Origin of the sequence: Rhodococcus sp. Eu-32 (assembly GCF_003336925.1) — a bacterium.
GTDB lineage: Bacteria > Actinomycetota > Actinomycetes > Mycobacteriales > Mycobacteriaceae > Rhodococcoides > Rhodococcoides kyotonensis_B.
In genome coordinates, this window is record NZ_QGNK01000006.1 from 169,532 (window position 1) to 226,571 (window position 57,040).

At 65.6% G+C, this 57,040-nt stretch carries 58 protein-coding genes and 2 pseudogenes (2 of these 60 cut by a window edge); 36 read left to right on the plus strand and 24 right to left on the minus strand.

Annotation, left to right across the window (positions count from 1 at the left end; translation table 11 throughout):
- On the minus strand, positions 1-194 hold the 5' portion of the coding sequence (locus DK926_RS09705; protein WP_114330236.1) for an HAD-IC family P-type ATPase. It extends 2,212 nt beyond the left edge of the window; the window shows 194 of its 2,406 coding nt (coding positions 1-194); its start codon is at positions 192-194; the stop codon falls past the left edge of the window.
- A 58-nt stretch (positions 195-252) separates the two neighbouring features.
- Positions 253-1,353, minus strand: a complete 1,101-nt coding sequence (locus DK926_RS09710; RefSeq protein WP_114330237.1) for an MBL fold metallo-hydrolase — start codon at positions 1,351-1,353, stop codon at positions 253-255.
- Between the two features lie 198 nt (positions 1,354-1,551).
- Here DK926_RS09710 and htpG point away from each other — a divergent pair, with 198 nt between their 5' ends.
- Positions 1,552-3,477: a molecular chaperone HtpG gene (gene htpG / locus DK926_RS09715; RefSeq protein ID WP_114330238.1), complete on the plus strand. Its 1,926-nt coding sequence runs from the start codon at positions 1,552-1,554 to the stop codon at positions 3,475-3,477.
- A gap of 58 nt (positions 3,478-3,535) precedes the next feature.
- Here htpG and DK926_RS09720 read toward each other — a convergent pair whose 3' ends face one another.
- Entirely contained in the window at positions 3,536-4,120 is a 585-nt protein-coding gene (locus tag DK926_RS09720; RefSeq protein WP_114330239.1) for a TetR/AcrR family transcriptional regulator, read from the minus strand.
- A gap of 95 nt (positions 4,121-4,215) precedes the next feature.
- On the opposite strand from DK926_RS09720, the gene DK926_RS09725 reads away from it, so the two are divergent.
- Both DK926_RS09725 and DK926_RS09730 read left to right on the plus strand, forming a co-directional pair.
- Complete coding sequence (locus DK926_RS09725; protein WP_114330240.1) at positions 4,216-5,181, plus strand: hypothetical protein; 966 nt, start codon at positions 4,216-4,218, stop codon at positions 5,179-5,181.
- Between the two features lie 29 nt (positions 5,182-5,210).
- The gene (locus tag DK926_RS09730; RefSeq protein ID WP_114330241.1) at positions 5,211-6,011 is read left to right on the plus strand and encodes a crotonase/enoyl-CoA hydratase family protein; all 801 of its coding nucleotides are present in this window, start codon (positions 5,211-5,213) and stop codon (positions 6,009-6,011) included.
- 51 nt (positions 6,012-6,062) lie between these two features.
- Here DK926_RS09730 and shbA read toward each other — a convergent pair whose 3' ends face one another.
- Positions 6,063-6,626, minus strand: coding sequence for an RNA polymerase sigma factor ShbA (gene shbA, locus DK926_RS09735; protein ID WP_114330242.1), 564 nt, complete (start codon positions 6,624-6,626; stop codon positions 6,063-6,065).
- Between the two features lie 226 nt (positions 6,627-6,852).
- Between shbA and DK926_RS09740 the strand changes: the two genes are divergently transcribed.
- Positions 6,853-7,782, plus strand: coding sequence for an alpha/beta hydrolase (locus DK926_RS09740; protein WP_114330315.1), 930 nt, complete (start codon positions 6,853-6,855; stop codon positions 7,780-7,782).
- Here DK926_RS09740 and DK926_RS09745 read toward each other — a convergent pair.
- The 3 genes from DK926_RS09745 to DK926_RS09755 form a co-directional block, all read right to left on the minus strand.
- Positions 7,765-8,391 (minus strand): FHA domain-containing protein, encoded by a 627-nt coding sequence (locus DK926_RS09745; RefSeq protein WP_068424629.1) that lies wholly within the window; start codon positions 8,389-8,391, stop codon positions 7,765-7,767. The genes DK926_RS09740 and DK926_RS09745 overlap by 18 nt on opposite strands.
- 56 nt (positions 8,392-8,447) lie before the next feature.
- Positions 8,448-9,116: a hypothetical protein gene (locus DK926_RS09750; protein ID WP_114330243.1), complete on the minus strand. Its 669-nt coding sequence runs from the start codon at positions 9,114-9,116 to the stop codon at positions 8,448-8,450.
- A 209-nt stretch (positions 9,117-9,325) separates the two neighbouring features.
- Positions 9,326-10,057: an enoyl-CoA hydratase gene (locus DK926_RS09755; protein ID WP_114330244.1), complete on the minus strand. Its 732-nt coding sequence runs from the start codon at positions 10,055-10,057 to the stop codon at positions 9,326-9,328.
- A 17-nt stretch (positions 10,058-10,074) separates the two neighbouring features.
- Here DK926_RS09755 and DK926_RS09760 point away from each other — a divergent pair, with 17 nt between their 5' ends.
- From DK926_RS09760 to DK926_RS09790, 7 genes and pseudogenes are all read left to right on the plus strand, one after another.
- Positions 10,075-11,187: an NAD(P)-binding domain-containing protein gene (locus DK926_RS09760; RefSeq protein ID WP_114330245.1), complete on the plus strand. Its 1,113-nt coding sequence runs from the start codon at positions 10,075-10,077 to the stop codon at positions 11,185-11,187.
- Positions 11,188-11,563: 376 nt separating this feature from the next.
- Positions 11,564-12,385, plus strand: a complete 822-nt coding sequence (locus tag DK926_RS09765) for a mycofactocin-coupled SDR family oxidoreductase (protein ID WP_114330246.1) — start codon at positions 11,564-11,566, stop codon at positions 12,383-12,385.
- 12 nt (positions 12,386-12,397) lie between these two features.
- Entirely contained in the window at positions 12,398-13,228 is an 831-nt protein-coding gene (locus DK926_RS09770; RefSeq protein ID WP_114330247.1) for a mycofactocin-coupled SDR family oxidoreductase, read from the plus strand.
- Entirely contained in the window at positions 13,225-14,061 is an 837-nt protein-coding gene (locus tag DK926_RS09775; protein ID WP_114330248.1) for a mycofactocin-coupled SDR family oxidoreductase, read from the plus strand. Before DK926_RS09770 ends, DK926_RS09775 begins: the two co-directional genes overlap by 4 nt.
- A complete protein-coding gene (locus DK926_RS09780) occupies positions 14,058-14,993 on the plus strand; it encodes a MoxR family ATPase (protein ID WP_114330249.1) in 936 nt (311 codons plus the stop codon). The genes DK926_RS09775 and DK926_RS09780 overlap by 4 nt, the downstream gene beginning before the upstream one ends.
- Positions 14,994-15,062: 69 nt before the next feature.
- Complete coding sequence (locus DK926_RS09785) at positions 15,063-15,977, plus strand: VWA domain-containing protein (RefSeq protein ID WP_114330316.1); 915 nt, start codon at positions 15,063-15,065, stop codon at positions 15,975-15,977.
- Between the two features lie 198 nt (positions 15,978-16,175).
- Positions 16,176-18,071: pseudogene (locus DK926_RS09790) on the plus strand (MMPL family transporter); the annotation flags it as partial.
- Between the two features lie 13 nt (positions 18,072-18,084).
- Here DK926_RS09790 and DK926_RS27010 read toward each other — a convergent pair.
- Together DK926_RS27010 and DK926_RS09800 are read right to left on the minus strand one after the other, a co-directional pair.
- A complete protein-coding gene (locus DK926_RS27010) occupies positions 18,085-18,924 on the minus strand; it encodes a uroporphyrinogen-III synthase (protein WP_243636735.1) in 840 nt (279 codons plus the stop codon).
- Between the two features lie 73 nt (positions 18,925-18,997).
- Entirely contained in the window at positions 18,998-19,846 is an 849-nt protein-coding gene (locus tag DK926_RS09800; protein WP_068424652.1) for an aldo/keto reductase, read from the minus strand.
- A 56-nt stretch (positions 19,847-19,902) separates the two neighbouring features.
- On the opposite strand from DK926_RS09800, the gene DK926_RS09805 reads away from it, so the two are divergent.
- From DK926_RS09805 to DK926_RS09830, 6 genes are all read left to right on the plus strand, one after another.
- Positions 19,903-21,537, plus strand: coding sequence for an ABC-F family ATP-binding cassette domain-containing protein (locus tag DK926_RS09805; RefSeq protein ID WP_114330318.1), 1,635 nt, complete (start codon positions 19,903-19,905; stop codon positions 21,535-21,537).
- Between the two features lie 117 nt (positions 21,538-21,654).
- Positions 21,655-21,918, plus strand: a complete 264-nt coding sequence (locus DK926_RS09810) for a helix-turn-helix transcriptional regulator (RefSeq protein WP_068424653.1) — start codon at positions 21,655-21,657, stop codon at positions 21,916-21,918.
- Complete coding sequence (locus tag DK926_RS09815) at positions 21,915-22,448, plus strand: hypothetical protein (protein WP_114330251.1); 534 nt, start codon at positions 21,915-21,917, stop codon at positions 22,446-22,448. Before DK926_RS09810 ends, DK926_RS09815 begins: the two co-directional genes overlap by 4 nt.
- A gap of 10 nt (positions 22,449-22,458) precedes the next feature.
- Positions 22,459-23,349, plus strand: a complete 891-nt coding sequence (locus tag DK926_RS09820) for an ATP-binding cassette domain-containing protein (RefSeq protein WP_114330252.1) — start codon at positions 22,459-22,461, stop codon at positions 23,347-23,349.
- Positions 23,346-24,542, plus strand: coding sequence for an ABC transporter permease (locus DK926_RS09825; protein WP_114330253.1), 1,197 nt, complete (start codon positions 23,346-23,348; stop codon positions 24,540-24,542). Before DK926_RS09820 ends, DK926_RS09825 begins: the two co-directional genes overlap by 4 nt.
- Before the next feature lie 11 nt (positions 24,543-24,553).
- Complete coding sequence (locus tag DK926_RS09830; protein ID WP_114330254.1) at positions 24,554-26,050, plus strand: carboxyl transferase domain-containing protein; 1,497 nt, start codon at positions 24,554-24,556, stop codon at positions 26,048-26,050.
- On the opposite strand, the gene DK926_RS26455 is transcribed toward DK926_RS09830, so the two are convergent.
- The 3 genes and pseudogenes from DK926_RS26455 to DK926_RS27255 all read right to left on the minus strand — a co-directional run.
- Positions 25,964-26,392, minus strand: coding sequence for a hypothetical protein (locus tag DK926_RS26455; protein WP_125833395.1), 429 nt, complete (start codon positions 26,390-26,392; stop codon positions 25,964-25,966). The two genes, DK926_RS09830 and DK926_RS26455, sit on opposite strands and share 87 nt — an antisense overlap.
- A gap of 133 nt (positions 26,393-26,525) precedes the next feature.
- Positions 26,526-27,110 (minus strand): DUF559 domain-containing protein, encoded by a 585-nt coding sequence (locus DK926_RS09840; protein WP_243636736.1) that lies wholly within the window; start codon positions 27,108-27,110, stop codon positions 26,526-26,528.
- 213 nt (positions 27,111-27,323) lie between these two features.
- Positions 27,324-27,469, minus strand: a pseudogene (locus tag DK926_RS27255) (hypothetical protein); the annotation flags it as partial.
- Between the two features lie 84 nt (positions 27,470-27,553).
- On the opposite strand from DK926_RS27255, the gene DK926_RS09845 reads away from it, so the two are divergent.
- Together DK926_RS09845 and DK926_RS09850 are read left to right on the plus strand one after the other, a co-directional pair.
- Positions 27,554-29,407, plus strand: a complete 1,854-nt coding sequence (locus DK926_RS09845; protein WP_114330319.1) for a propionyl-CoA synthetase — start codon at positions 27,554-27,556, stop codon at positions 29,405-29,407.
- A 66-nt stretch (positions 29,408-29,473) separates the two neighbouring features.
- The gene (locus DK926_RS09850; protein ID WP_114330256.1) at positions 29,474-30,376 is read left to right on the plus strand and encodes a DMT family transporter; all 903 of its coding nucleotides are present in this window, start codon (positions 29,474-29,476) and stop codon (positions 30,374-30,376) included.
- 20 nt (positions 30,377-30,396) lie between these two features.
- Here the strand turns inward: DK926_RS09850 and DK926_RS09855 are convergent, their stop codons facing one another.
- Entirely contained in the window at positions 30,397-31,740 is a 1,344-nt protein-coding gene (locus tag DK926_RS09855; protein WP_114330257.1) for a deoxyribodipyrimidine photo-lyase, read from the minus strand.
- Positions 31,741-31,855: 115 nt separating this feature from the next.
- On the opposite strand from DK926_RS09855, the gene DK926_RS09860 reads away from it, so the two are divergent.
- Genes DK926_RS09860 through DK926_RS09870 form a run of 3 tightly spaced genes read left to right on the plus strand, consistent with a single transcriptional unit; the run spans position 31,856 to position 34,132 of the window.
- Positions 31,856-32,062 carry a hypothetical protein gene (locus DK926_RS09860; protein WP_068426045.1) on the plus strand — a complete coding sequence of 69 codons (207 nt, stop codon included), beginning with the start codon at positions 31,856-31,858 and terminating at the stop codon, positions 32,060-32,062.
- 13 nt (positions 32,063-32,075) lie between these two features.
- Positions 32,076-32,822 (plus strand): response regulator transcription factor, encoded by a 747-nt coding sequence (locus tag DK926_RS09865; RefSeq protein WP_114330258.1) that lies wholly within the window; start codon positions 32,076-32,078, stop codon positions 32,820-32,822.
- Positions 32,819-34,132 (plus strand): HAMP domain-containing sensor histidine kinase, encoded by a 1,314-nt coding sequence (locus tag DK926_RS09870; RefSeq protein WP_114330259.1) that lies wholly within the window; start codon positions 32,819-32,821, stop codon positions 34,130-34,132. Before DK926_RS09865 ends, DK926_RS09870 begins: the two co-directional genes overlap by 4 nt.
- A 43-nt stretch (positions 34,133-34,175) precedes the next feature.
- On the opposite strand, the gene DK926_RS09875 is transcribed toward DK926_RS09870, so the two are convergent.
- Both DK926_RS09875 and DK926_RS09880 read right to left on the minus strand, forming a co-directional pair.
- A complete protein-coding gene (locus DK926_RS09875; RefSeq protein WP_068426048.1) occupies positions 34,176-34,535 on the minus strand; it encodes an FKBP-type peptidyl-prolyl cis-trans isomerase in 360 nt (119 codons plus the stop codon).
- Between the two features lie 24 nt (positions 34,536-34,559).
- Entirely contained in the window at positions 34,560-35,234 is a 675-nt protein-coding gene (locus DK926_RS09880; RefSeq protein ID WP_114330260.1) for a DUF2848 domain-containing protein, read from the minus strand.
- Positions 35,235-35,367: 133 nt separating this feature from the next.
- Here DK926_RS09880 and DK926_RS09885 point away from each other — a divergent pair, with 133 nt between their 5' ends.
- Positions 35,368-36,702, plus strand: coding sequence for an MFS transporter (locus DK926_RS09885; protein WP_114330261.1), 1,335 nt, complete (start codon positions 35,368-35,370; stop codon positions 36,700-36,702).
- On the opposite strand, the gene DK926_RS09890 is transcribed toward DK926_RS09885, so the two are convergent.
- Positions 36,674-37,315: a GntR family transcriptional regulator gene (locus DK926_RS09890; RefSeq protein WP_068424696.1), complete on the minus strand. Its 642-nt coding sequence runs from the start codon at positions 37,313-37,315 to the stop codon at positions 36,674-36,676. The genes DK926_RS09885 and DK926_RS09890 overlap by 29 nt on opposite strands.
- Before the next feature lie 46 nt (positions 37,316-37,361).
- Between DK926_RS09890 and DK926_RS09895 the strand changes: the two genes are divergently transcribed.
- On the plus strand, positions 37,362-38,156 hold the full coding sequence (locus DK926_RS09895; RefSeq protein WP_114330262.1) for a carbon-nitrogen hydrolase family protein: 795 nt from the start codon (positions 37,362-37,364) through the stop codon (positions 38,154-38,156).
- Positions 38,157-38,219: 63 nt separating this feature from the next.
- On the opposite strand, the gene DK926_RS09900 is transcribed toward DK926_RS09895, so the two are convergent.
- The 5 genes from DK926_RS09900 to pdxH all read right to left on the minus strand — a co-directional run bounded on the left by DK926_RS09900 (position 38,220) and on the right by pdxH (position 43,365).
- Positions 38,220-39,518 (minus strand): citrate synthase, encoded by a 1,299-nt coding sequence (locus DK926_RS09900; RefSeq protein WP_084423690.1) that lies wholly within the window; start codon positions 39,516-39,518, stop codon positions 38,220-38,222.
- 71 nt (positions 39,519-39,589) lie between these two features.
- Complete coding sequence (locus DK926_RS09905) at positions 39,590-40,528, minus strand: carbohydrate kinase (RefSeq protein WP_114330263.1); 939 nt, start codon at positions 40,526-40,528, stop codon at positions 39,590-39,592.
- Positions 40,525-41,457, minus strand: coding sequence for an aldose 1-epimerase family protein (locus tag DK926_RS09910; RefSeq protein ID WP_114330264.1), 933 nt, complete (start codon positions 41,455-41,457; stop codon positions 40,525-40,527). The genes DK926_RS09905 and DK926_RS09910 overlap by 4 nt, the downstream gene beginning before the upstream one ends.
- Complete coding sequence (locus DK926_RS09915; protein ID WP_114330265.1) at positions 41,441-42,751, minus strand: MFS transporter; 1,311 nt, start codon at positions 42,749-42,751, stop codon at positions 41,441-41,443. The genes DK926_RS09910 and DK926_RS09915 overlap by 17 nt, the downstream gene beginning before the upstream one ends.
- Positions 42,748-43,365 (minus strand): pyridoxamine 5'-phosphate oxidase, encoded by a 618-nt coding sequence (gene pdxH, locus DK926_RS09920; protein WP_114330320.1) that lies wholly within the window; start codon positions 43,363-43,365, stop codon positions 42,748-42,750. Before pdxH ends, DK926_RS09915 begins: the two co-directional genes overlap by 4 nt.
- Positions 43,366-43,489: 124 nt before the next feature.
- Between pdxH and DK926_RS09925 the strand changes: the two genes are divergently transcribed.
- The 6 genes from DK926_RS09925 (at position 43,490) to DK926_RS09950 (ending at position 50,422) form a co-directional block, all read left to right on the plus strand.
- Entirely contained in the window at positions 43,490-44,608 is a 1,119-nt protein-coding gene (locus tag DK926_RS09925; protein ID WP_068424710.1) for a citrate synthase 2, read from the plus strand.
- A gap of 509 nt (positions 44,609-45,117) precedes the next feature.
- Positions 45,118-46,071 (plus strand): hypothetical protein, encoded by a 954-nt coding sequence (locus DK926_RS09930; RefSeq protein ID WP_114330266.1) that lies wholly within the window; start codon positions 45,118-45,120, stop codon positions 46,069-46,071.
- Positions 46,072-46,855: 784 nt separating this feature from the next.
- Complete coding sequence (gene serC / locus DK926_RS09935; protein ID WP_068424716.1) at positions 46,856-47,977, plus strand: phosphoserine transaminase; 1,122 nt, start codon at positions 46,856-46,858, stop codon at positions 47,975-47,977.
- 76 nt (positions 47,978-48,053) lie between these two features.
- Complete coding sequence (locus tag DK926_RS09940; RefSeq protein WP_243636737.1) at positions 48,054-48,722, plus strand: rhomboid-like protein; 669 nt, start codon at positions 48,054-48,056, stop codon at positions 48,720-48,722.
- Between the two features lie 100 nt (positions 48,723-48,822).
- Entirely contained in the window at positions 48,823-49,656 is an 834-nt protein-coding gene (sepH, locus tag DK926_RS09945; protein ID WP_114330267.1) for a septation protein SepH, read from the plus strand.
- A 37-nt stretch (positions 49,657-49,693) separates the two neighbouring features.
- On the plus strand, positions 49,694-50,422 hold the full coding sequence (locus DK926_RS09950) for a hypothetical protein (RefSeq protein ID WP_114330268.1): 729 nt from the start codon (positions 49,694-49,696) through the stop codon (positions 50,420-50,422).
- On the opposite strand, the gene DK926_RS09955 is transcribed toward DK926_RS09950, so the two are convergent.
- Positions 50,379-50,651, minus strand: a complete 273-nt coding sequence (locus DK926_RS09955; protein WP_243636738.1) for a DUF2537 domain-containing protein — start codon at positions 50,649-50,651, stop codon at positions 50,379-50,381. The genes DK926_RS09950 and DK926_RS09955 overlap by 44 nt on opposite strands.
- A gap of 5 nt (positions 50,652-50,656) precedes the next feature.
- Positions 50,657-51,460 carry an RNA methyltransferase gene (locus tag DK926_RS09960; RefSeq protein WP_114330270.1) on the minus strand — a complete coding sequence of 268 codons (804 nt, stop codon included), beginning with the start codon at positions 51,458-51,460 and terminating at the stop codon, positions 50,657-50,659.
- A 37-nt stretch (positions 51,461-51,497) separates the two neighbouring features.
- On the opposite strand from DK926_RS09960, the gene DK926_RS09965 reads away from it, so the two are divergent.
- The 6 genes from DK926_RS09965 to DK926_RS09990 all read left to right on the plus strand — a co-directional run bounded on the left by DK926_RS09965 (position 51,498) and on the right by DK926_RS09990 (position 56,459).
- Positions 51,498-52,697, plus strand: a complete 1,200-nt coding sequence (locus DK926_RS09965) for a GNAT family N-acetyltransferase (protein ID WP_114330271.1) — start codon at positions 51,498-51,500, stop codon at positions 52,695-52,697.
- 113 nt (positions 52,698-52,810) lie between these two features.
- Entirely contained in the window at positions 52,811-53,035 is a 225-nt protein-coding gene (locus tag DK926_RS09970; RefSeq protein WP_114330321.1) for a hypothetical protein, read from the plus strand.
- Positions 53,032-53,952, plus strand: coding sequence for an ABC transporter ATP-binding protein (locus tag DK926_RS09975; protein ID WP_114330272.1), 921 nt, complete (start codon positions 53,032-53,034; stop codon positions 53,950-53,952). The genes DK926_RS09970 and DK926_RS09975 overlap by 4 nt, the downstream gene beginning before the upstream one ends.
- A complete protein-coding gene (locus DK926_RS09980) occupies positions 53,949-54,716 on the plus strand; it encodes an ABC transporter permease (protein WP_068424740.1) in 768 nt (255 codons plus the stop codon). The genes DK926_RS09975 and DK926_RS09980 overlap by 4 nt, the downstream gene beginning before the upstream one ends.
- A gap of 19 nt (positions 54,717-54,735) precedes the next feature.
- The gene (locus DK926_RS09985) at positions 54,736-55,857 is read left to right on the plus strand and encodes a histidine kinase (RefSeq protein ID WP_114330273.1); all 1,122 of its coding nucleotides are present in this window, start codon (positions 54,736-54,738) and stop codon (positions 55,855-55,857) included.
- A complete protein-coding gene (locus DK926_RS09990; protein ID WP_068424745.1) occupies positions 55,854-56,459 on the plus strand; it encodes a response regulator transcription factor in 606 nt (201 codons plus the stop codon). Before DK926_RS09985 ends, DK926_RS09990 begins: the two co-directional genes overlap by 4 nt.
- Here the strand turns inward: DK926_RS09990 and DK926_RS09995 are convergent.
- Positions 56,444-57,040: the 3' portion of an MFS transporter gene (locus tag DK926_RS09995; RefSeq protein ID WP_207890792.1), read on the minus strand. 699 nt of this gene lie beyond the right edge of the window; only the last 597 of its 1,296 coding nucleotides appear in the window; the start codon falls outside the window, past its right edge; the stop codon is at positions 56,444-56,446. The two genes, DK926_RS09990 and DK926_RS09995, sit on opposite strands and share 16 nt — an antisense overlap.

Consider the following 57,040-nt stretch of genomic DNA (forward strand, 5'->3'; position numbering starts at 1 on the left):
GACCCGGTCGACAACACGATCAGCAGCAACACACCCAGAATCGCATTGATTCGGGTGAAGACGTTGCCCCGAACGATGTCCTTGACGGACCGACTCGCACGAGCCGGGACGTCGTTCGATTTCCCCTCGGACCGAAGCTGCGCCACCTGCGCTTCGGTCAATCCGCCCTCGCGCTCGTCCGTCTCGATCGACATGGGGGTTAGCCTAATCGGGTCGTTCCTGCAGGCTCCACTCCTGCCTATGCGTTCGCCGTCATCCGAGCCGTGCCCACCAACGGTCGTCGGCGACGCCGTGAGCGACGTCGACCCGCTGACCCGGCATCGGCACTGCCGTCGTGATTCCTGCCTCGTTCGCCGCGGCCTTCAGCCGGACGATCGGCTCCGACCACGGATGGAAGGCGAGGTTGAAGGTAGCCCAGTGGACCGGGACCAGAACACCACCGTTCAGGTCCTCATGCGCGCGGACCGCTTCCTCGGGGTTCATGTGAATGTCGGCCCAGCGCGGGTCGTAGGCACCGACCGGCAGCAGCGTCAGATCGAAGGGGCCGTACTGGGCACCGATCTCGGCGAACTTGACCGTGTATCCGGTGTCACCACCGAAGAAGACGCGATGCTCCGGCCCGGCGAACGCCCAGGACGCCCACTGCGTCAGGTCACGCCTGAGTCCGCGACCGGAAAAGTGCCTGGCCTCGGTACACGTGATGGTCAGACCGTCGATCTCGGTCTGCTCGTCCCAGTCGAGTTCGACGATCCTGTCCTCCGGAATCCGCCAGTGCCGCAGGTGCGCACCGATGCCGATCGGCACGACGAACGGCGCGTCCTGCAGGCTCGCAAGCCGTTGAATGGTCGCCTTGTCCAGATGGTCGTAGTGATCGTGCGAGATGACGATGGCGTCGACCTTCGGAAGCGCGCGCAGCGGCAGAGGCGTCGGATGCAGCCGGGCCGGCCCGAGCGTGCGCGACGGCGACACACGGTTGCTCCACACCGGATCGGCGAGGATCCGTCGACCGTCGAGCTCGATCAGCACCGACGAATGCCCGTACCAGGTGACGGCCGTTTCCCCGGCGTCGACCGGCGCGATCGTCGGCGCCAACGGGACCGGTCGCTGCGGCTTGCCGTGAGATCGACGCTTGAGGAACGACACCAGGAGGGACTCGCCGCTGCCGCCGGTAAAACTCGAGCTCGGCTCGCTGTTGTGGAACCGGCGGTCGCGGTAGCGCGCGGAGTTCGCGGCGTACGGCGCGATCTTCGCTGCGGTGGCACCGATCTGCGCGGGCAGACCCCACGCGGCACGCGTCACCCAGGCAGCAGCTGCTACACCCACGGCAAGAGGCACGATCGATTTGCTCGTCACCGAAGCCACGATAGGTGAACTGCTGCGATCGAGGGCGTGGTCACCGCGTCGATCCCGTCGCCTGCGGTCCCTGACGTGGACCGATGTTCCCGTCGTGTTCTCCCTGGGCGTAACGGCCATCTCCCGCAGCTCGGCGCCCCGGTACGGAAGTAGAATTCTCGATGTCGTTTTTGCTCTGAAAGGAGATCGCACCCAGTCATGACCACCGAACAGCGTGAGTTTCAGGCCGAGACGCGCCAGCTCTTGGACCTGATGGTTCACTCCATCTACTCGAACAAGGACAGCTTCCTTCGCGAGATCATCTCGAACGGGTCCGACGCACTCGACAAGCTGCGGCTCGAGTCGTACCGAAACAAGGACCTCGACGTCGACGTCTCCGATCTTCACCTCGAACTGGAGATCGACAAGGAGGCGCGGGTCCTGACGATCCGCGACAACGGCATCGGCATGACCCGCGACGAGGTCATCGACCTCATCGGCACGCTCGCCAAGTCCGGCACCGCCGAGGTTCGCAAGAAGCTGAAGGAAGCCAAGGACGCGGCCGCGTCCGAAGAGCTGATCGGTCAGTTCGGCATCGGCTTCTACTCGACGTTCATGGTCGCCGACAAGGTCACGCTGCTGACGCGCAAGGCCGGGGAGAGCACCGCGACGCGCTGGGAGTCCGACGGCGCAGGCACGTACGAGATCTCCGACGTCGACGACGCCCCGCAGGGCACGTCCGTGACGCTGCATCTCAAGCCGGCCGACGAGGAGGACCACCTCCACGACTACGCGTCGGAATCGAAGATCAAGCAGCTCGTCAAGAAGTACTCCGACTTCATCGCCTGGCCGATTCGCATCGACGTCGAGAAGACCGTCAAGGCAACCGAAGAGGGCGCCGAGGACACCACCACGATCGAGACGCAGACGATCAACTCGCAGAAGGCACTGTGGACTCGCCCCAAGGACGAAGTGTCCGAGGACGAGTACAAGGAGTTCTACAAGCACGTCAGCCACGCATGGGACGAGCCGCTCGAGGTCATCCCGTTCAAGGCCGAGGGAACGTTCGAATACCAAGCGCTGCTGTTCATTCCGTCGCAGGCGCCGTTCGATCTGTTCATGCGCGAGGGCAAGACGGGCGTGCACCTGTACGTCAAGCGCGTCTTCATCATGGACGACTGCGAAGAGCTGATGCCCGAGTACCTGCGGTTCGTCAAGGGTGTCGTCGACGCACAGGATCTCTCGCTGAACGTTTCACGTGAAATCCTGCAGCAGGACAGGCAGATTCGCGCGATCCGACGACGTCTGACGCGCAAGGTCCTGTCGACGATCAAGGAACTCCAGAGCGAGAACGCCGAGAAGTACCAGACGTTCTGGTCGCAGTTCGGTCGGGCGCTGAAGGAAGGCTTGATCTCCGACTCCGACAACCGCGAGACGCTGCTGCAGGTGTCGTCGTTCGAGTCGACTCATTCCGAGTCGGGCCTCACGACGCTGGCCGAGTACGTGGACCGGATGAAGGACGGCCAGGAGCAGATCTACTACATGACGGGCGAATCCCGTCAGCAGATCGAGAGCTCGCCGCACATGGAGGCGTTCAAGGCTCGTGGCCTCGAAGTTCTGCTGCTGACCGATTCGGTCGACGAGGTCTGGGTCGGCAACGTTCCCGACTTCGACGGCAAGCCATTCCAGTCCATCTCCAAGGGCGAGGTCGACCTCGACACCGAGGAGGAGAAGAAGGAAGCCGAAGCCAAGCGCGAGGAGCAGGACAAGGAGTTCGAAGAGCTCCTGAAGTGGATGAGCGAAACCTTGTCCGAGGACGTCAAGGAAGTTCGCCTGTCGTCACGTCTCACGACGTCGCCCGCGTGCGTAGTCGGCGACGAGTTCAGCTTCTCCCCGCAGCTCGAGAAGATGTACAAGGCGTCGGGACAGTTCATTCCGACGTCCAAGCGCATCCTCGAACTCAACCCGACACACGACTTGGTGACGGGCTTGAAGAAGGCACGCGAGGATCGCAGTGACGACCCTTCGTTGGCCGAGACCGCCGAATTGCTCTACGCCACGGCACTTCTCGCCGAGGGCACCGAGTTGAAGGATCCCGCGAAGTTCTCGCGTCTGCTGGCCGACCGGTTGACGCGGACGGTGTAGGCGACTTCGTCGCACGTGAGTGGGAATGTAGAGCAGGCTCTACATTCCCACTCACGTGCTAGGCGAACCCGAGCTCGTCCAACGCGGCCAGATAGTGCTCGCCGTCGAAGTCGGGTAGCAGCGCCGACTGCAGGATGTACCCCTGACACAGCCCGACGACGAGGGGCGCGACCGCCCGCGCACGATCGTCGGAGTCCTCGAAACCCTTCTGCGCGAACCAGACTCGCAGGTAGCGCTCGTACAGCCCCCGCAGTTCCACCACGACCGGAATCACCGTCGACGTCTCGCGCAGCTCTGCTGCCGCCGCCGCCCAGATCTGCACCAGGATGCTCGGGTTCCCGATGTCGCGTGTCATCCCCGCCAGGAACATGCGGATGACAGCCTGCGGCGGAGGCAACGGATCCTGCTTCTCCAGCCCGTCGAGGTCCTCGGACCGGCTCCTCAGGACATCACGCGTCACCTGCAGGATCAGCTCCTGCTTGTTCTTGAAGTAGCTGTAGATCGCGCCGGCCGACAACCCTGATTCGGCGATGATGTCCGCCATCGACGTGCCCTCGAACCCCGATCGCGCGAAGCACGTCATCGCCGCATCGATGATCTGACGTCGACGCTCGACGCGGTGGTCCTCGCTCACTTTGGGCACCGGGCCATATTAAAAACGAATGCTCGTTCTTGACAACTGGCCCCTGACGTCCCAGCATAAAAGAACGATTATTCGTTTTCTTTAGGAGTCGAACCATGAAGCTCACCACCTGGCCCCGCGCCGTCGCCGTCGCACTCGCCGGCTCGGCAGCCCTGGCCGTCGTCGTCCTCGCCTTCCTGTGGCCGTCCGTCACGTCGAAGCTCCACGAGATTCCTGTCGCTGTCGTCGGCGACTCACCCGCTGTGACCAGCCGATTGTCGGAGCAGTTCGACGTCACGACGGCGGCGAGCCGTGACGACGCTGTGCAGCGGATCGAATCGCGCGACGTGTACGGCGCAGTCGTTCTCGGCCCGACCCCGGAGGTTCTGACGGCCTCCGCCAACGGCGCGGTCGTCGGTCAGATGCTCACCGGAGTTGCGTCGGCGATGAATGCTCAGGTCACCGACGTCGTGCCGCTGGCGTCGACCGACGCGCGAGGCGCCGGCCTGTCGGCGATGGCGTTCCCGCTGGTGATCGGGGGCATCATCGGCGGTGTCGTCATCTCGATGACCACCAGGGGCGTTTGGCGACGGCTTCTCGCGACCGCGGTCTACGGCGTCGGCGCAGGCGTTGTCGTCGTGGCCATCACCCAGGGGTGGTTCGGCATCCTCCACGGACCCGTGCTTCTCGACGTGGCCGCGGCAGCCCTCGCGGTTCTGGCCGTCAGTGCCCCGATTGTCGGCCTGACGTCGATCATCGGGCCGGCGGGCATCGGCGTCGTCGCGGTACTGATGATGTTCGTCGGAAATCAGATCGCCGGCGCGACGCAACCCGCGCAGTTCCTGCCTGCGCCGTGGGGTGCCGTCGGACAGTTCTTGCCGCCGGGCGCCGGGTCGACACTGATGCGGACGCTGTCCTACTTTCCCGAGGCATCGACCGCTCAGGCGTGGTGGGTGCTGATCGCATGGGTCGCGCTGGGTGGCGTGTTCATGGCCGTCGGACACCGCACGACGACGGCCGCGACACGCGCGTCGATCGTGCGAGCAAGCTCGGTCGCCGAGCCGGAGCGTGTTGCACTGTAGGCACCGACCATCGAATGGAGGCCTTGGACGTGACGGACCCGGTACTGATCGAACGCAGCGACGACGTCGTCGTATGGACCTTGAACAATCCCGAAGCGCGGAACCCGATCTCGGAGATCGAGACGATCGACGCGCTCGAGGACGCCGTTCGGGACGTGAACGGCGACCCCAGTGTGCGAGTGGCGATTCTGACCGGCGCCGGGTCCGCGTTCTCGTCCGGAGGCAACGTCAAGCACATGCGAAACAAGGAAGGAATGTTCGGCGGCAGCCCGGCCGAACTGCGGCAGGGCTACCGTCACGGCATCCAGCGCATTCCGAAAGCGTTGTACCACTGCGAGATTCCGACCATCGCCGCCGTCAACGGTCCGGCCGTCGGGGCGGGGTGCGACCTGGCGCTGATGTGCGATCTGCGTATCGCGTCGACGACGGCGAAGTTCGCGGAGAGCTTCGTCAAGGTCGGCATCATTCCCGGCGACGGCGGTGCATGGCTGCTGCCGCGGGCCGTCGGCATGGCTCGGGCGAGCGAGATGGCGTTCACCGGTGAGGCGATCGACGCGTCGACGGCCCTCGAGTGGGGCATGGTGTCGCAGGTGGTCGACGCGGACGACTTGCTCCCCGCGGCGCACGCGCTGGCGGCACGTGTGGCCGTCAACCCACCGCAGGTGTTGCGGATGACGAAGAAACTCCTGCGCGAAGGTCAGCACCAGAGCCTCGAGTCGCTGCTGGAACTGTCCGCGGCGTATCAGGCGATCGCGCACACGACGTCGGACCACTCCGAAGCCGTGAACGCGATGCTGGACCGGCGGGAGCCGAGGTTCGAAGGCCGCTGACGCGCCTCGTGCGTGCGAATGTACAGCGGGCTGTACATTCGCACGCACGGGCTACGCGCTCATCGCCATTTCCGCGCGGAGTTGATTCATCGCCCGATGCTGGGCGACCCGCACCGCGCCCGCGCTCATTCCGAGCGCCCGACCGGTTTCGGGGGCCGTCAGTCCCCACACGACGCGCATCAGAACGATCTTGCGCAGTTTCGGGGCAAGTGTGTTCATCAACGCTGTGGCGTCGCTGTGCAATTCGGAATTCAGTGCGTGCTGTTCCGGACCGTCGTCGGTACTCGGTTCGTCGGTCACGAGTTCGAGTGAATACGCCCGTCGCAGAGCGGTTTTGCGGCCCGCGTCGGCCAGTTTGTGCGATGCGATGCCGTAGACGAAGGCCATGAACGGTTTGCCGTAATCACGATACGTCGGCACCGCCGTCACGAGCGCCAGACAGACTTCCTGCACCACGTCGTCCGCGGACACGTCGAGATTGCCGGAACGCGTTGTGCAGTAACGCTCGAGGTGTGGCCGCACCAGAGCGATCACGTCTCCCAATGCGTCCTTGTCACCGGCCACTGCCTGCGGCACGCGCGCCTCGAGTGTGTCCACGATGTCTACCACGGTCATCGCTCACGTCCTCCCTGCCGAACTCCCCTGTCGATGATTCGATACTGCGGCGATTCCGGTTTGGTCACTACCCACCCCAGGGTGAACAAGTGCACCCCGGGGGGTGATCTTTCGTCAGTCGTCGGGAGGGTTCGACGACGCGTGCAAGTCGACGACAGTAGTGGGACGTAACGCATTCAGCGGTACAGGCGAAACCCCGTACACACCACCGGACATCGGAGGACCCATGAGGCAGCGGACGCAGGGACGGAGCACAGTGGTCGCGGACGACGGCACAGCCCTTGCCGTCCGCGAATCGGGCGATCCGAATGCACCGATGACGGTGGTCTTCGTGCACGGTCACTGTCTCGCCAAGGAATCGTGGGCCGACGTTCAGGACGAGCTCGCCGCGACGTGGGGCGACGACATCCACATGGTCTCCTACGACCACCGCGGCCACGGCGCGTCCGGCAGCGCCGACGCATCCACGTACACGATCGAACAACTCGGCCGTGATCTCGCCGCCGTCGTCAGAACCACGGTTCCGACGGGCCGTTACGTGGTCGTCGGACATTCGATGGGCGGCATGACGGCCATGGCGTACGCGCGTCAGCAGCTCGGCGAACTCGGTGATCGGCTGGTCGGCGTCGGCCTCGTCGCCACCGCTGCATCGGGCCTGGCGGAGGACGGTCTCGGGGCTTATCTGGCACATCCGCTGGTGTCGATGTTCCAGTCCGCGGTGCGTCACGCACCGTCGGTCATGGGGCGTTCCAAGCGTCTCAGCAGGGGAATCTGCGCCCCGATCGTCCGGGCGGCAGGCTGCGGGTCCCGGCGCGTCAGCCCACGGGTCGTCGCGGTGGCTACCGCGATGCTGAACGACACGTCCGTGGTCACGATGGCCGCGTTCCTGAAGTCGCTGCACGATTTCGACGAGTCGAAGTCCATCGCCGCTCTGGCAGTCGTCCCGACATTCGTGCTCTGCGGGTCCGACGACGTCATGACCCCGATGCGGCATTCGGAGGCGATCTCGCGCCACCTCCCGGCAGCGCGCCTGGTCACCGTCGAGAAGGCCGGTCACATGGTCGTCCTCGAACGTGCACGCGAGGTTGCCGACGCGGTGGCGACGCTCGTCGAGCGCGCGATCGCCGATACCAGGACGCTAGAGATCGCGCTGTGAGATGACGCCGCTCTGCAGTGCGCGTTCGGCGAGTCGCACGCGCTTCTGATTCTGCGGAAGGTCCTCGACGCCGAACTTCGCGAACAACACTCGCAGGTGCGTTTTGACGGCGTCGACGCTGAGAAAGATCTCGGTCGCGATCTGCTGGTTCGACGACGGGTTGGCGAACGTCGCGTTGTGCTTGTACGGCCGGCACAGTGCGACGAGGACCGACCGTTGAGTGTCGGTGAGCGAGCGGGTGTTCGGCATCTCGGCGGCAATACGCGTCGCCTCGTCGCCGAGTCCGGAGAAGTCGTGGAACGTGAGCAACGAGCTGCCGATGCGGATGGTGTCGCCCTGACGCAGACTGCGTCGGCCCGTCAATCGATCTCCGTTGACGAATGTGCCGTTACGAGAAAGACCGTCGTCGACGACGGTCCAGTGCGTACCCATCCATTCGATGGCCGCGTGCAGACGCGATACCTCGTGATCCTCGGGAAACGCGATGTCGGCGTGTGGTGATCTACCGACGGTGAGGCGGCTGCGATCCGGCGACAGTGTCACCTCGTGCCGCTCGCCGCCCTTGCCCTCGTATTGGAGCCGCGGATCCTCGTGTTCGCCCCCACTCACCGCTACATCCTGCTCTCCCGGACTCGGTCAGAGCAAGACGTAGCGGCGATCGCTGGCTACTTCTTGGCAGGCGGCGCGTTCAGCAGGATGATGAACTGCTGCGCATTGGCGGCGACGGCACCGAGGCCACCGACAGCGGTTCCGGCGAGCGACGCCGTGGAGCCGAGCAGCAGTGCACCACCGATGCATCCGGCGATCGGACCTGCGCCGAACAACAGCGCCGCCGGTGCGGAGACGACGCCGGCGGCGACGGCACCGAGAAGGCATCCGCCGACGAGACCCGTTGCGGCACCGAGGAATCCACCGACGGAAGCCGTCAGACTCAGGTTGTCCTTGACGCCTGCGACGGCGGCAGGCAGGTCGACCTGCTGCAGACCGGGAAGCTGCGTCGACACGGGGGTGGCAGCGGCGGGGGTGACGTCGGCCGTCAGAACGGCGTGATTGCCGTCGATGTCCGCGGCGACGGGGTGAGCGAAGCCGTCGACGGCGAGGGACAGCGGCACGGAGTCGACCACGGCGCCGCTGGCGTCGCGGACGACCAGGTGATCGTCTTCGTTGCTGAGACTTCCGGCAGAAGTGTCGACGATGACCTGATTGCCGCTCTGCGTGACGTTCCACCCGACCGGCGCCGGAGCCGGAGCCGGGTCCGCGTAGGACGTTCCCATTGCGGTCGTCATGGCCGCGACGACCAATGCCGACGTGGCTGCGAATTTACCGATTCTCATGTTCCCCGTCTCCCGGTGAAAGTACGTACGCACCCGGTCGGGTGCGGCGCAAACGTACGGGGAGAACGGGGACCTGCACATGACCCGAACGCATCCACGGCAAGGCCGTCGCGTAAACAACGGTGCAGAGTCACATCAAAGGGACAGAACGGATTTGGAAACTTTCAACTAATGGTAACGGGGAGCCTACTATTTCCCACGCCGGACGTTCATCGGCCCTGGAACTTCGGAGCGCGTTTCTCCTTGCGTGCGCGTCGCGCTTCCTTCATGTCCTCGCTCGTCCACGCTGCCCCGAACGCTTCGAGCTGCTCCTGGGTGGCCTCCTCGTGCGTTCCGTCGTCGTTGAACACGAGCTTGAGGTGGCGAAGGGCGAGCGGGGCGAGCTCGGTGATCGACGCAGCCCACTCCTGCGCGTCGGCAAGGTCGCCACGCTTGTTCGCCAAACCGCTGTAGAAAGCGCGCTCGGCGTCGAGCCGCTCCCCTCCCATGAGGATCGTGCGCGCGGCACTCGACCCAGCCAGTGAGGCGAGTCGCTTGATCGTCCAGTTGTTGACGGCGATACCGAGGCGTGTCGACGGGATCTCGAAGTACGCACCGTCCGCGACGACGCGGAGGTCGCTGGCTATCGCCAACTGAGTGCCTGCGCCGACGGCCGGCCCGTTGACGGCCGCGACGATCGGGATCGGCGCGCCGTCGACCGACCGGAGCAGCAGTTCCAGTGCTCGCGGGAAGTCCGCGGCGAAATCGTCACCACTGAGGTCGGCGCCCGCACAGAAGCTGGAACCCTGCCCGGTGATGACGACGACCCGCGCGTCCGTCGCGACCGCGTCTTCGATGCCGGCCCGCAAGGCCGTGCACAGCTCGGTGTTCAGTGCATTGCGCCGCTCGGGACGCTGAAGTTCGAGGGTGACGACAGCGCCGTCCCGTGTCTGTCCGATCATGAGTGCAGACGTTACTCATGGGTACGAACGACTGCGCTCGACGGGCTGATCTACTGGGAACCGTGATCGAGACAGACGTGGTCGTCATCGGCGCCGGGCAGGCCGGCCTTTCCGCGGGATATCACCTGCGTCGGGCGGGCCTGGCGCCCGGCGACGGGTTCGTCGTGCTCGATCGATCCCCCGAACCCGGCGGCGCCTGGCAGTACCGCTGGCCGTCGTTGACGCTGAGCACGGTCAATCGCGTCCACGACCTCCCCGGCATGGAATTCGCGCACACACTGACCGGCGAGGCCCCCGACGGCGTCGTCGCCGCCGAAGCGGTGCCTCGGTACTACCGGATCTACGAAGAGAAGTTCGACCTGCAGGTACGACGGCCCGTCACCGTCACGGTCGTCTGCGACCGCGAACCGCGCTTCCGCGTCGAGGCCGGAGACGTCGTACTGTCGGCGCGCGGCCTGATCAACGCGACCGGCACGTGGGAGAAGCCGTTCATCCCCCGCTACCGCGGCGCCGAGACCTTCCGCGGACGACAGCTGCACACCAGGGACTACAGGACCGCCGACGAGTTCGCCGGCCAACACGTCATCGTCGTCGGCGGCGGAATCTCGGCGGTGCAACTGCTCGACGAGATCTCACTGGTCACCTCGACCACGTGGGTGACGCGTCGGGAACCCGAGTTTCGTGACAGCGACTTCGGCCCCGAAGCCGGACGTGCGGCCGTGGCGATGGTCGAGGAACGCGTGCGCGCAGGCCTGCCGCCGGGCTCGGTCGTCTCGGTGACGGGTCTGCTGCTGACCGACAGGTTGAAGGCAGCGCGCGATCGCGGAGTTCTGGTGCGGCGGCCGATGTTCACCTCGGTCGAGCCCGACGGCGTCCGGTGGGACGACGGATCCTTCGTGCGCGCCGACGTCATACTGTGGGCCACCGGATTCCGCAGTGCGCTCGACCATTTGGCGCCGCTGAGGTTGCGTGGTCACGGCGGCGGAATCGTCATGGACGGGCGGCTCGCCACCCGCGTCGCGAAGGATCACCGCGTGCATCTGCTCGGCTACGGGCCGTCGGCGAGCACGATCGGCGCGAACCGCGCGGGCAGAGCAGCGGTATCGGAGTTACTGGAGACCTTGGGTTGATTCTCGGGGGTCCGAACACCCCGCTCCGCGCAGGTTTCAGCAATTGCGCACGTTGCAACCTGCGCATTCGCTGGAAGGTGCGCGGCAGGAGATGTGCCACCCGCTCCGCGCAGGTTTCAACAGTTGCGCACGTTGCAACCTGCGCATTTACTGGAAGATGCGCGGTCGCAAGGGGTGCGGACGACACCTACTTACTTGACACCCTGAGTACCAGATAGAAATTTCGACCAAATCGCCCACTTCTGCACTCGGTGTCAGATACGTTTCTTCTCATGTCCTCCAATTCGGACATCCTGCCGCGAAACACACAGCGCCCCGGCGGGCCAATCGTTTTGCGCTCGTACTGTTTTCACCAACCGAACAAGGAAGTTCGACCATGGGAAAGCTCGACGGGAAAGTAGCACTCATCACCGGCGCGGCACGCGGACAAGGCCGCAGCCACGCCATCAGACTCGCCCAGGAGGGCGCCGACATCATCGCGGTCGACATCTGCAAGCAGATCGACACGGTCTTCTACCCGATGGCGACGTCGGAGGATCTGGCGCAGACGGTCAAGGAGGTCGAAGCCCTCGACCGTCGTATCGTCGCGAAGGAAGCCGACGTCCGTGACTACGACGCGCTGAAAGCCGTCGTCGACGGTGCGGTCGCCGAGCTCGGGCCGGTCGACATCATCCTCGCGAATGCGGGCATCGCACCGCAGGGCGCGGAAGCGGTGGACGAGACGAAGACGTTCCGCGACGTCGTCGAGGTCAATCTGTTCGGTGTGTGGAACACCGTCCAGGTCGGGGTGCCCAGCATGATCGAGAAGGGTCAGGGCGGTTCGATCGTTCTGACGAGTTCGACGCAGGGCCTGTCGGGCGCGGGTGGCAACGGCACCGGAGCAGGCGACGGCTATGCGGCGAGCAAGCACGCGGTCGTCGGACTCATGCGTACGTTCGCGAACTGGTTGGCGCAGTACTCCATTCGCGTCAACACGGTGCATCCCACCGGCGTCAACACGCCGATGGTCGACAACGACGTCATGCAGAAATGGTTGACGGAGAACCCCGAAGCAGCCGCGATGATCGGCAATCTGCTTCCCGTCCCCATGATCGAGGCGATCGACATCAGCAACGCGATCGCGTGGCTCGTATCCGACGACGCCCGCTACGTCACCGGAGTCACTCTGCCCGTCGACGCGGGCTTCACTGCGAAATAAGGGATTTCATCCATGGGAAAGCTCGACGGGAAAGTAGCGTTCATCACCGGCGCCGCCCGCGGACAAGGCCGCAGCCACGCCGTCAGACTCGCCCAGGAGGGCGCGGACATCATCGCGATCGACCTCTGCGAGCAGGTCGGAACCGTCGGGTTCCCGCTCGCCACCGAGGAGGATCTTGCACAGACGGTCAAGGAAGTCGAAGCGCTCGATCGTCGCATCGTCGCCACGAAAGCCGACGTCCGCGACACCGCGGCACTGAAGAAGGCCGTCGACGACGGCGTTGCAGAACTCGGCCGACTCGACATCGTCCTCGCCAACGCCGGGATCGCCAGCTTCGCGCCGGTCGACGAACTGACCGACGAGATGTGGGACGACATGATCGACATCAATCTCACCGGCGTGTTCAAGACGGTCCGTGCGGCGTTGCCACACTTGAAGGCCGGCGGACGCGGCGGTGCGATCGTGCTGACGTCGTCGACGGCGGGCATCAAGGGCCTGGGCAATCTCGCGCACTACGTCGCCGCGAAGCACGGTGTCGTCGGCCTGGTGAAGACGTTCGCAAACGAGTTCGCGCCGTACAACATTCGGGTCAACTCGGTGCATCCGACGTCGGTGAACACCGATATGATCCACAACGAACAGACGTACAAGACGTTTCTCCCCGACAACCCGAACCCGCAGAAGGACCACGCGGCCGAGGCGTTCAAGACGCTGAACGCCTTGCCGATCGAGTGGGTCGAACCTGTCGACATCTCCAACGCCATTGCATTTCTCGTCTCCGACGAGGGCCGGTACATCACCGGCGTCCAACTTCCCGTCGACGCAGGATCGGTGATCAAATGACCGGCAAACTCGAAGGCAAGGTCGCCTTCATCACTGGGGCAGCACGCAGCCAGGGCCGCAGCCACGCTCTCAGACTCGCCCAGGAAGGCGCGGACATCATCGCCGTCGACCTGTGCGGACCCGTCGACACCATCGAGATGTACCCGGCTGCAACGGAATCGGATCTCGAAGACACCGTGAAGCAGGTCGAGGCACTGGACCGTCGGATCGTCGCGACGAAAGCCGATGTGCGGGACAGCGCCGCGTTGAAGAAAGCCGTCGACGACGGGGTTGCCGAACTCGGCCGCCTCGACATCGTCCTCGGCAACGCGGGCGTGTTCGAGATCGCGCCCGCCCTCGACATCACCGACGACGCCTGGCAGAACATGATCGACGTCAACCTCACCGGCGTCTGGAACACGTGCAAGGTCGCACTCCCCCATCTCATCACCGGCGGCCGCGGAGGGTCGATCGTGCTGACGTCGTCGACCGCGGGTCTCAAAGGCACACCGAACACCGTGCACTACACCGCCACCAAGCACGGCGTCGTGGGCATCATGCGCACACTCGCGAACGAATTCGGCCAGCACAGCATTCGTGTCAACACCGTGCACCCGACCGGCGTCGACACGGTGATGATCCAGAACCGCAAGACGTGGGGACTGTTCGCACCCGACGATCCGAATCCGACCCGCGAGAAGGCAGAACCGATCTTCGCGACGACGAACACGCTGCCGATTCCGTGGGTCGAGCCGATCGACATCTCCAACGCCATTGCGTTCCTGGTGTCCGACGAGGCTCGATACATCACCGGCGCAACACTTCCCGTGGACGCCGGGTACACGATCAAATGACGTCGCTGATGTCGATCGCCGAGATTCGCCGCCGTATCGCGGCGAATCTCGTCGGTCGTGATTACGAACTGGATCTGGTGCTCGCCGCGGTAGCGGCCGGGCGAGACATGCTCATCGAAGGCCCGCCCGGCACCAGCAAGAGCACACTTCTCGGTGCGATCACCGCCGAGTGGGGCATTCCGCTGCTGTTCGTCGAGGGCAATGCGGACTTGACGCCTGCACGAATCGTCGGACACCACAACCCTGCTCGCGTTCTGCGGGAGGATTACAGCGAGGACAACTTCGTACCGGGTCCGCTCGTCGAGGCAATGCGCTCCGGCGGATTCCTGTACGTCGAGGAGTTCAACCGCGCGCCCGAGGACACGCTGAACACGCTCCTGACGGCGATGGCCGAGCGTCGGATCACGATCCCGCGCGTCGGGACGGTGCATGCGTTGCCCACGTTCCGCGTCATCGCGTCGATGAATCCGTACGACAACGTCGGGACGACGCGCCTGTCCACGAGCGTGCACGACCGCCTCTGCCGACTCGCGATCGACTATCAGGACGCCGAAGCGGAACGCGGAATCGTCGCACTCCGAACGGAATCCGACTCGCCACGACTGATCGCCGATGCCGTCGCGATCACCCGCGCGACCCGAGAACAGGACGACATCACGCAGGGCAGCAGTGTCCGCGGGGCGATCGACCTGACGCTCGTCGCGCAGCAGCTGGCCGATCTCCGATCGGTCGCGATACCCGTCGTCGCCGATATCGCGCCACCGCGCGACCTGCCGCAGGACTACCAGGCACTGATGCTCGACGCCGTCCTCGTGGCCCTGTCCGGCCGAATCCACGTCGACGAAACCGCCGGTGCGACACCGGAGACGATCCTGCGTCGACTCTGGGAGGACCACTTCGTCCTGAATCCTGCTGCGGCCGCGCCTGGTTGAAGAGCCGTCGAAGCCGATTCCCCGGTGCGCAGGCCGGGGAGCAGGACGACGCCCGGAACGCTGAAACCACTGCGCCGCAAGCCGAAACAACTCGACGAGTCCCCGTCGTTGTTCAAGCCCGGCGGCAGCGGCGCCGTCCTCGTCGTCGACGGCCGCAGCCGGGCAGGTAAGGCGACGGGTGAGAACAACCCGTCGGCGCCCGGTTTCACCGACGAGACGGCGGAGGTGATTCCGCTGCGCGACGCGACCGAGGAGGAGTCGTCGGCCGACGCGGCCACCCGTGCTCGGGCCCGTAAGATCGCTGCCCGTCTGGCGGTGCGACGGCCACGCCGCGACGCGCGGGCTCGGCGCGGCATCGGCGACTTGACGTCGTTGCGCTACCGCGGCGGGTCCGACGAGATCGACATGGATCGCACCCTCGACATCCTGGCGGCGAATCCGCTGCCCGAGGACGACGACATCGTCGTGCGGGAACGTCTGCACACCAAGCGCTCGATCGTGCTCGTCGTCGACATCTCCGGATCGATGAAGGGTGAGCGGGTCAGGACGGCCGCGGCGACCGTCGGCGCGTTGGCGGGCGAGCTGAACCAGGACAACCTGGCGGTCGTCGCATTCTGGTCCGACGCTGCCGTCCTCACGCGCTTCGGCGATCCGATGACGCCGCTCGGCATTCTCGACACGATTCTGCGAATTCCGGCTCAGGGACTCACCAACGTTCAGTTCGCCCTCGACACCGCGGCCGGACTACTGCGCGGGACGTCGTCGCGTGATGCGCGTGTCGTGCTGCTGTCCGACTGCGTCCACAACGCCGGACCCGACCCGCGGTACATCGCCGCGTCGATCCCGCGTCTCGACGTCCTGCTCGACACGTCCGGCGAGAACGACCTCGATCTGGGACGCGATCTGGCGCGCCTCGGGCACGGACGGATCCGCACGGTCCGCACGTACCGCGACGTCGGGCCCGCTCTGAGCGCGTTCTTCTGACACCGTTTCAGAAAGCTGCAAGAACCCTCCAAGTCGCTCCGGCCAGTGTGTGCACACCACACCCGAAGGAGCACCATCATGAGCACTCTGCTCGGAAGACTCGGCGCACTGTGCGCCGCACACCCTTGGCGAACGATCACGGTCTGGGTCGTACTGCTGGTGTCCACGCTCGCCGCTGCAGGCGCGTTCGGCGGCCAGATGCAGGACGACTATCACGTCGACGGACTCGAATCCGTCGCGGGCAGCGACCTGCTGGCCGAACGATTTCCGGACATGGCAGGAACCGACGCCCGCGTCGTCGTCCACGATCCCGACGGTCTCGACCAGGCCGATCTGGCCGGCCTCGGCAGTCGGCTCCGCGATCTCGACGGCGTCGGAACGGTAGCGCCCCCGCGGATGTCCTCGGACGGCGACACCGCGCTGATCGCCGTCCAGTACTCCGTTCCGGTGACCGACTTCGCCGGGACCGAGGGCATCGATGCACTGCGGACGGCGACGGCACCGCTCGAACGCGAGGGCGTGCAGGTCGAACTCGGCGGGCAGGTGGCCGAGAACATCAGCGCCCCGAGTGGCGTCGCCGAAGCAGTCGGCATCGTCGTCGCGCTGGCCATTCTGTTGGTGGCGTTCGGATCGGTCGTCGCGGCGGGGCTCCCGATCGCGGTGGCGATCGTCGGAGTCGGGATCGGAACGGGAATCATCGCGTTGCTGTCGGCCGTCACCGAGATCGGCCCCATGGCCCCGACGATCGCGACGATGGTCGGCATCGGCGTCGGCATCGATTACGCGTTGCTGCTCGTCACCCGTTTCGCCGACGGTCTTCGATCGGGCCTCTCCCGGACGGAGTCTGCAGCACAGGCCAATTCGACGGCAGGCGTCTCCGTCGTGTTCGCCGGTACGACGGTTCTGCTGTGCCTCCTCGGCCTGCGCCTCGCCGGCGTGCCCGTCTACGCGTCGATGGGGTATGCGACGCTGGCCGTCGTCGGCGCCGTGATGCTGACGTCGGTCACTCTGGTGCCTGCACTGTGCGCGCTTGCCGGCCCGCGCGTTCTGGGCAGAAAGGTGCGGACCACGGTGGGCCCGTCCCGAACCGAGCGGTGGGCACGCATGGTGTGTCGCAGACCAGTGGCGTGGGCAGTATCGGCACTGGTACTGATGGCTATCCTGGCCGCACCCGTGCTCGACATGCGACTGTGGCCGCAGAACGCGGGAACGCAGCCGACGTCGAACACCACGCGCGTCGCCTACGACCTGATCGACGCCGAATACGGTCCGGGCGCCAACGGGCCCTTCACGCTGGCCGTCGATCTGACAACGGTCGACATCGATTCCCTGACAAGGCGATTGGCCGACGAGCCGGGGATCGCCACGGTGATGCCGCCGATGGTCAACGCAGCGGGAGACACGGCGATCGTCGTGATCGAGCCGACGACGGGACCCGCCGACGAAGCGACCACCGAATTGCTCGACCGACTACGCTCCGACTTTGCAGGCGACGGCGTCGTCGTCACCGGTGTGACCCCGATCTTCGCGGACATCACCGACAAACTCGCCGACCGGATCTGGCTCGTCGTCGCGTTCGTCGTGGCTCTGTCGGTCGTGTTGCTGACCGCGGTGTTCCGTTCGATCGTCGTATCGCTGAAAGCCGCGGCGATGAACTTGCTGTCGGTGGCCGCGGCATACGGCGTCATGGTCGCGATCTTCCAATGGGGCTGGGGCACAGAATTGTTGGGGCTTCCGCACGCGGTACCGGTGTCGAGCTGGGTACCGATTCTGATGTTCACGATTCTGTTCGGGCTCTCGATGGACTACGAGGTGTTCCTGCTCTCACGCGTCCGTGAACTGTGGCTGCGCTCCGGCGACGCTCATACCTCGGTCGTCGACGGCGTCGCCTCGACCGGACGGGTCATCACCAGCGCGGCAGCGATCATGGTCGCGGTGTTCCTCGGCTTCGCGATGGACGCCAACGTGACGGTCAAGATGATGGGCGTCGGACTCGCGACGGCGGTGTTCCTCGACGCCACCGTGGTACGCATGGTGCTCGTCCCGGTGACGATGACGCTTCTGGGGCAATGGAATTGGTGGACACCCACGAGGCTGCGAACCCGGGTTACTCCGCAGGCTGCGCACCCGCGCCCAGCTGCTCGACCACATATTTCGCGAGAGAACCCAACCGAGCCCGCTCCGGCATACGCGTCGGAACATCGAGAGCGTCCAACGGCGCCGAGGTGACCGGTCCGACGCAGATCGCGACGACGGGACCTCGTAGCGCAGTGAGGAATTCGTCGAGAAGGCCGTTGTCCTTGGCCGTCGACAACATCGATGCGACGGCCGGGGCGCTGGTGAAGGTGACGGCGTCGACATCGTGGTTCAGGATCTCGGCCAGAAGGTCGATCAGCGGCTGCTGATCGACCGGCCGAATCCAGCGATAGACGGGGATAGCGCGGACGTCGGCGCCGAGTCTGCCCAGGGCCTCGCTGAGGTGGATCGTCGGCTCCCACTCGGTGATGGTGCCGTGCAACTGGACGGCGACGTCCACGCCCGCAACGCCTTCCGCTGCAAGATGATCGGCGACTTCCTGGGATGCCTCGGTCGTCGGCGACCAGATCTCGCGGAGGCCGGCGCCGCGAATGGCGCCGCGCGCCTTGGGGCCTCGCGCGATGATGCGCGTGGACCCGAGGGCCGCCAGAAGTTCCTCACGGTTGCCCCAGCCCTCGGCCGCGTCGAGCCAGCCGCGGAAACCGATACCGGTACTGATGACCGTCAGTTCGGGAGGGCGTTCGATGAAGTCGGCGGTCTTCTCACGGAGATCCGAGTCGTCGAGAAGAGGGAGAACGTGAATCGCGGGGACGTGCACGGTCCGTGCGCCGCGGCGTTCGAGCAGCGCGGCGAACTCGTCCGCCCGCCGTTCGGCGGTCAGCGCGATCGTCTTCCCCGACAGTGGAGCCATGCCGGAAAGGATAGGCGCTCCGCACCTGTGCGTGCATAGTCGGACTCCTGCCCAACTATGCACGCAGGGGTGGCTATGCCGCGAACACGTCCGGATCAGGGCCGGTGCGGCCGTCCGGGGTGTCCAGCGCGTTGATCTGCTGAATCTCGTCGCTCGACAGCTCGAAACCGAAGACGTCGAAGTTGCTCGCGATGCGCGCCGGCGTCACCGACTTCGGGATCACCACGTTGCCGAGCTGGATGTGCCACCGCAGGATGACCTGGGCCGGGGTGACGCCATGCGCGTCGGCAATGGTTGCGAACGCCGGGTCGTCCAGAATCGTGCCGGAACCGAGCGGGCTCCACGCCTCGGTCGCGATGCCCTTCGACGTGTGGAACGCACGCAGCTCTTCCTGATTGAACCGCGGGTGCAGCTCGATCTGGTTGACGGCCGGAACCTCGCCGACCGCGTCGATCAGCTTCTCGAGCGTCGGGATGGTGAAGTTGGAGACGCCGATGGAACCGATCCGACCGTCGGCCTTCAGCTTCTGGAACGCCTTGAACGTGTCGATGTACTTGTCACGGTCGAGCTGCTGCCAGTGAATGAGGTACAGGTCCAGGTAGTCGAGTCCCAGACGGTCCATGCTGGCGTCGAAGGCGGTCAGCGTGGAGTCGTAGCCCTGATCGTCGTTCCACAACTTGGTCGTGACGAACAGCTCGTCGCGTGCGATGCCGGATTCCGCGATCGCCTTACCGGTGCCGGCTTCGTTCTCGTACACCTTCGCGGTGTCGATGCTGCGGTAGCCGACCTTCAGTGCCTCCGCGACCGCGTCGTACGCGCCGTCGTCGGGAACCTGCCACACGCCGAAGCCGAGCTGGGGAATCGCGTGCCCGTCGTTCAGCACGATCGTCGGAACAGAACTGGTCTTCGGTGAAAACGTCATACGAATGCCAACTCCCGAGGGGGTTTCTCTGTTCCCTGCACGCGATAATGACCGGTGTGACTGCAACGCTCCGCATCGACGATCTTTCTGCCTTCCACGGCGACCGCACCCTGTTCGCCGGGCTCGACCTCACGGTCACCGAGGGCGACGTCATCGGCCTCGTCGGCGCGAACGGTGCAGGTAAGTCGACGTTGTTGACGCTGCTCGCGGGCGTCGGAACAGCCGAGTTCGAGGGTGAGATATACACGAGCCCGCCCGACGCCACCGTCGGATATCTCGCGCAGGAGCCGGACCGCCTGGCAGGAGAAACCGTCGTCCAGTTCATCGGTCGCCGCACCGGAGTCACGGCCGCCGAACAGACGATGAACGACGCGGCCGAGGCGCTCGGTTCGGGCTCGGACGAGGACCTCTACACGCCCGCGCTGGAGAAGTGGCTGGCGCTGGGTGGCGCCGACCTGGCCGAACGGACCGAAAAGGTGCTTGCCGACCTCGGTCTCGCGGTCGACGGTTCTGCCCTGATGACGTCGTTGTCCGGTGGTCAGGCCGCGCGGGCAGGGCTCGCCGCCATTCTGCTCGCCCGGTACGACATTCTTCTGCTCGACGAGCCGACCAACGATCTCGATCTGGCGGGGCTCGAGCAGTTGGAACGGTTCGTCGTGGAAACGCGAGCGGCAATCGTCGTCGTCAGTCACGATCGCGAATTCCTTGCGCGGACGGTCACCGGCATCGTCGAGTTGGATCGGGGTCAGCGCCGCATCGACGTGTACGACGGCAGCTACGAGTCCTACCTCGCCGAACGGGAAATCGCGCGACAGCATGCACGGGAGAAGTACGACGACTACGCCGACACGAAGGCAGCGTTGGAGTCCCGCGCGCAGATGCAGCGGAACTGGATGGAATCCGGCGTCCGGAACGCGCGTCGCAAGGCAACGGACAACGACAAGATCAGCCGCAAGACACGCGCGGAATCCACCGAGAAACAGGCCGCGAAAGCGCGTCAGACACAACGGCGTATCGAACGGCTCGAGGTCGTCGAGGAGCCCCGCAAGGAGTGGGAACTGCGGATGGAAATCGCCGCGGCACCCCGTAGCGGCACCGTCGTCTCGGTGCTCGGTGGGGCAGTCGTGCGTCGGCCGGACTTCACGTTCGGACCCGTCACGACGCAGATCGAGTTCGGTGACCGTGTGCTGATCACCGGCGCGAACGGTTCGGGAAAGACCACGTTGTTGTCGGTACTACTCGGCAAACTGGTGCCCGACGAAGGAACCGCGTCGCTGGGCTCCGGCGTCGCGGTCGGTGAAATCGACCAGGCGCGAGGGCTGTTCACCGGGGCTGCGACCGTGGCCGAGTCATTGAGTGCCGCAGTTCCCGACTGGCCCGACGCCGATGTGCGTACGTTGCTCGCAAAATTCGGACTGCGGGGCGACGACGCGCTGCGGGCCGCCGATTCTCTGTCTCCGGGTGAGCGCACTCGCGCGGCCTTGGCCCTGCTGCAAGCGCGTGGCGTGAATTTGCTCGTGCTGGACGAGCCGACCAATCACCTCGACCTGCCCGCGATCGGGCAACTCGAACGGGCGATGGAGAACTTCGAGGGTACGTTGCTGCTGGTCACGCACGATCGCCGCATGCTCGACACCGTCCGCGCGACGCGACGGTGGGTCATGGACGGCGGTCGGTTGACGGAGGTGTGACTTCCCCGTCGGCATCGATGGACCGTGGCATCCGATAGACAGTTGCCGCGGTCCATCGATGCGTTGGAGCGTCGTCGAAGGTTGACAGATCGTTGGGTTCATACAACACTTCGTTCTATGAGCCCCAAGCGTGCGACCACGCTCCCGATTTACAACCGGGTGGGAGTTCTGCGAGCCGAACGCAAGATGAGCCGCGCGCAACTGGCCGAACTCGTCGACGTCAACCCACAGACCGTGGGGGCGCTCGAACGAGGTGACCACTACCCGAGTCTCGACCTGGCCATGCGCATCTGCGACGTCTTCGACCTCCCCATCGAGGCCGTCTTCTCGCGCACGGAGCTCGGACCACTCTCCGCCGAACTGTTCAGAAGGGAACCATGAGTACCCCGGACACGAACATCCTCAGCCGCTACCAGACCTATCGAACGCGGCGCTTCCTGGAGAACGACGCCAAGACGCGCCACTGGTTGCCGGGTTGGCGCACACAGCATCGCCGACGCGTTCTGGCCGTCGCCGTTCTGGCCACCCTGTTCGTTCTTCTCGTTCTGTCGATCTCCACCCTGTTCTGGAAGTGGGCGCCCCTTGCGTGGCTCCCGGCCACTGCAGCGTTCCTCGTCCTGTGGACGATCCTGCAGACCGTGTCCGGCCGTCACAGCGACGCACCCGTGGGAGCACTCGACGAGTGGGAAGTGGAGCAGCGCAACGAAGCTCGCTCCATCGGCCTGACGGTCACCCAAGGTACCGTTCTCACCGCCGTCATCGCGCTCGTCTTCCTGTCCACCGCCCTCGACAACGACCGCCTCGCCTACGCGGGCGGCCTCTGGACCCTGGTTGCCCTCCTGACCGGAATCTGTTCTCCCGCAATCATTCTTGCCTGGATAACCCCCGACCCCGATCCCGAAGATCTCTGAAAGAGGCACCATGAGCACCCTCACGATCGACGACATCTCGAAAAGGTACGGCGACAAGATCGCCCTGGATTCCCTGACCTTCGACGTTCGGCCGGGCGAGCTCTTCGGCTTCGTCGGCAGCAACGGAGCGGGCAAGACCACCACGATGCGCATCGTCCTCGGCGTGCTGTCGGCCGACTCCGGACGAGTTCTCCTGGGCGGCAATCCCGTCGACCTCGACGTCCGCCGAACCATCGGCTACATGCCGGAGGAACGCGGGCTCTACCCGAAGATGAAGGTCGGGCCGCAGCTGGCGTTTCTGGCCGAATTGCACGGACTGTCGTCGGCCGACGCGAAGGCCGCGGTCGCGCGATGGACCGAACGACTCGGCATCGCCGAGCGATTGAACGACACGGTCGACGCGCTCAGTCTCGGCAACCAACAGCGCGTTCAACTCGCCGCCGCACTCGTGCACGACCCCGCGGTACTCGTTCTGGACGAACCGTTCTCGGGCCTCGATCCCGTCGCCGTCGACGTCATGAGCGACGTGCTGCGAGAGAAGGCGTCCTCCGGTGTGCCCGTGATCTTTTCGAGCCATCAGTTGGATCTCGTGCAGCGGCTGTGCGATCGGGTCGGCATCATCTCCGGCGGTTCGATGAAGGCCGTCGGCACCGTCGACGAGCTTCGCGGGGCAGGTGACGCACAACTCCTCGTACACGCACCGGGCGCCCAGGAAGGCTGGGCCGACGCCATCGCAGGCGTCACGCCGATCGGTCATTCCGACGGGCGCACCATCCTGAGCGTCAAGAGCGGCGCCGACGACCAAGCCATCCTCCGCGCAGCGCTGGCCACCGGACCCGTGCACGAATTCTCCTTCCGCAAACCGTCGTTGAGCGACCTGTTCCGAGAGGCAGTGGCATGAGCCAACAGATGAGTTCGAGTCGCGCCATCGGATTGATCGCCAAGCGCGAGTTCACCGTTCAGGTGATGAAGAAGAGCTTCGTCATCAGCAACGTCATCATTCTCGCCGTCATCATCGGCGGCATCATCGCCTACTCCATCTTCTCCGGAGGTGACGACGAGGAACGTGACGTCGTCGGCGTCGTCGGCGATTCTTCGATCGCGTCCGTCCTCGAGCAGACCGGCACCGCCGTCGGAAGCCCGGTCGAGGTCCGCGAAATCTCCGACGCCGACACCGCGCGCGCCGACGTCGAATCCGGTGATGTCGCAGTCGCTCTCGTACCGGGTAGTGCAGGCGCCTACACCGCGATCACCGATTCGGAGCTCGAGGGAACTCTCCGCGCCGTCGTAGAAGGAAGCGTGCAGACGCAGGCGACCGACACCGCTCTCGCCGCGCAAGGCGTCGACCAGAACGCGTTGGCAGCAGCAGTGTCGCAGGCGACCGTGACGGTCGAGGCGATCGATCCTCCCGATCCCGAAGCGGGACAACGTGTTGCGCTGTCACTCGCCGCGGTGTTCGTGCTGTACGCGCAGATCATCGGATTCGGAATGTACGTCGCGATGGGCGTCGTCGAGGAGAAGTCGTCGCGTGTCGTCGAACTGCTGCTGTCGACGGTTCGGCCGCTGCAGTTGTTGTGGGGCAAGATCATCGGGATCGGCGCGGTCGGCATTCTGCAACTCGCGTTGTACGGGGCAGCGGGTGTCGGAGCGGGACTCGCCACCGGCACTCTCACCGTCACCGGAACGGCCATCACGGTCTTCGCCAGCACCCTGGGCTGGTTCGTCCTCGGTTTCGCGTTCTTCGCGGTGCTGTACGCGGCAGGCGGTTCGATGGTCTCGCGGCAGGAGGACGTCAATTCGACGACCATGCCGTTGCTCCTGCTGATCATGGCAATGTTCTTCTCCGCGTTCTACTCCGTCGGAGATCCCGAGAGCACGCTCAGCAACGTCCTGAGCTGGATTCCCCCGTTCTCCGCCGTCATGATGCCGCTGCGCATCGCGGCCGGTGTGGCGCCGGTCTATCAAGTCGTCGGCACGGTGCTCATCATGGCTGCCACCACCGCAGCCCTGGCCGTCGTCGCCGCGAAGATCTACCAGCGCTCGATCCTGCGGATCGGCAAGACCGTCACGTGGAAGGAAGCATTCGCCCGCTAAGCTCCAGTTCCATGAGCACGCGAACGTCCGCCGCCGAGATTCTCGATGCCATTCTCGACGGCGGATCGTTCGTGTCGTGGGATTCCCCGCCGCTCGACGTCTCCCCCGGCCCGGCCTACGCGGCGGACCTCGACAAGGCGCGGGAGAAGAGCGGCGTCGACGAGTCGGTTCTGACCGGACGCGGCATGATCGACGGTAGGCCGGTGGCCGTCGTCGCCTGCGAATTCGCCTTTCTCGCCGGATCCATCGGTGTGGCCGCCGCGGAACGGATCGTCACCGCCATCGAACGGGCGACGGCCGAGGGACTGCCGTTGATCGCGTCTCCCACGTCGGGCGGAACGCGTATGCAGGAAGGGACGCTCGCGTTCGTCCAGATGGTGAAGATCGCAGGCGCCGTCACCGTACACAAGAAGGCCGGACTGCCATACCTCGTGTACCTCCGCAATCCGACGACCGGTGGTGTGTTCGCGTCCTGGGGATCGCTGGCGCACGTCACGTTCGCGGAGCCCGGCGCACTGATCGGTTTTCTCGGACCCCGCGTGTATCAGGCGTTGTACGACAAGCCATTTCCCGACGGCGTCCAGACCGCCGAGAATCTGTACCACCACGGCGTCATCGACGGCGTCGTGCCGATCGACAGCCTCCGCCACTTGCTCGTACGTGCCCTGCGCGTCGTCACTGGTGAGACCGAGGTTCCCGCCGAGTTGGAACCCGCCCCGGCCGACATTCCGGAGCACTCCGCGTGGCATTCCGTCGAGGCATCCCGACGCGAAGACCGTCCGGGCGTCCGGGAGCTGTTGGAACACGCTGCGACCGAACAGGTTCCGTTGAGCGGCACCGGCCAGGGCGAGTCGGACACCACTATTCTTCTGTCGCTGTGCAGGTTCCGCGGAATCTCGTGCGTGGTGTTCGGCAACGACCGCAGCAGTCACAGCGTCACCGCAACCATGGGGCCGGCCGCACTCCGAGAAGCGCGTCGGGGAATGCGCTTGGCCGAGGAACTGGGCATTCCGCTGGTACTCGTCATCGACACGTTCGGTGCCGCACTGTCGAAAGAGGCCGAGGAAGGTGGTCTCGCACCCGAGATCGCGCGGTGCATCAGCGATCTCGTCACCGTGAACACACCGACCGTCTCGGTGCTGCTCGGACAGGGGACGGGAGGCGGCGCTCTCGCCCTGCTGCCTGCGGACCGGACGCTGTGTGCGCAGAACGCGTGGCTCGCGCCGCTGCCGCCCGAAGGTGCCAGTGCGATCGTCCACCGAGACACCGCCCACGCCCCCGATATGGCGGAGGCACAGGGCATTCGGTCGGTAGACCTGTTGCGTGACGGCATCGTCGACGCCATCGTCCCCGAGAACCCGGACGCGGCAGACGAACCCGTCGAGTTCTCGACACGCGTCGCCGGTGCGATCGCCCGCGAGCTACGTGAGATCGCGACCGGCGGAGCGGACCGCGTCTCGCTGCGTATGGAAAGGTACCGGCGGCTCGGAGTGCGGGATCAGAGCTAGCAGGTCGCCGGCGCGAACGTCCGACGGCAATGCGACCTTGCCGTCGCCGAACGCGAAGAACTCCCGTCCGGCCACCGAATGTCGATTGGCGACCTCGGCTGCAACACAGTCGCACGCGGCCGCGTCGACACGCACTGTTCCGGCGAGTACCGACCTCACCCGCGTGACGACGACGCCACCCAGCCGTGTCGGAGTTCCGTCGCAGTCGGCGAGATCCTCGACGCACACGCCGTCGACCATCAGGCGCCCCAGGTGAAAATGCGTCGCCGACGGCCAGATCGCCATGTCGAATCGGGACGGGCACGCGGCTCGGAGGGAGGGAAGCTGTTCGAAAAGGGTCACGTCGTCGAGTGTTCGTCGGGTTCGCCGCGGTTACCAGGTTTTTGACGAAACCCTTACGGACCAGCCGCGACTGGCTGCACAGTGTTGACGCGATACGGGCGGGATCCCGCCAGTTCGGCCCGACAATGTGCACTCAGTTGCGCGGAAGAGTACGACTGGACGAATTGATCGACTTCCGACGCCGCCGCACCACGGTAATGATCTCCTCGACGACGCGGTCGAGGTCGGCAAGCACCGTCGCGGCCGAATACCGCAGCACCAACCATCCTTCGAGGACCAAAGCGTTCTGCCGTCGGCGATCGTTGTTGAATGTCGCCGGATCGCTGTGGAACTCGCGCCCGTCGATCTCGACGATGACGCGGGCACGGAAGTCGACGAGGTCACCGTAGAACGGACCCACCCTCGCGTTGATCGCCATCCGAAAATTTCGGGCGGTCAAGGCACGCGCGACGATTCGCTCCGGTTCGGAGCGGGTGCCGGGGCAGCAGCGTCGAAGCTGTTCTCGAAGAGCCGCCATGCCCTTCATGCCGGCAGAGATATCGCAGATCTCCGCGACTCGTCGCCACGGAATCCGTGCGCCGATCGCAGCGTCGAAGAACTTCTCCAGTTCGGGCTTCGGCAGAACCGCAGCGACATCGACGAATGCCTGCTCGATCGGGACGATCCGAAATCCTCCATACGTTGCGACGGTCGGCAGCGTACGGCGATAGATACGCACCCAATCGGGGCACGTGATCGGCCCGACGGATCGATCGTGACATCGACGCGCTGCGGTTCGTAGTCGATCAGCCCCCAGAGCCACGCTGCGGTCGTGTGGCTGACCACCGCCTTCGGCTTCCACAACACGACGGCCCGGCACAGATCCATGTAGTCCGGCTTCTCGGTCGCATAGATCTCCGGAAGCAGACGTATTAGCTCCCCGGACTTCACGCGTCGCGAAATCGCACTTCGACTCATACCTGACGCAACCAGCTGTGCCGCTGTCGATACCCCCATGACGAACAACCGTCGCCTATGGAGACCCCCGGTGGTAGGGGCAATTTTCGTCCTGTGGACAACCCGCGACTGAGTGCACATTATCGGGCCAGGTGGGCGGGATCCCGCCAGTTCGGCCCGACAATGTGCACTCAGTTGCGCGTATCCGCAACTAGTGTGGTTTTCATGAGCGGCGAGTACCGGAAGAGCTTCGACAGCAGCATCACCGATCGCGAAGGGTTCTGGCTGGATGCGGCCCAGAGCGTCACGTGGGACGCGCCGCCGACCAGGGCGTACGACGGCGCGGGCTGGTTCCCCGACGGTCGGCTGAACACCTGCTTCAACGCGCTCGACCGCCACGTTCAGGCCGGTCACGGTGATCGGACGGCGTTGATCTACGACTCGGCGATGGTCGGCACCCAGCGTTCCTACACGTACGCGGAGTTACTGGAGTCGGTGGCCACGTTCGCGGGTGTCCTGGCGAAACACGGCGTCACTCGCGGCGATCGCGTGGTGCTCTACCTTCCGATGATCCCCGAGGCCGTCGTCGCGATGCTGGCGTGCGCGCGGATCGGTGCCGTGCACTCGGTCGTGTTCGGTGGATTCGCCGCCAAGGAACTCGCCGCGCGTATCGACGACGCGAAGCCGAAGCTGATCGTCACCGCGTCGGGCGGTCTGGAGCCGGGACGTACCGTCGAATATCTTCCGATCGTCGAGAAGGCCCTGTCTCTGTCCTCTCCGACGACGGTCATCGTCAAGAAACGCGACGAGATTCCCGCCGACCACGCCTGGCTCGACTGGGACACCGAGATCGCCGACGCGTCTGCCGCCGAACCGGTTTCGGTGCAATCCACCGATCCGCTGTACATCCTGTACACGTCGGGAACGACGGGTAAGCCGAAGGGCGTCGTGCGCGACAACGGCGGTCACGCCGTCGCACTGACGTGGTCGATGCGCCACATCTACGACGTCGGAGCAGGCCAGGTGATGTGGACGGCGTCGGACGTCGGATGGGTCGTCGGACATTCGTACATCGTCTACGGCCCGCTGCTCGCCGGTGCGACCACGGTTCTGTACGAGGGCAAACCCGTCGGAACTCCCGACGCGGGTGCGTTCTGGCGCGTCATCGCCGATCACGGTGTGCGAGCGCTGTTCACGGCGCCGACGGCTCTGCGCGCGATCCGCAAGGTCGATCCGCACGCGTCGGAACTCGAGAAGTACGACGTGTCGTCGCTCGAGACGCTGTTCGTCGCCGGCGAGCGCCTCGACCCCGATACGTACGAGTGGATCAGCCGCACGCTGAATCGTCCCGTCGTCGACCATTGGTGGCAGACCGAGACCGGCTGGGCCATCTGCGCCAATCTACGTGGGCTGGAACCTCTTCCGATCAAACCCGGGTCGGCGACCGTCCCCGTTCCCGGCTTCCAGGTCGAGATTCTCGACGCGACGGGCACTCCCGTCGAGGCGGGCACCGAAGGCAACGTCGTCGTGAAACTGCCGCTGCCGCCCGGCACGTTGGTGGGCCTGTGGAACGACGAATCACGGTTCCAGCGTTCCTATCTCGACACCTTCCCCGGCTTCTACCTCACCGGCGACTCGGGATACATCGACGCCGACGGGTACGTGTTCGTGCTCGGCCGTAGCGACGACGTCATCAACGTTGCGGGACATCGACTGTCGACGGGTTCGATGGAAGCCGTCGTCGCGAGTCACCCGGCCGTGGCCGAATGCGCCGTCATCGGCATCCACGACGACCTGAAGGGCCAGCGCCCGAGCGGATACGTCGTGCTGAAAGCAGGTGAGACGATCGAGGAAGACCAGCTGCGCGACGAACTGGTCGCGATGGTGCGCGATCAGATCGGTGCACTCGCCACGTTCCGTGACGTCACCGTCGTCGGGGCGCTGCCGAAGACCCGGTCCGGCAAGATTCTGCGCAAGACGATGCGTCAGATCGTCGCGGGTGAGGAGTACGGGGTGCCGTCGACCATCGAGGATCCGGCGGTGCTCGACGCGTTGGCGGAGCGGCTTCGCCGCTCGTGAGTGGGAATGTATACCCCTCTACACATTCGCACGCACGGGTGACGGCGTCGCCTACTGTTTCTCCTTATGACCGAGCTCGACACGCGCCCGAAGCCCGACCTCCTCGCTCTCGGCGCCGTCACGATCACCGTGCTGTCGTGGGCGTCGGCGTTCGTCGCGATCCGCGGCGTCGGAACGTCGTTCGGCGCGGGACCTCTCGCGCTCGGGCGTCTGCTCATCGGCACGGTCGCGCTCGGACTCGTCCTGCTCGTCCGGAGGACATGGGTGCGGCCGAGCAGAACACAGTGGCTGGAGATCCTCAGCGTCGGAGTGTTCTGGTTCGCGATCTACAACGTCGCGCTGAACGCCGCCGAGCAACGGGTCGACGCGGGCACGACATCGATGTTCATCCAGATCGGCCCGATCCTGGTGGCCCTGTTCGCCGGACTGCTGCTCGGCGAGGGCTTTCCGAAATGGCTCGTCATCGGTGCCGCCGTCGCGTTCGGTGGTGCCGTCATGGTCGGTGTCGTCACCGCCGTCACGACGACCGACACCACCAGGACCGACGCCGACGCCCTCGGCATCGCGCTGTGCCTCGTCTCGGCCGTCACGTACGCGATCGGTGTCCTGAGCCAGAAGCCGGTGCTCCGCACGATTCCCGGCCTGCAGGTGACGTGGATGGCCTGCGCGATCGGCGCGCTATGCACTCTGCCGTTCGCACCCGCGCTTCTGGGTGACCTGAGCCGCGCATCGGCGGGCGCCACCGGCGGACTGATCTACCTCGGCCTCGTTCCCACGGCACTCGCGTTCAGCACGTGGGCATTCGCGTTGTCACGCATGAACGCCGGCCGACTGGGCGTCACCACGTACGCCGTCCCGCCGCTGACTATTCTCATGGCCTGGGCGCTCCTCGGCGAGGTCCCGCACTACCTCGCCGTCCTCGGCGGAGTCGTCTGCCTCGTCGGAGTCGGACTGTCACGGCGGCGCTGATCGGGTCGTTCCCGCAGGCTTCACTCCCGCGGAGGTAGCGAGTTGAACCGCGCGATCGCCACCTGACGTTCGTGTCCGTGATCGACGATCGGCTCCGGATACTCCTTGGGCCGACCGCCTTTCAGGGCGTGCACCGCCTTGCCCTCGATGCCGCGCAACTCCGGTACCCAGCGACGCACGTAATCGCCTGCGGGATCGAACTTCTCGCCCTGCGTAATCGGGTTGAACACGCGAAAGTACGGTGACGCATCCGTTCCCGTGCCCGCGGTCCATTGCCATCCGTGCTGATTGTTGGCCAGGTCGCCGTCGACGAGCTGGTTCATGAAGTACCGGGCGCCGCGCCACCACGGCAGGTGCAGATCCTTGACGAGGAACGACGCGACGATCATCCGCACCCGGTTGTGCATCCACTTCTCGGACGCGAGCTGACGCATTCCAGCGTCGACGATCGGGAAGCCCGTGCGGCCTTCCTTCCACGCCTCGAACATGATGTCGGCGTGCTTGCCGGAGTCGACATCGATACCGTCGAACTTCTTGTCGTAGTTCTCTCGCGCGCTGTCCGGTCGCTGAAACAGTATGTCCGCGTAGAAGTCTCGCCACGCGATCTGCCGTCGATACGCGGCACTTCCTTCGCTGCGGAGTTTCGACAGGTCCTTCAGAATCGTGCGCGGATGAATGTTGCCGTACTTCAAGTACACCGACATGCGGCTCGTCGAATCGAGATCCGGGCGGTTGCGCTCGTCGTCGTAACCCTCGATCCGACCCAGAAACTCCTTCCACTCGTCGAGCGCCGCCTTCTCCCCCGCGGGCGCCTCCGACGCATCCTTCTCGGTCGGGATCTTCGCTCGTCGCGGAAGGCCTGACACGTCCGACGGGTCGAGCCACGTCGCGGTCTTCTCCGACGTCTCGGCCGGCCCGCGCCAACCGTGGTTCATCCACTGCCGGAAGTACGGCGAGAACACGCGATACGGCTCGCCGTTGTCCTTGGTCACTCGCCCCGGCGCGATGGCGTACGGAGAGCCGGTCGCGTGCAACGACACCCGCTTCCCGACACGTTCGTCCCGCTCCCGCCCGTACGGGCCGTAGTCGGCGCTGATGTGGACCTCGTCGGCGTCGACGGCTTTCGCGACCTTCGGCACCACCGTCGCCGGGTCACCCTTGACGACGAGCAGGCGTCCGTCCAACTGCTCGTCGAGCGCGGACAGGCTTCGGAACAGGAAATCGCGACGAGGACCACCCGACGGCTTCAACAGGGCGTCGTCGAGCACGAAGAGGCCGAGGACCGGGTCACCCGACGCCGACGCGGCACCGAGAGCGGGCAGATCGTCGAGTCGGAGATCGCGTCGAAACCACATGACAGACATGGCCCGATACATACCCGCCGGTTTCTCAGAGAAACGCCAATCTTGCTTCACAGTCGCCGCAGAATCGCCCCCTAGCTTGGGAAACACGCACGAACGAGAAGGAAAGGAGCACATCATGAAGACCACGCCGAGGTTCCCGGGAGCGCAGTCTCTGGTGAACAGCACCTGCAGTTTCGAGAAGTACTACGAGGCCCTGTACTCTCAGGCGCCGACGGTCGCCTGGTCGCTCGACACCGACGCGACGCGTCGTAGCGCCCTGGAGGAGTTCTTCGCACAAACGCCCGAGGAACGGCAGAAGACCGTCGACAGTTGGGCTGCCTAGGCACAATGGGGCTGTGTCCGAGACAGCACCGAGCAACCACGCAGCGCCCGAGAGCACCGCGACCGTCCTCGTCGTCGACGACGACGAGGACGTTCTGTCGTCACTGCAGCGCGGATTGCGCCTGTCCGGTTTCACGGTGATCACCGCGGTCGACGGCGCCGCCGCTCTGAGCGTCGTCGCCAGCCAGTCACCCGACGTCGTCGTCCTCGACATCAACATGCCCGTCCTCGACGGAGCGAGCGTCGTCAAGGCGCTGCGCGCGATGGGCAACGACGTCCCCATCTGCGTGCTCAGCGCACGCTCGTCCGTCGACGACCGCATCTCCGGCCTCGAGAACGGGGCTGACGACTACCTCACCAAACCGTTCGTCCTCGCCGAGCTCGTCGCCCGCGTCAAAGCAATGCTGCGACGACGCGCGGTCGCGCCGGTGGCTGAGCCGTCGGGTGGCGGTTCGTCGTCGGAAATCGTCGTCGGGCCGCTGTCGGTGGACATCCCCGGCTACCGGGCCCACAGTCAGGGCCGGGAGCTCGACCTCACCAAACGTGAATTCGAACTGCTCGCGGTGCTCGCACGGAACAAAGGAGTCGTCCTGACGCGTGAGCGGTTGCTCGAGCTGGTGTGGGGTTACGACTTCGTCGCCGACACCAACGTCGTCGACGTCTTCGTCGGATACCTGCGCCGAAAGATGGAGGTCGAGGGCGCATACCGCGTCCTGCACACGGTGCGAGGAGTCGGATTCGTGCTCAGGGACGCGTCGTGAGGCTGTCGTTGCGCCTTCGTGTCGCGGCCGCCACGGCGCTCGGCGCGACCATCGTCGTCGCGTCGCTCGCGGTCGTCACGTCGGTGGCCATCTCGCGCAACAACGTCAACCAGCTCGACGAACGGCTGACGACCGCGTCTCAGGCCCTGGTTCCGAACACCGCAGTGCTCGAAACGTTCCTGAACCAGCTGTCGTCGGCGTTCGCCGTCACCATCCGCACCGGTGACACCATCCGTGCATCCACCCCGATCCAACTGCCCGACCTGCCCGAAGGTTCGCAGACCGTCGACGTCGGCGGCCAGAGATTCCGCGTGTACACCACGACCACGACGTCGCTGATCGATCTGTCCATCGCCATCGGAGTGCCTGCGATCGAGGCGCAGCAGGTGACCGACGAGCAGCAGCGCCTCGTCCTGTTCATCGGACTCGGGGCGATTGCCGTGTCGACTGGCCTGGGGTGGATCTTCGGTGGTCGAGCGGTGAAACCTCTCGTGACGTTGACCCGCCAGGTGAGCGCCCAGCCGCCGTTACCTCCGGACACGAAGACCGGCGTCAAAGAGGCCGACGAGTTGGCGACGGCCATCGGCGGGATGTTGCAGCGCGTCAACGACGCGCAGGAACGCACCAACGACGCGCTCGCGACCGCCCGTGACTTCGCTGCGGTCTCGGCACACGAACTGCGCACGCCGCTGACCGCGATGCGCACCGACATCGAAGTGTTGCGGACCCTCGATCTGGAACGTGCGCAGCAGCAGGAGATTCTCGGTGATCTGGACCGAACCCAGGGTCGCGTCGAGACGACGCTCGGAGCGCTGGAGAAGTTGGCGTCGGGCGAACTGCAGGACGACAGCGACCGCGTCGACACCGACATCGTGGACATCTGCGACGTCGCAGCGCAGGACGCCATGCGTCAGCACCCCGATCTGACGGTGCGGATCGAATCCGAACCGTCGGTGACGATGCGCGGCTTTCCTGCGGGCCTGCGTCTGGCCGTCGACAACGCGATCGTCAACGCCATTCGCCACGGCGACGCGAAGACCCTCGTTCTCGCGATTCGCCGCGACGAGGGTCGCGTCGTACTCACCGTCGACGACGATGGAACCGGCGTGCCCGTCGACGAACGCGACGCGGTCTTCGAGCGGTTCTACCGGGGAGCGGCCGCCGCGAAGGGCGGGTCGGGTCTCGGACTCGCCCTCGTCGAACAGCAGGCTCAATTACACGGCGGCACAGCCTATTTCACCGACAGCCCGCTCGGCGGGGCCAGGTTGGTGATGGAACTGAGTGCGGCTGCGCCACCCGTGCGTGGGTAGTCGGCCTCTGGACCGACTATCCGCGCACGGGTGCGAAGCGCACTTATTTGACGTCGAGCAGATCGATCACGAACACGAGGGTCTTGCCGGACAGACGGTGGCCTGCACCTGCAGGACCGTACGCCAGCTCCGGCGGGATGGTCAGCTGACGGCGTCCGCCGACCTTCATGCCGGGGATGCCGTCCTGCCATCCCTGGATGAGACCCTGCAGCGGGAACTGGATCGACTCGCCGCGGTTCCACGACGAGTCGAACTCCTCTCCACTGTCGAACTCGACGCCGACGTAGTGGACCTCGACATTGCCGCCGGCGACCGCTTCCGCGCCGTCACCCTCGACCAAGTCGACGACGACGAGGTCGGTGGGCGGAGGGCCGGCCTGAAACTCGATAATTGGCTTCGTCACGGAACCCACCCTACGTCGTACAGGTCAGCCGATCGGGTCAGCCATGCGAATCACGTCGTATGCGCAGGTCAGCTCGTTGCCGGTAGTGGGGTCGGTCATCTCGACCTTCCACGTGTCGGCGAACTGGTCGACTCCGGGGTGCATCGAGATCGTGCCGGAGATCAGGATGGTGCCGCGCTTGAACAGGCCGCGCTCGCGCAGAACGTCGAGCCAGTACTTCGGAGCCAGCAGATCGCCGAGGGATCCGGTCTGAATCGGGGTATCACCGACCCATGCCTTCAGGGTGATGTCGTCGATGCGGTCGGCGACATCGGACAACCGCCACGCGCCGAGGCCGAGGACGTCGGGAGACGCGTTCTTGCTCCATGCGACGCTGTGGACCTCGAGGTCACGGTCGGTGTGATCGCAGGCGACCGTCAGCAGGACGTCGTCCTCGGAGTCGCCGAGAATCACGAGTGCCCACTCGGCCTCGCCGGACGTGCGGCCGTGCTGCACGTGAACGGTGTCGGTCTGCTGCGCCAGGTACGGCGAAATCGGGTACATCGCGGGAGTGACGGTCGGCGCAGGAACACCCAGTTCGGCCAGCTCGGCGATATGGTGCGCGACCTCTTCCTGGTTGCGGCCCGCGTATCCCGCGTTGAGAAGATTCAGTGGTTCGACGGTTTCGGTCGTGCCGTCGGGCAGCGTGAAAGTGAGCATGAGCCTAAGGACCTCTTCCCGTTACTTTTTTGTTTCCAATACGCCGAAAAGCTTGCGCATACGTCTTGTATACAGCAAGTATGGAGACTGTTCAACGGATCCGCGTGATTCCAAGCACAGCGAAGGAGTTGCCATGACTGCGCAGACAGTCGACAAGAAAGGCCTGGCGAGGGCATTCGCCGCGAGCCTGACCGGGACGGCATTGGAGTGGTACGACTTTGCCGTCTACTCGGCTGCCGCCGCCTTGGTGTTCCCCATCATCTTCTTTCCGGACAGCGATCCGCTGACCGGAACCCTGCTCGCGTTCTCGACCTACGCGGTCGGCTACATCGCCCGTCCGATCGGTGGATTCGTCTTCGGTCGCCTCGGCGACGTCATCGGACGCAAGCAACTACTCGTGATCACGCTGCTGCTGATCGGCGTCACGACGTTCCTGATCGGTCTCATCCCCAGCTACGACACGATCGGCATCGTCGCGCCGATCCTGCTCGTCACGATGCGCTTCGCTCAGGGCGTCGCCGTCGGCGGTGAGTGGGGTGGCGCCGTGCTGCTGTCCAGCGAGTACGGCAACCCGCGGCAGCGAGGCTTCTGGTCGTCGGCTGCCCAGATCGGCCCGCCCGCAGGCAACCTGCTCGCCAACGGCGCTCTCGCCGCACTGACCATCGCTCTGACCGAGGACCAGTTCGAATCCTGGGGCTGGCGTATCGCGTTCCTGTTCTCGGCAGTACTCGTCGGCTTCGGTCTGTGGATCCGCCTGAAGCTCGAGGACACCCCGGTCTTCAAGGCCCTGCAGGAAAGCGGCGACCGTTCGGAAGCTCCGATCAGCGAGGTCTTCAAGACGCAGCTGCGTCCGCTCGTCGCCGCGATCCTCTCGCGCATCGCGCCCGACGTCATCTACGCGCTGTTCACCGTCTTCTCCATAACCTACGGCGTCCAGAAGCTCGGGTTCGCCCGCAGCGAGGTGTTGACCGCCATCCTCATCGGCTCCGCGTTCCAGCTCGGACTCATTCCGCTGGCAGGCGCGATCTCCGACCGCATCAACCGTCGCCTCGTCTACGGAGTCGCGGCGGTCGGTGGCGTCGTGTGGAGTGCGATCTTCTTCCTGATGATCGGCGGCAGCTCGCTGCCGCTGCTGATTCTCGGCGTCGTCGTCGGACTCGCGTTCCACTCGTTCATGTACGGACCGCAGGCTGCGTTCGTCACCGAGCAGTTCACGGTACGTCTGCGCTCGACCGGTAGCTCGCTCGCCTACACGATCGCAGGCGTCTTCGGTGGCGCGATGGCACCGCTGATCTTCGTGTTCCTGCTCGACAAGACCGACAGCTGGGTGCTCATCGTCGGCTACATCGCCGTCGTCGGCGCACTCACCGTCCTCGGACTCGCCTTGGGCCGCAACCCCGATCGTGCCGAGGAAGAGGACCACGACGTGATTGCGAACGCTACGCCCGCAGCAGGATCTGCAGTGTGACCTCGAGGTGATCGTCGATCGCTCGCTGCACGAGGCCCTCGTCGCCGCCTTCCAACGCGGTGACGATGGCTTCGTGCTCGGTGCACACGTTGCGCTGACGATCGGCCGCCGAGAACAGAGCAGTCAGCCCGACGCGCAACTGTCGGGCCCGAAGTCCCGCATACGTCCGCGACAGCAGCTCGCTTCCGGCCGCGTCGACGAGGATCTGATGGAACTTTCCGTCGAGATCGATGAAATCCTTTGCGGCGTCGTCGGTTCGGTTGTCGGCGAGATCTTCCTGCTCGACGAGAATCGACCGCATCGCCGACGCCGGAACGTTCCCGGCACGCAGCGACGTCGTCGCCGCGTGCCGCTCGAGGACACCGCGCAGATCCATCAGTTCACTGATCTGACGTCCCGACATGGCCGGGACGTGTGCGCCCCGCTTCGGTACCATCTCGACCAGACCTTCCGCCTGCAACATCAGCAGGGCTTCGCGAACGGGCGTGCGAGACACGCCGATTCGCGTCGCAAGATCCTGTTCGTTGAGAAAGGTGCCGGTCGCAGCGGGCGACGTGAGCACCTGATCACGCACGAAGACGTAAGCCTTGTCCCTACCCGACAGCGATTGCATACGATATGTATACCTGCCGGCGCCAGATGAAACCAGGAGTTCTCGTATGAGCACCACCGTCCGAATCAGCCTTGCCCAGGTCAACAGCGGGGCCGACCCGTCGGAGAATCTGAAGATCATCGAGACCCATGCCGAGGCCGCGAAGGCAGCCGGGTCGTCGCTCGTCGTGTTCCCCGAGGCCATGATGCGACGCTTCGGCCTTCCCCTGCGCGACATCGCCGAACCCGTCGACGGGCCGTGGGCCGACTCCGTCCGCGAGATCGCGGGGCGTCACGGCATCACGATCGTCGCGGGGATGTTCACCCCCGCCGACTCCGAGCGCGTCGCCAACACGCTGCTCGTCACCGGCAACGGCGTCGACGCCAGCTACGACAAGATCCACCTGTTCGACGCGTTCGGGTTCGCCGAGTCCGACACCGTCGCACCCGGTCAGGATCCGCTCGTCGTCGACATCGACGGCGTGAAGGTCGGCTTCGCCACGTGCTACGACGTCCGCTTTCCTGCGCTGTTCCAGAAGCTCGGCGACCTCGGGGCCGAACTGATCGTCGTCGCCGCGTCGTGGGGATCGGGCCCGGGCAAGGTCGAGCAGTGGTCGCTGCTCGCGCGCGCACGTGCGCTGGACTCGACGGCGTTCGTCGCAGCCTGCGACCAGCCGGAGCCCGAGGAAACTGCGGGCACCGCACCCTTGGGCGTCGGACATTCGGTCGTCAGCTCCCCGATCGGTGAGGTCATGGGCGAGCTCGACGCCACGCCCGGCATGCTGACCGTCGACATCGACACTGCCGTGCTGGACGGCGTCCGGAAGAAGCTGCCGGTTCTGGCCAACCGTCGCCAGTTCTGACCTTTCGAAACGCACGGAAAAGGCCGCCCACCCCGGACAGGGTGGGCGGCCTTCGTCGTAGCTCTACCGGGAAGCGACATCCTTGTAGTCGCGCTCGGTGTAGCCGGTGTAGATCTGACGCGGACGGCCGATCTTCGTCGTCGCATCCTCGTGCATCTCACGCCAGTGCGCGATCCAGCCCGGGAGGCGACCCATCGCGAACAACACCGTGAACATGCGCGGCGGGAAGCCCATCGCGCGGTAGATCAAGCCGGTGTAGAAGTCGACGTTCGGGTACAGTTTCCGCTCGACGAAGTAGTCGTCGGTGAGCGCGGTTTCCTCGAGCTTCAGGGCGATGTCGAGGAGCTCGTCACCGTTGCCCAGCTTGCCGAGGATGTTGTGCGCAGTTTCCTTGACCAGCGTCGCGCGCGGATCGAAGTTCTTGTAGACGCGGTGTCCGAAGCCCATGAGCTTCACGCCGTCTTCCTTGTTCTTCACTCGACGCAGGAAGTCGGTGGCGTCGCCGCCCTCGGCCTTGATCTTGTCGAGCATCTCGAGAACGGCCTGGTTGGCGCCGCCGTGCAGCGGGCCCCACAGAGCGTTGATGCCGCCCGAGATGGACGTGAACAGGTTGGCGTCCGACGAGCCGACGAGACGAACCGTCGACGTCGAGCAGTTCTGCTCGTGGTCGGCATGCAGGATGAGCAGCATGTCGAGGGCCTTGACGATCTCGGGATCGACCTCGTAAGGCTCGGCCGGGAAGCCGAACGTCAGGCGCAGGAAGTTCTCGACGAGGCTCTTCGAGTTGTCGGGGTACAGGAACGGCTGGCCGACGGACTTCTTGTACGCGTACGCCGCAATGGTCGGCAACTTGGCGAGCAGGCGGATCGTGGACAGCTCGACCTGCGCGGGATCGTTGGGATCCAGCGAATCCTGGTAGTACGCCGACAGCGCGTTGACAGCGCTGGACAGCACCGGCATCGGGTGCGCGTTGCGCGGGAAGCCGTCGAAGAACCGCTTGAGGTCCTCGTGCAGCAGGGTGTGCCGACGGATCTTGTCGGTGAACGTCTCGAGCTGATCCTCGGTGGGGAGCTCGCCGTAGATCAGCAGGTAGCTGACCTCGATGAAGCTGGACTTGTCTGCCAGTTGTTCGATCGGGTACCCGCGGTATCGAAGGATTCCCTTGTCACCGTCGATGTAGGTGATGGCCGACTTCGTCGAGGCGGTGTTGACGAACCCACCGTCGAGAGTCGTGTAACCGGTCGTAGCCAGCAGCTTTCCCAGTTCGATGCCATCGTTGCCTTCGGTGGCCTTGGCGATGGACATGCTGTATTCGCCACCGGGGTAGGTGAGGGTGGCTTTGGCGTCATTCTCAGCGGGCACGAATGGTCCCTCTCGAACTCATGTAACGGACACGTACTTAAATCGGACAGTTCTTTACGTCGATAGAGAAACTAGTCTCTCGGCGCCTCGGACGCCCACGGAGGGTCGGCACCCGGGCGAGAAACCGTGATGGCAGCTGCCCGAGCGGCGAAGCTCAGTGCTTCTTCCCAATCTTCCCTACCCATGTCACGAACGGCGCTGGATGTGACAATGGTCTCTTCATTCAAAAACTGCAGTAAAGCCCCGTGCACGGTGTCACCTGCGCCGATGGTGTCGACCACGTCGACGGCCACGCCGGGAACGGAAATTTCTTCCGACGCCCGGAACACCGACAGACCGTCGCCGCCGCGCGTCATGACGACGGCCGAGACGCCCGCGGCGAGCCAGTCGTCGACCGTCGTCCCCTTGGTTCCGAGCCCGAGCCAGTGCGAATCGTCCTCCGAGACCTTCAGGATGTCGACGTCGGGAAGCCACGATTTGAATCGCGTGCGGAACTCGTCGGCGGTGATGTCGCCGCTCGTGCTGTCGATGGCCGCAGGCCGGATGTTCGGGTCGAGCATCGTCAACTTTCCGGCGGCGTGCGCTCGCTTCAGCAGCTTCGCGTACACCGACGCACCCGGCTGGTACAGAAGCGACAACGTGCCGAACGACAGAACGTGGACGTCGTCCGGGATGTCACCCGGATCCTGCACGAGACGATCCGCGGTGCCGTCCGCGTAGAACGAGTACTGGGCACTGCCGTCCGACGCGAGGGTCGTCATCGCCAGCGTGGTCGGCTCGTCGCCGCGCTGAACCCACGACGTGTCGACGCCTGCGCCGCGAAGACTCTCCAAGATCTGGTCGCCGAACGGGTCGGTCGACACCCGCGAGAGGAATGCGACCTTCGAACCCAGGCGTCCGATCGCGACGGCGACGTTGAACGGGCCACCACCGAGCTTCGGCGCCAGCAACGGACCTTCGTGCACCGGTACCAGATCGACCAGTGCCTCTCCACACACGAGAATCGTCATGCGGCGCGATGCTCCATTCCCCACGAACCGGTCCAGGACTTGCCCGGCTCCAGTACCAGTAGATCGATCCCCGAGTTGAACGCGTCGGGCGGGCACGTCATCGGTTCGATGGCGAGCGCCCGACCACGGTCCGGATAGGCCTGGTCGTTCTTCGGGTCGGCCGTGAACACCTGGATCCAATCGAATTCGCGATCGGTCCACAACACCGTGGCGGCGCCGTCGGGACCCGACAAGACGTGGCGTGCCTTGCCGTCCTCGTCGGGAACCTCGGCGCTGAACGGTGTGTCGAGCCAGACGTCCTTCAAGGACTTGGCGGTGGTGAAGTCGTAGTCCGTGCCCGCGGTCGGTACGGAAGGACCATGAGGCAGCATTCGATCCGGCTCCAACTGCAACCGTGTGCCCGCGGACAGCTCGAGCGTGCACTCGTCCAGAGGCACGTCGCCGACGCGTACGAACGAGTGGAAGCCCATACCGAACGGCGCGTCGACGTCACCGGCGTTGGTCGCCGACGCCGTCACGACCAGACCGTCGTCGGTCAGCTCGTGGGTCACCGTCAGCGTGATCCGGTACGGCCACCCCTTGTGCAGACCGACGTCGACCGACTGTTCGACGCGAGAATCGGAGTGGTCGACGAGCGTCCAGGCGACGCGTCGGACGAACCCGTGACTGGCGTTGCCTCGCGCAGGCTCGGTGATGTCGAGCTCGTGGTCGACTCCGCCGAACGAGAATTTGCCGTCGGCGACGCGGTTGGGCCACGGCGCAAGCACGAGACCGGCCGACAGCGGGGGCTTCTTCCCCAGTTCCCACGTCTCGGTCATGGGCGCGCCGTCGAACTCGAGCGAGCGCAGACCGGCACCGACCCCGGCGACTTCGGCGCGGTATCGACCGCTCGTCAGCACGTAATTCCGTTCGTCAGCCATGGTGTCCATTGTCCACCCTCGTGACTCGATATCGAATGAATGCCGGAAGTGCGACGGCTGCGATCACCACACCGACGACGACGAGAACGCCGCCACCTGCAGCCGCGGCCGCGGTACCGACCATCGCGGCGCTCGCCCCGTGCAGGACGTCGCCGATACGCGGACCACCCGCCACCACCACGATGAACACGCCTTGCAGACGGCCGCGCATGTCGTCGGTGGCGACCTGCTGCAGCATCGTCGACCGGAACGCAGCCGAGATCATGTCCGCACCACCGCCGAGCGCGAGGAAGGCAAGGGCGATCCACAGCGCGACCGACACGCCGCCGCTCGTCGCCATTCCGACGCTGACGCCGAACCCCACCATCGCCAGTCCCCACACGACGATGCAGACGATCACCGCAAGACCCTGCCGCTCGACGCGCGGAAGCCACCCCGAGAACACACCGCCCAGAACGGCACCCGCCGACAGCGCCGCGAACAACAGGCCGAGAACCAGGCCGCCCGACGCCGGATCACCGAACGTGTCGTGCGCAATCTGCGGGAACAGCGCACGCGGCATCCCGAAAACCATCGCGATGATGTCGACGACGAACGACGCGAGCAACACCTTCTGCGTCGCGAGATACGTGAAACCCTCGACGACCGAACGCAATCCGGCCCTCCGCCCCGCCTCCGCCGGTGGGATACGCGGCAATCGGATCACAGCCCACAGCGTCGCGAACAGGGCGATCGAGTCGACCAGATACAGCGTCTGCAGGCCCGCGAGCGGAATCATCGTGCCCGCGATCAGCGGACCGGCGATGGCCCCGAAGTTCATCACCGTCATGTTCAGCGAGTTCGCCGCAGGCAACTGTGCACCGGGCAGCAGCCGGGGGATGATCGCGCTGCGCGTCGGCTGATTCACCGCGAAGAACGCCTGCTGAACGGCCAACAGACACAACACGACCCACACGTTGTTCAGATCTGCGAACGCCTGCAGCCACAGCAGGGTCGACGTCGAGATCAAGCCGACGGTCGTGATGGTCAGCAGCGTGCGGCGATCCATGACGTCGGCGAGCGCCCCGCCCCACAACCCGAACACGATCAACGGTACGAGGCCGAAGACACCCGTCAGACCGACGTATGCCGAACTGCGAGTGATCTCGAAGATCTGTTGCGGCACAGCCACAATACTGAGCTGCGCACCGATGACGGTGACGATGTTCGCCACCCACAGGCGTCGGTAGGCCTTGTTCTGCAGTGGTGTCGTGTCGGCGAGTACTCCGCGAAGCTTGCTCTTCTTCTTCAGCGTTTCCGTCACGGCTGAAGCCGCTCCACCACCGCGTTCGCGACGGTGACGCGAATCCTGTTGTGCAGACGGCTGGTTCGACCCTGCCAGAACTCGACGGTGTCCGGAATCAACCGGAAACCACCCCAATTCGGCGGTACCGGAACCTCTTCGCCGTCGAACCGCGTCGTGACGTCGGCGAGCGCCTGTTCGAGCTCCGCGCGCGAGCCGATGGGTCGAGATTGCGCCGACGCCCACGCGCCGAGCTGCGATCCGCGCGGACGCGTCGCGAAGTATTCGGCCGTCGTCTCCGCCGACACTTTCTCCACAGACCCTCTGATGGACAACTGGCGCGCTATCCCGATCCACGGGAACGTCACCGATGCATACGGTGTCCGCGTCAGGTGAGTGGCCTTGTCCGAGTCGTAGTTCGTGTAGAAGACGACACCGTCCCGCTCGAGGTCCTTGCAGAGGACCGTGCGCGTCGACGGACGACCCGCCTCGTCGACGGTCGCCAGCACCATCGCGTTGGGCTCGGGAATCTCGGCGGCAATCGCGTCGGAGAGCCACGCGCGGGCCACCGGAAACCAGCCGTCGACCAGCTGATCAGCGTCGAGATCGGTGTCCTGGCGGTAGTCGACCCTCATGTCCGCCAGAGGCTTCTGCTCATTCTGCACGTACCCGAACGTTACTCCCGGGTACGACGGGTTACAGTGCTGACCAGGCAAGCTCGAACGCGAGCCGCGAGGCCACAAGGAGAGTCCTAACGTCATGGCTGTTCAACAGGTACCCGAAGATTTCGTCAGCGGCCTCGAGGGCGTCGTCGCGTTCACCACCGACATCGCCGAGCCGGACAAGGACGGCGGCGCACTGCGTTACCGCGGCGTCGACATCGAAGATCTCGTCGCCAAGCGGGTCACGTTCGGCAACGTGTGGGCACTGCTCGTCGACGGCCGCTTCGGCCCCGGCCTCCCGCCTGCCGAGCCGTTCCCACTTCCCGTGCACACCGGCGACGTCCGCGTCGACGTCCAGGCAGGCCTGGCGATGCTGGCCCCGATCTGGGGATACCAGCCGCTGCTCGACATCGACGACGCCACCGCCCGCGAACAACTCGCCCGCGCCTCCGTCATGGCGCTGTCCTACGTCGCCCAGTCCGCACGTGGCATCCATCAGCCCGCGGTCCCGCAGAAAAAGATCGACCTGTGCGAGACCGTCACCGCACGCTTCATGACGCGTTGGAAGGGCGACCCCGACCCCGCGCACGTCGAAGCCATCGACGCCTACTGGGTCTCCGCGGCCGAGCACGGCCTGAACGCGTCGACGTTCACCGCCCGCGTCATCGCCTCGACCGGCGCCGACGTCGCCGCCTCGCTGTCCGGTGCGATCGGCGCGATGTCCGGCCCACTCCACGGCGGCGCGCCCGCACGAGTGCTGCCGATGATCGAAGAGGTCGAGAAGCAGGGCGACGCCCGCGCGCTGGTCAAGGGCATCCTGGACCGCAAGGAAAAGCTCATGGGATTCGGGCACCGGGTCTACCGCGCCGAGGATCCCCGCGCCCGCGTGTTGCGTGCGACGGCCAAGCGCTTGAACGCACCGCGCTACGAGGTCGCCGCCGCATTGGAGCAGGCTGCGCTGGCCGAGCTGCGTGAGCGCCGCCCCGATCGCGCAATCGAGACCAACGTCGAATTCTGGGCCGCGGTCATCCTCGACTTCGCCGAGGTACCCGCGCACATGATGCCCGCCATGTTCACCTGCGGCCGCACCGCGGGATGGTGTGCGCACATCCTCGAGCAGAAGCGACTCGGGAAGCTCGTGCGCCCGGCGGCCATCTACACCGGACCTGCACCGCGCTCCCCCGAATCCGTCGACGGGTGGGGGCAGATCGTCTAGGGCGGTCGTTCTGCGCAGGTGCGATCGGACTTCCCGAACGCTCGTCCGCGCACCTTCCAGCAAGCGCGCACGGTGCAACCCGCGCAGCTGCTGCAACCTGCGCGGGGAGTACCGAGCGCACAGCGAACGGACGCCTCCGGACGGGCGCCCGCGCACCTTCCAGCAAGCGCGCACGTTGCAACCCGCGCAGCCGCTGCAACCTGCGCGGGGGGAAAGCGAGCGCACAGCAATCGGACGCCGCGAACGCCGTCCGCGCACCTTCCAGCAAGCGCGCACGTTGCAACCTGCGCAGCCGCTGCAACCTGCGCGGGTACATGCGAGCGCGTAGCGATCGGACGTCCCCAACGCCGCCCGCGCACCTTCCAGCAAACGCGCACGTTGCAACCCGCGCAGCTGCTGCAACCTGCGCGGACATGACGGTTCGCTGCCGAATTCCACAGGTTCGCTTTATCCACAGGCGACCGCTCACCCGGCCGTCGACCAGGTGTGGCTGGGCCACCATAGGTCGCATGTACCCGGAGAACGACCCGCTGCTGCTGCGTCGCGACATGATTCGAGACGGATCGTCGGACAGCGAGATTCGTATCGCGAAGGCCAACGGTTCGATCACGCCCCTTCGCCGAGGCGCGTTCGTTCCGACGACGACACTGAAGGATCTGCGGCCGGAGGAGCGGCACCTGCTCAATGTCCGAGCACACCTCGCCGCAGCGACCAGCGCACTCGTCGTGAGCCACCAGTCCGCGGCCGTCGTGCACGGCTTCGCGATGTTCGCCCCGGACCTGGGGAAGGTCCACTTCACGGTCGACCGAGGGTCCGGCGGTCGAACCACGAAGACTCGCCACGTACACGCGAACACCCTGACCGAAGCCGACGTGACCGTGGTCGACGGAATTGCGGTGACGTCGGCCGATCGCACTGTCGCGGATCTGCTGAGAGTGCTCCCGTTCGAGGCCGGCGTGTGCGTCGGCGATGCTGCACTACGGGCGGGCACGGCAACTGTCGCGGGAATCGAGGAAGCGCTGGCACGGTCGGGCAAACGAGCCGCGGTGAAGGCGCGACGCACCCTGGCGTTCTGTGACGCGCGGAGCGAGAGCGTCGGCGAATCGCGAACTCGTGTTTTGTTGCACCGCGCGAAGATGCCTCCCCCACTTCTTCAGATCGAAGTTCGCAGCAAGCGCGGTCGCTTCGTCGGACGACTCGACCTGGGGTACGCCGTCGGAGTTGCGCTCGAATTCGACGGGAAGGTCAAGTACACGAAGCACGCGAAACCAGGTCAGGACCCGGGCGACGTCGTCTTCGCGGAGAAAGTTCGCGAGGACGAGATCCGTAGAATCGGATGGGTCGTACTACGCGTGACGTGGTACGACCTCGATCACCCGGACGAGTTCTTGGCGCGGCTGCAGGAAGCGCTCGACCTGGCGGCGACTCTGCCTGGCCCCGCGTCGTTCGACGAGCCGGCATGACCGCGCACTTTCCAGCCAGCGCGCACGTTGCAACCCGCGCAGCCGCTGCAACCTGCGCGGGCAGAAGCGAGCGCCCATCACCGCGCACCTTCCAGCCAGCGCGCACGTTGCAACCCGCGCAGCTGCTGCAACCTGCGCGGTCAGGAGCGAGCCGGCATGACCGCGCACCTTCCAGCCAGCGCGCACGTTGCAACCCGCGCAGCTGCTGCAACCTGCGCGGGCAGAAGCGAACACACACCGATCGCACATCGCGAACCTCGACCGCGCACGTTGCAACCTGCGCTACTGCTGCAACCTGCGCAGGGGCTGCAACCTGCGCGGGCAGAAGCGAGCCACCATCACCGCGCACCTTCCAGCCACCGCGCACGTTGCAACCCGCGCAACTGCTGCAACCTGCGCGGGCAGAAGCGAGCGCACACCGATCGCACATCGCGAACCTCGACCGCGGAGGTTCCAGCCAGCGCGCACGTTGCAACCTGCGCAGGTGCTGCAACCTGCGCGGGCAGAAGCGAGCGCACACCCATCGAGGATCGCGAACCTCGACCGCGCAGGTTCCAGCAAGCGCGCACGTTGCAACCTGCGCTACCGCTGCAACCTGCGCGGGCAGAAGCGAGCCACCATCACCGCGCACCTTCCAGCCAGCGCGCACGTTGCAACGCGCGCTACTGCTGCAACCTGCGCGAACGAGGAAGCGGCGAACAGTCGACCCGACCCATCGACTAACCTGTACACGCCATATTCCAACAACGCCCACTTTCCCCGAAACTTAGGATGCGCTGCTCACATGGCCGACTTGCCGATCATTCCCGCTGACCTTCTGCCCGCCGACGGACGTTTCGGCTGCGGCCCGTCCAAGGTTCGGCCCGAGCAGCTGCAGTCCTTGGTCGACGTCGGCGCCTCCGTGTTCGGTACCAGCCACCGCCAGAAGCCCGTCAAGGACGTCGTCGCACGGGTGCGCGCAGGTCTGCGCGATCTGTTCTCGCTGCCCGACGGCTACGAGGTCGTCCTCGGCAACGGCGGTACGACGGCGTTCTGGGACGCGGCCGCGTTCGGCTTGATCCGTGAGAAGTCGCTGCACCTGACCAACGGCGAGTTCAGCTCGAAGTTCGCGTCGGTCGCGAAGAACAACCCGTTCATCGGCGATCCGATCGTCGTCAAGGCCGATCCGGGCAGCGCCCCCGAGCCGACGTCGGACCCGTCCGTCGACCTCATCGGCTGGGCACACAACGAGACGTCGACCGGTGTTGCCATCCCCGTCAGCCGTCCAGCCGGTTCGGAGAACGCGCTCATCGCGATCGACGCGACGTCCGGTGCGGGCGGCCTGCCGGTGAACGTCGCCGACTCCGACGTCTACTACTTCGCCCCGCAGAAGTGCTTCGCCGCCGACGGTGGCCTGTGGATCGCACTGATGAGCCCGGCTGCGCTCGAGCGCGTCAGCGAGATCCAGTCGTCGGGTCGCTGGACTCCGGACTTCCTGTCGCTGCCGATCGCGATCGACAACAGCAGCAAGGACCAGACGTACAACACCCCCGCGCTCGCGACGCTGCTGCTGTTCGCAGACCAGATCGAGTGGTTGAACGGCAACGGCGGCCTCGACTGGGCCACGGGTCGCACGGCCGACTCGTCGTCGCGCCTCTACACGTGGGCCGAGCAGAGCGAGTTCGCGACGCCGTTCGTCGAGAACCCCGCACATCGCAGCCAGGTCGTCGGCACCATCGACTTCGACGAGAAGATCGACGCGGCTCAGGTCGCGAAGATCCTGCGTGCGAACGGCGTCGTCGACACCGAGCCGTACCGCAAGCTCGGACGGAACCAGTTGCGCGTCGGCATGTTCCCGGCCATCGAGCCTGACGACGTCACGGCACTCACCAAGAGCATCGACTACGTCGTATCCACACTGAGCTAGCAGCAAGCTCACAGGCGGGCGCTTTCTTCGAGAGCTAAAATAGTTGGCAGTCGCAACTATCTCGGAGGGAGCGCCCGTGCGTGTTCTGGCATCCCTTCTTCGACTGAAAGTCACCCTCGGGTACTTCGCGCTCGCCCTGGCCGCCACCGCGCTCCTCTCCCATCTCCGCCCACACACCCAGTGGCACGTCCTGTTCGAGGCCAGCACCAACCTCCACAATCTCGGCGACGGCCATGTCGGCACCCTCGTCGCGAGCGCCTTTCTCACCGACGGTGAGACCGACTGGCTGTGGCTCGGATCGGTCGCCGTTCTGTTCGCCGTCGCCGAGTGGCTGTCGGGTTCGACCCGGTTCCTGTTGACCTTCGTCGCCGGACACGTCGGCGCGACGGCACTCGTCGCGCTCGGCCTGTTCGTCGGAATCCGCGCGGACTGGCTCGCCGATTCTCTGGCGGTGGCCGTCGACGTCGGCGTCAGCTATGCCGCGGCCGCAGTCGCCGGCTCGATGATTCGCTATCTGAGCGGACCGTGGCGGACGACGTGGGCATGCGGGTGGGTGTCGCTCGTCGCCGCGTCGGTGGTGACGGACCCGTCGTTCACCGCGTTCGGACACGCTGCGGCACTGTCGATCGGACTGGCTCTGGGCGCCTTCTACCTGCGACGCGATGGAAAACCGTTGATCGACAATCGGTCTCGCACCGTCATGGCCGAACCCGTGCAGCCGTCGGCATCGATGACTAGTCTGTGACACCGGAGAACCTACGCGTGTCGGACATCCGACCGAGATCACGAGTGGATTACAGTCGAGAGCGGACGATATCGCGAGTCGGCGCGATGAGGAGGTCAAGGTGCGAGATCTACGCGTGGTCGGTCTCGAACCCGATGGGCAGTACGTGATCTGTTCGGATCCCAAAACCGGCGACAAATTCCGGCTTCCGGCCGACGACAAGCTCCGCGCTGCCTCACGCGGTGACATCGCTCGACTAGGACAGATTGAGATCGAAATGGACAGTTTGCTCAGGCCCAAGGAGATCCAGGCTCGAATTCGCGCGGGTGCCAGCGTCGAACAGGTTGCAAGTGATTCCGGGATGGCACTGAGCCGGGTCGAGATCTTCGCCCATCCCGTTCTGCTCGAGCGTTCGCAGGCCGCCGCGATGGCGCAGGAGGGGCACCCGATGCGCCCCGACGGTCCCGCCGTCCAGACGCTGTCCGAGGTTGTCACGCAAGCTTTCCGCGCACGTGGCCACAGCCTCGACGACGCGACATGGGACGCGTGGCGCGACGACGACAACAAGTGGGTCGCCCAACTGAAGTGGCAGGCAGGCCGCACCACCAACAAGGCGCACTGGCACTTCATGCCCGACGGCCACGGCGGCACCATCACCGCGCTCGACGATGCGGCGTCGGAACTGATCGATCCCGACTTCGGACGTCAGCTGCGTGGTCTCGCTCCGGTCCGCGCATTGGAGCCCGCACCCGCCGAGGACGCCCAGCAATCGTTCGACGAGTACTACGGAACGACGTCGGACAGCGAACTCGAAGCAGCCGAGCACGAGCCGGAGTCGAGCACTCCGGAACCGAAGCACGAAGCATCCGCGCCGAAGAAGGACAAGAAGGGCAAGCCTGCGATGCCGTCGTGGGAGGATGTCCTGCTAGGTGTCCGCTCCAGCGGCCACAGCTGATACACGAGCACAGCTGACATCGGGGAGGGTGCAGGCAGTGGGGGCCAAGGCATCGACCATCTGGTACGTCGACACGCCGGATCCGATTTCGGTTCTGCGCCAGACCACTTCGTCCCATCACGACGCGGCGACGGCGCTCGTCGGCAGCCTGTTCGCCGACAAGGTCGCCGTGCCGACACAGCAGGCGCCCATATCCAAGTCGGCGTCGGTGGGGGTCGACGAGGTCGCCGTCGGTAGCTATCCCGGCGTGACGGTCGTGTGCAGCACCCGCATCGCCGACGCGTCTCCTGCATCGTTGTCCGAGCACTGGTCGCGTCCGCTCGCGTCGGAGAAGACCTATCTGATCGCGACCGACCCGGAGACGGCGTGGGGCGCGTTCGCCTACTGGGAGCGCGGATCGCTGCGACGCTCGTTCAGCGCGACACCGATCTACATCTACGAGGACATCGGTCTGCCGCTGGTGTGGGAACGCCCGTTCTGGGCAGGCGAGCACCCGCTCGTCTATCCGCCGGGCGTCATGCCGGATCCGCAGTCGCTGCCGTTCCATCCTCAGGAATTCGCCGAGGCCGCCAATGCGCACTGGCTCGGCTTCCGCTACACCGGCGCACCCCGCGGGGAGGAGTTCGACCCGAACTCCCTACCGGTGAGCGGATTCTCGCTGTACACCCCCGGTGAAGAGCCGACCGCCGCACCTGCCCCGGCGCCCGCGTCGGAACGATCGTTCAAGCGCTGGTGGCGACGGAAATCCCCAGCGCAACGAAGCTGACCACGGCGCCCGCGACTGCACCGTGGACGAGCCACCGCACGGTCGGCTTGTGCCTCCACCGCAGGATCGTCGGAGCGGCGCCGCCGACCACGACGACGTTGATTGCGAGTGCGAGCGCACTGTTGATGGCGGCGAGTTCGAGCCCGAACGCCGTGAGCGCGGTTCCGACGAGTACCGCGGCGAATGCCGCCACCGGTATGCCGGTGTAGAGGATGCTGTTGTTCCTCACCGGCCTCATTGCAGGCGTACTCGCTCGTACAACGCCATGGCCGCCGCGGTGGCCACGTTGAGCGAATCGGTGCCCGGTGCCATCGGAATGCGTGCGCGAACATCGCTGGCGCGCATGGCATGTTCGGTGAGACCGGGGCCTTCGGCTCCGAGCATCAGCGCCACCTTCTCCCCCGTCATCGCTTCCGCGAGCGAGATCGCCGACGGGTTCGGCGTCAGCGAGATGGTCTGAAAACCGGCGTCCCGCAGTATGTTCAGGCCACGTGGCCAGTCGGGGACACGCGCGAACGGAACGCGCAGAACGTGACCCATCGACACCCGCACCGCGCGTCGGTACAGCGGATCGGCACACGCGGCACCGAACAACACGGCGTCGGCACCGAGTCCCGCCGCATTGCGAAACATCGAACCGAGATTCTCGTGGTCGTTGACGCCTTCGAGGACGACGACCGTGCGCGCATCCTTCAGTACGTCGGCGAGGTCGAGCTCGGGCGGCCGGTGAGCCGCGGCGAGCACTCCGCGATTGAGATGGAACCCGACCGCGTCGGCCATCACGTCGGCGGTCGTGCGATAGAACGGCACGTCGACATCGTCGAGACGCGAACCGAGTTCGGTCAGGCGACGATCGACACCGAGCAGACTGATCGGCGCGAACCTCGACGACAGCAGCCGCTCGGCCACGAGCACACCCTCGGCGATGACCAGTCCCTTCCCGTCGGGCAGGTCCGGGCGACGGTCGGAGGAGTTGAGATCGCGGAAGTCGTCGAGACGGGGATCGGCTGAGTCGTCGATGTCGATTACGTGTACCACGTGTCCATCTTGGCATCGTGTGAAAAGCTCGACTGTGATGAGTACCGATGACGCGATAACGATCAGAACCGCTACCGACGACGACTGGGGTGCCGTAGCTCTCCTCGACGCGCACGCGTTCGGTGAGCACCAGAACTCCGAGGACCTCGCCGAGACCCAGATCCTGACGAGTTCCGAACACGTCGTGATGGCCTGGCACGGTGAGACTCCCGTCGGCGTCGCGATGCACTTCCCGATGTCGGTGACGGTGCCGGGCGGCGCTCAGGTCGAGGCATCCGGTGTGTCGTGGGTGTCGGTCGCGCCGACGCATCGCAGGCGCGGGATTCTGCGTCGCATGTTCACGAAGCAGCATCGCAAGCTGCAGGACGCGGGTGCGCCGCTGTCGCTGCTGACCGCCAGCGAAGCCACGATCTACGGCCGCTTCGGCTACGGACCCGTCACCGAGGAACACCGCGTCGTGATCGATCGACGGTTTGCACAGTTCCACTCGGGCGTGCGTCCGGTGACCGGGGTGCGGCTCGTCGAGTCGGCGGAGGCGTCGAACCTTCTTCCCGAGATCTACCACCGCTGGCAGCGTCGTACCGCGGGCGCACAGCCGAAGCCGCCGATCCGGTGGGAGCGCTTCTTCGCCGACCGCGAGAACCGCAGGCAGGGTCTGACGGAACTGTTCTTCATCGTTCACCCGGACGGCTACGCCGCGTACCGGCGCAGCGAGAGCGAGAGCAAGATCGTCGTCCAGGAGTTCATCGCCGTCACCGACGCCGCGTACGCCGAACTGTGGCAGGTGCTCGCAGGCGTCGATCTCGTCGACTCCATCGAGGTCAACCAGGCCCCCGACGAGGCACTGCCCTTCCTGCTGACGAGCAATCGTCTCCCGAAGGTCACCGACCATCACGACGCGTTGTGGTGCCGCATCATGGACGTCAAGGCTGCGCTCGAGGCCCGAACGTACGGCGTCGACGCGCAGTTCGTCATCGAGGTCGACGACCCGTTCCTCGACGCGGGCGGAACGTTCGACGTCACGATCACGGCAGGACGGGCGTCCGTCACCCGCACCGAAGCCGCACCCGACGTCACGATGAAGATCGACGTGCTCAGCTCGATGTACTTCGGGCAGCACCGGGCGACGCGGTTCGCGGCGGCCGAGCGGTTGACGAGTCGCGACGCCGACGCGCTGCACACGGTCGATCTCGCGTTCTCCACCGACCGTGCTCCGGTCATGGGGTGGGCGTTCTAGCCCGGCTGCGCTCGACTCCCTGACATTTGTCATGACCGGGCCGTGACGGTGTCAGTCCGACCGATGATGCCGTGCACTGTCGCGGCATCTCGGATCCGGAGATGCTTCTAGGCATGAAGCAACCGGATGAAGGAAACCTGTTCACGGACCTGATGGAATTCGGTCCGGCTCCGACGATGGCCCGCGAGGTCGTCGTCATCGTGATCTCGATCGCGCTCTTCGGTGTGGTGTTCGCACTCGTCGGGCCGACCGTGCTCCTGTTCGTCGCCGCCGCGGTCGCCGCAGTGTTCCTCGGCGTCCGCTTCGCGATCGGACTTCGCGGCTGGAGCAGGTCATGAGCATGATCGAGGTGGCGAACATGACGCGCCGCTACGGCAGCGGCAAGAGCGCGTTCGAAGCGGTCAGCGGCCTCGACCTGTCGGTGACCGAAGGTGAGCTGTTCGGCCTGCTCGGCACCAACGGCGCCGGCAAGACATCGACTCTCGAAGTGATACAGGGTCTTTCGCGACCGAGCGAGGGAACCGTCTCGATCATGGGCCTCGACCCCATCCGCGATCGCCGCGATGTGCGCCCGAATCTCGGCATCATGCTGCAGAAGGGCGGGTTGCCGTCGGACCTCACGGCGCTCGAGAGCCTGACGATGTGGGCCGGAACCTGCAGCGACCCGCTGCCGCCCCGCGAGGTACTGGAACGCGTCGACCTCGCCGATCGCGCCGACACACGCGTGAAGTTCCTGTCCGGCGGTGAGCAACGACGCCTCGACCTCGCCTGCGCCATCATCGGACAACCTCGCGTGCTCTTCCTCGACGAGCCGACGACGGGCCTCGATCCCGAAAGTCGGCGCAACACATGGGCTTTGATCGAAGACCTCAAGCGATCCGGCGTCACGATCATGTTGACGACCCACTACCTCGACGAGGCCGAGGGCCTGTGCGATCGGCTCGCGATCATGCACAAGGGACGCGTCGTACGCGCCGGGACCGTCGCCGAGGTCGTGGCGGACCATCCCGCCAGCATTCGGCTCGAACTACCCGATGCGCCTCTGCCCGAACTGGTGTCGTCGACCGTCGACGTCGAGGACGGCAAGGTGGTCATCCGGACGAACGAACTACAGGACACCCTCACCGAATTGATGCTGTGGGCACAGCGATCGGGCGTACGCATCCACGGCCTCGACGCCAGGGCCGCATCGCTCGAGACCGTGTTCCTGTCCATTGCAGACGAATTCGGCCGACCGCAGGAGATCGCGGCATGAACACCTTGACAACACTGTCCCGCAGCGAATTCACCCTGCTGCTCCGCAACCGCGTGCTGCTGTTCAACGCGATGGTCATGCCGTTGTTGTTCCCCATCGTCGTTCTGGTCATCGGCCGCGACGACGGACTGCCCGACACCGTCGTGTCCGGAGCACTGGAAGTGTTCGCACTGTTCCTGCTCGTGTTCCTGGTGTACTACAACCTCCTGTCCGCGTACGCGACGCGTCGAGACGAGTTGGTGCTCAAGCGACTTCGCACCGGCGAAGCGACGGACAACCAAATTCTTCTCGGCCCGGCCGTTCCCTCGTTCGCGCTGACGGTGATCCTGACGATCGCGCTGACGGCGATCATCGCCTTGCTCGGCGGTGGGCTTCCCGTCAATCCGGTCCTGTTCGTCGCCGGACTCGGCGGTGGCGCAGCGATGTTCGCGGCCCTGGCCCTGATCACGTCGTCGTTCACGCGTAATGCCGAAGCCGCGCAGATCACCAGCCTTCCCGTCATCCTGGTCGCGATGGCAGGCACGTCGTTCCTGCGAAACATCGTCCCCGAATCACTCGACAGAATCATCGATCTGACACCGATGGCTGCCGTGCTGGATCTGGTGAACCTCGGCTGGCTCGGCACGACGGATCCCGAATCCGCGCCTCTGACGGCCGCCCAGACGTTCTCGCCCGCGGTGATGCCGCTGGTGGTCGTCGCCGCGTGGATCGTCGGTTCGGTCGTCGTCGCGAAGACGCACTTCCGCTGGGAACCGCGGGCCTGATTCTGGCAAGGTGAAACACATGGAACTGCGCCGTTACCTCGATCCGCGCACGACGTGGAAGGACACGACCGAGGTCGACAAGGTCCGGCTCTACACACGTCAGTCCTTCATCAGCATCATCGTCGCGCTGCTCGTCGCCGCGGTGACCGATACCGTGTCCCGCGGCGAATGGGCCACCGCCGTCGCGATGGCCGTCAGCGCGACCACGGCCGTCATCGCGATACGACGGATGCCCAGGCTGGGCGGAACTGCTCGAGGTGACATCCGATGGCCGGTCGCGCTGTGCGTCGCCGCCAGTGTCACCGCCGGTATCACGAGCAGCGCTCCGGCCCTGTGGATCTGGGCGCTGCTGATCACCTCGATTCCGATCAGCGCGATGATGACGTTGCGCGTCGCCGCGCTGACGGCAGTCGTCGTCGGAGCAGGAACCATCGCCACGCGCTTCGGAGTGCTCGGCGGTGTGATCGCGTGTTTCGTCGTACTCGCGATGGCGGCCAGTACGCACCTGTCGATCTGGTTGCTGCGCATCGTCAGCGAGCTCGACGCGTCGCGTCACGCGGCATCGGCCCTGTCCGTCGCCGAGGAACGCCTGCGGTTCTCGCGCGATCTGCACGACGTCGTCGGCCGGGCTCTGTCGGCCATCGCGGTCAAGAGCGAACTCGCGGCAACACTGTCGCGTCGGGGAGACGACCGGGCCGCCGCGCAGATGGACGAGGTGCGCGATCTCGCACAGCAATCCATGACCGAGGCAAGGCAATTGGCCCGGGGCTATCGGCAGATCGACCTCGCCGCCGAGATCGACGGCGCACGTTCACTGCTGAACGCTGCAGGCATCGAGACCGACACCGTCGGCAACGCCGACACCCTCGACCCGGCCTACACCGAGGCGGCCGCGTGGGTCGTACGGGAGGGCGCGACCAACGTCCTCCGGCACTCCGACGCCACCCGCTGTCGAATCGGTTTGAGCCAGAACGGAGTCACGATGACCAACGATCGGCCACACGCCGTACGGTCGTCGGACGGCACCGGGCTCGCCGGTCTGCGCGAACGCCTGGCCGCCGTCGACGGCACTCTCGACGTCGCCTGCACCGCAGACGAATTCACACTGTCCGCGGCATTCCCGGCTACGGTGGCCTCATGATCCGCGTACTGCTCGCCGACGACGAGAACCTCATCCGCAGCGCGTTGGCGACGATGATGGCGCTCGAGGACGACATAGAGATCGTCGCTCAGACCGAGTCCGGCGAAGAAGCCGTCGAGGCCGCGACGAAGCATTCGCCCGACGTCGCGGTCCTCGATCTGCAGATGGGCGGCATCGACGGTATCGAAGCGGCCGGGCAAATCGCTGCGGCGTTGCCGTCGTGCGCGGCGATCATCGTCACCAGTCATGGCCGTCCCGGATATCTGAAGAAGGCGCTGGCCGCAGGTGTGCGTGGCTTCCTGCCGAAGACGACGTCGGCCTCCACGTTGGCCGAGGTCGTGCGTACCGTGCACGGCGGTGGTCGCTACGTCGATCCGACACTGGCGGCCGAGGCGATCGGCGCCGGCGACTCGCCGTTGACGCCGAGGGAAGCCGACGTGCTCGAATACGCGGCCGACGGTGCGTCGATCGCCGAGATCGCCGAACGTGCACACCTCACGCAGGGCACGACGCGAAACTATCTGTCGGCCGCGGCGGCGAAACTCGGTGCAGCGAACCGTCACGAAGCGTGCGCGATCGCCCGACGCTACGGCTGGATCTGAGGCAGCGCGCCTGCCCGGACGGGACGGCGACAGACCTGCATGACGGGTAGACGCAGTCGGTCGGTCCCGCGCACGAACCGGACACGCAGATTGCCCAGACGCATCAGGTACACCCCGGCCACGACGCCCGTCGCGAGCGAGACGACGCCACCGAACAACAGCGGTGCGCGCGGGTCGAGCACGTCGGCCAACCACCCGAGGACCGGGCTGCCGAGCGGCGTCCCACCGAGAAAGCAAAGCATGTAGATGCCCATGACGCGTCCTCGCATCTCCGACGGCACCGACATCTGCAGAATGTTCATGGCCGACGTCGTGAACGTCAGCGTCAACGCACCCGTGGGAATCAGCAGTAGCGCGACGAGGACGTAGTTCGGCATCAGCCCGACGAGTGTCTCGAACACCCCGAAACCGATGACCGCGCCGAGGAACAGCCGGAGTCTCGGTGAGCTGGTGCGTCGGGCCGCCAACGTCGCTCCCGCGAGGGTTCCGATGGCCAGCGTCGTCGACAGAAGCCCGTACGCGTCGGCGCCGCTGCCGAACGAATTACGTGCCAGCACGGCCAGACTCAGCGGAAAGTTCAG

Bases quoted from the DNA above. Each gene is read 5' to 3' on its own strand.
- DK926_RS09880 (WP_114330260.1), bottom strand. From the start codon at position 35,234: ATGCTCACTTTCACGCTGCCCGACGGCACGACCGAAACCGTCGAACCA.
- DK926_RS09780 (WP_114330249.1), top strand. From the start codon at position 14,058: ATGACGTCGCTGATGTCGATCGCCGAGATTCGCCGCCGTATCGCGGCG.
- pdxH (WP_114330320.1), bottom strand. From the start codon at position 43,365: ATGAGGGTCGACTACCGCCAGGACACCGATCTCGACGCTGATCAGCTG.
- DK926_RS09975 (WP_114330272.1), top strand. From the start codon at position 53,032: ATGAGCATGATCGAGGTGGCGAACATGACGCGCCGCTACGGCAGCGGC.
- DK926_RS09990 (WP_068424745.1), top strand. From the start codon at position 55,854: ATGATCCGCGTACTGCTCGCCGACGACGAGAACCTCATCCGCAGCGCG.
- DK926_RS09800 (WP_068424652.1), bottom strand. From the start codon at position 19,846: ATGACGTTTTCACCGAAGACCAGTTCTGTTCCGACGATCGTGCTGAAC.
- DK926_RS09980 (WP_068424740.1), top strand. From the start codon at position 53,949: ATGAACACCTTGACAACACTGTCCCGCAGCGAATTCACCCTGCTGCTC.
- DK926_RS27010 (WP_243636735.1), bottom strand. From the start codon at position 18,924: ATGGCTCCACTGTCGGGGAAGACGATCGCGCTGACCGCCGAACGGCGG.
- DK926_RS09845 (WP_114330319.1), top strand. From the start codon at position 27,554: ATGAGCGGCGAGTACCGGAAGAGCTTCGACAGCAGCATCACCGATCGC.
- DK926_RS09810 (WP_068424653.1), top strand. From the start codon at position 21,655: ATGAGCCCCAAGCGTGCGACCACGCTCCCGATTTACAACCGGGTGGGA.
- DK926_RS09750 (WP_114330243.1), bottom strand. From the start codon at position 9,116: ATGAGAATCGGTAAATTCGCAGCCACGTCGGCATTGGTCGTCGCGGCC.
- DK926_RS09740 (WP_114330315.1), top strand. From the start codon at position 6,853: ATGAGGCAGCGGACGCAGGGACGGAGCACAGTGGTCGCGGACGACGGC.
- DK926_RS09830 (WP_114330254.1), top strand. From the start codon at position 24,554: ATGAGCACGCGAACGTCCGCCGCCGAGATTCTCGATGCCATTCTCGAC.
- DK926_RS09775 (WP_114330248.1), top strand. From the start codon at position 13,225: ATGACCGGCAAACTCGAAGGCAAGGTCGCCTTCATCACTGGGGCAGCA.
- DK926_RS09970 (WP_114330321.1), top strand. From the start codon at position 52,811: ATGAAGCAACCGGATGAAGGAAACCTGTTCACGGACCTGATGGAATTC.
- DK926_RS09885 (WP_114330261.1), top strand. From the start codon at position 35,368: ATGACTGCGCAGACAGTCGACAAGAAAGGCCTGGCGAGGGCATTCGCC.
- DK926_RS09820 (WP_114330252.1), top strand. From the start codon at position 22,459: ATGAGCACCCTCACGATCGACGACATCTCGAAAAGGTACGGCGACAAG.
- DK926_RS09860 (WP_068426045.1), top strand. From the start codon at position 31,856: ATGAAGACCACGCCGAGGTTCCCGGGAGCGCAGTCTCTGGTGAACAGC.
- DK926_RS09825 (WP_114330253.1), top strand. From the start codon at position 23,346: ATGAGCCAACAGATGAGTTCGAGTCGCGCCATCGGATTGATCGCCAAG.
- DK926_RS09855 (WP_114330257.1), bottom strand. From the start codon at position 31,740: ATGTCTGTCATGTGGTTTCGACGCGATCTCCGACTCGACGATCTGCCC.
- DK926_RS09965 (WP_114330271.1), top strand. From the start codon at position 51,498: ATGAGTACCGATGACGCGATAACGATCAGAACCGCTACCGACGACGAC.
- DK926_RS09725 (WP_114330240.1), top strand. From the start codon at position 4,216: ATGAAGCTCACCACCTGGCCCCGCGCCGTCGCCGTCGCACTCGCCGGC.
- DK926_RS09905 (WP_114330263.1), bottom strand. From the start codon at position 40,528: ATGACGATTCTCGTGTGTGGAGAGGCACTGGTCGATCTGGTACCGGTG.
- DK926_RS09765 (WP_114330246.1), top strand. From the start codon at position 11,564: ATGGGAAAGCTCGACGGGAAAGTAGCACTCATCACCGGCGCGGCACGC.
- htpG (WP_114330238.1), top strand. From the start codon at position 1,552: ATGACCACCGAACAGCGTGAGTTTCAGGCCGAGACGCGCCAGCTCTTG.
- DK926_RS09910 (WP_114330264.1), bottom strand. From the start codon at position 41,457: ATGGACACCATGGCTGACGAACGGAATTACGTGCTGACGAGCGGTCGA.
- DK926_RS09815 (WP_114330251.1), top strand. From the start codon at position 21,915: ATGAGTACCCCGGACACGAACATCCTCAGCCGCTACCAGACCTATCGA.
- shbA (WP_114330242.1), bottom strand. From the start codon at position 6,626: ATGACCGTGGTAGACATCGTGGACACACTCGAGGCGCGCGTGCCGCAG.
- DK926_RS09895 (WP_114330262.1), top strand. From the start codon at position 37,362: ATGAGCACCACCGTCCGAATCAGCCTTGCCCAGGTCAACAGCGGGGCC.
- serC (WP_068424716.1), top strand. From the start codon at position 46,856: ATGGCCGACTTGCCGATCATTCCCGCTGACCTTCTGCCCGCCGACGGA.
- DK926_RS09890 (WP_068424696.1), bottom strand. From the start codon at position 37,315: ATGCAATCGCTGTCGGGTAGGGACAAGGCTTACGTCTTCGTGCGTGAT.
- DK926_RS09770 (WP_114330247.1), top strand. From the start codon at position 12,398: ATGGGAAAGCTCGACGGGAAAGTAGCGTTCATCACCGGCGCCGCCCGC.
- DK926_RS09930 (WP_114330266.1), top strand. From the start codon at position 45,118: ATGTACCCGGAGAACGACCCGCTGCTGCTGCGTCGCGACATGATTCGA.
- DK926_RS09755 (WP_114330244.1), bottom strand. From the start codon at position 10,057: ATGATCGGACAGACACGGGACGGCGCTGTCGTCACCCTCGAACTTCAG.
- DK926_RS09985 (WP_114330273.1), top strand. From the start codon at position 54,736: ATGGAACTGCGCCGTTACCTCGATCCGCGCACGACGTGGAAGGACACG.
- DK926_RS09925 (WP_068424710.1), top strand. From the start codon at position 43,490: ATGGCTGTTCAACAGGTACCCGAAGATTTCGTCAGCGGCCTCGAGGGC.
- DK926_RS09760 (WP_114330245.1), top strand. From the start codon at position 10,075: ATGGGTACGAACGACTGCGCTCGACGGGCTGATCTACTGGGAACCGTG.
- DK926_RS09850 (WP_114330256.1), top strand. From the start codon at position 29,474: ATGACCGAGCTCGACACGCGCCCGAAGCCCGACCTCCTCGCTCTCGGC.